This window comes from Streptomyces filipinensis (assembly GCF_014649495.1).
Lineage (GTDB): Bacteria > Actinomycetota > Actinomycetes > Streptomycetales > Streptomycetaceae > Streptomyces > Streptomyces filipinensis.
The window spans coordinates 113,451-158,674 of record NZ_BMTD01000020.1 but is presented as its reverse complement, the minus strand read 5'-3'; the positions used below and the strand labels follow the sequence as shown (position 1 = coordinate 158,674).

Sequence of the window (45,224 nt, the reverse complement as noted above, 5' to 3'; positions counted from 1 at the left end):
TCGCCGTCGACCTCGACCACCGCGTCCCGCGCGGCACGCAGCGCGGTGTGCAGCACGGCCCGCCGCTCGGTGACGTTGATCCTCTCGCCGCGGAACATGGCGTCCCGGAGCCCGAACACGTCCGTGGCGGCGGCCAGCTCGCGCAGCAGCCGCAGCGTCTCGTCGGTGACCAGGTGCTTCGAGTAGTCGAGGTACAGATCGCCGACCTGGAGCGTGTACCCCTCACCGCGCCCGGGATCGGCGGCGAACAGCTCCCTCAGATGGGTGTCGGCCAGCTCCTCCCGGTGCTTGGCGAGAGCGGTCCATTCGGGCGTCTGGTTGAGCCTGGTACGGCCGTCTGCGTTCATTTCCGACTTCCGCCTTCTTTCGTGCCTGTCCCAGCTGTTCCAACCTAATTGATCACCGCGCGCCGCGAGCCGTCGTGACGTCGTCGTCCGGCGCAACAACAGGTACGTCCGGCTTGCGGACCGGTATCAGCGCGGTGACGGACAGGACGAAGAAGGCTGCCGTGAGCAGGGCCGGGGTGTTGCGCCCCCATGCCGTGGCCGCCGCGCCGCCGAGCACGGCGCCGAGCGGGGCCCCGGCCACGGCGAGCGTACGGAAGGCGGAGCTGACCCGGCCGAGCATGTCCGCGGGGGCGCGCTGCTGCATCAGTGTCGTCGTGTTGACGTTCCACAGCATGCCCATGCAGCCGAACACGGCGAGCGCGGCCACCGCGGCGGCCAGACTCCGCACGGTGCCCAGCACGACGAGCGCACCGGTCTGCACGGTGCCGGCGAGCAGGACGGTCCGCCGGGGACCCAGTGCCGAGGTGGTCCACCGGTTCAGCACGCCTCCGGTCAGACCGCCGGCGGTGTACGCGGTGGCCGCGGCCGCGTATCCCGCCGTGCCCGCGTCCAGCCAGCCGGTCACGAGGACGACCAGGGTGGCGATGAGAGCGCCCATGCCGATGTTGCACAGGGCCGTGGCGGCGCACAGCCCGCGCAGGGCCCGGTCGCGGCCCAGGGTGCGCAGCCCGGCGGCGATCTCCCGGCGCAGGGTGCCGCCCGCAGGTCTCACCGCGCGCTCGGGTGCGCCGGTCCGCAGGGAGGCGACCAGTGCGGCGGCCACGAGGAACGTGACGGCGTCGGCGGCGAAGGGGGCGGCGGCCCCGGCGGCGATCAGCACCGGAACGACGGGTGCGCCGATCAGCCCGCCGGCGATCTTCTGCCCCGTCATCAGCCGGGCGTTGGCACTGCCGAGCGCCTGGCGGTCCACCAGGGCCGGCAACAGGGCCGTGGCGGCGTTGTCGAACAGCGTCTGGAGCGTGGTCAGTGTGAAGGCCAGGGCGATGAGCAGCGCGATCGAGGCGTGGCCCAGGGCGACGGCCACCGCGAAGGAACCCACGAGCAGACCGCGTACGGCGTCCACGGTCCACATCGCGCGCCGCTGGTCGACGCGATCGGCGACCGCGCCGCCGAGCAGCCCGAAGACGATCCAGGGCAGATAGCCGCACGCCGTGACCGAGGCGATGAGCAGCGGCCGGTCGGTCAAGGACGCGGCGAGCAGGGGCAGCGCTGCTCCGCGCAGGGCGTCTCCGAACTGGGAGACCACGGCAGCCGACCACAACCGCCCGAAGGCCCCGCGCCATGCGGGCGCACGCGTCTCCCCCGCCTCGGCCATGCCCGGACTCCCCCGTCTGTGGTTCTCGCCTTCACGAAAACCGTAGAGGGCACCACTGACAATCGGGTCGGCCGAGCGGACCGATACGGCTCCGGCCAGGCACCTGCGGGCGCCCGGCCGGTGTTCAAGTCCTAGATCTCGCCCCGCAGTTTGGCGAGCGCCTCGGCGAGGATCGCCTCGCCGTCCGCGTCGCTGCGCCGCTCCCGTACGTACGCGAGGTGCGTCTTGTACGGCTCGGTGCGCGGCGGGTCCGGCGGGTTGTCCCGGTCCTGGCCGGCCGGGAAGCCGCAGCGCGGGCAGTCCCAGGTCTCGGGAACCTGCGCGTCGCTGGCGAAGCTCGGCTGCGTCTCATGCCCGTTGGAGCACCAGAAGGAGATGCGCAGACGCGGCGCGGACTCGCCGCGCTCGGCCTCGCCCATCGGCCCCGCCCCGACCCGGCTTCCTCGGATCGCGTTGCCACTTGCCACGGTCGTAACTCCCTGCGTAATGGTGCCGCGAAGCGAGTCGGCGTTTCGCTTCGCTGCGAGCGCCTCAGTCTACGTAAGGCCCAACGCGCGTCCAGTGATTGGAGTTACAAGGGGCCCCGCTCATAGACGCGAGCCCCATGATAGGCCGCGCTCAGGAGCGCGTACCGAACATGGGGCCTTACGTACCGAATATGTGTGATGTGCGCGCGGTGCGCGTGTCAGCTGTTCGACTTCATCAGCATGCCGAGGACGATGATGCACGCGAACCACAGCACACCGATCACGATGGTGATCCGGTCGAGGTTGCGCTCGGCGACCGAGGAGCCGCCGACGGAGGACTGCATGCCGCCGCCGAACATGTCGGAGAGGCCGCCGCCCTTCCCCTTGTGCATCAGCACCAGCAGCATCAGCAACAGGCTGAAGACGATCAGGGCGATCGAGAACCCCAAAACCACGGCTGGACCAACTTCCTCGGATTCGGATGGACGGGGGCACAGCATCTCGGCTGTGCCCCCGCAAGGGTACGACGTATCGCCGCTACCGCCTACTCACAGCTCGCGTCACTGATCGCGGAAGCGCACGATCTTGACGAACTCGTCGGCGTCCAGCGAGGCGCCGCCGACGAGCGCGCCGTCGATGTCGGCCTGCGCCATGATCTCGGCGACGTTGCCCGACTTCACGGAGCCGCCGTACTGGATGCGGACCTTGTCGGCCACGTCCTGGGAGTACAGCTCGGCGATCTTGGCGCGGATGGCGGCGCAGACCTCCTGGGCGTCCCCGGCGCCGCAGACCTTGCCGGTACCGATCGCCCACACGGGCTCGTAGGCGATCACGACGGTCTCGGCCTGCTCGGCCGGGAGGTCCTTCAGACCGCCCTCGACCTGGGTGAGGGTGTGAGTGACGTGGTTGCCCGCCTCGCGGACGTCCAGTTCCTCGCCGACGCACAGGACCGGGGTGAGGCCGTTCCTGTAGGCGGCTTTCACCTTGGCGTTGACCAGCTCGTCGGTCTCGGCGTGGTACTGGCGGCGCTCGGAGTGGCCGATCACCACGTAGGTGCACTTCAGCTTGGCCAGCATCGGGCCGGAGATCTCGCCGGTGTAGGCGCCGGAGTCGTGCTGCGAGATGTCCTGGGCGCCGTACTTGATCTTGAGCTTGTCACCGTCGACCAGGGTCTGCACGGAGCGCAGGTCGGTGAAGGGCGGCAGGACGGCGACCTCGACGGCCTCGTAGTCCTTGTCGGCCAGGGCGAAGGCGAGCTTCTGGACGTGTGCGATGGCCTCAAGGTGGTTGAGGTTCATCTTCCAGTTGCCCGCCATGATCGGCGTGCGAGTGGTCATGCGGGGTCAGTCCTCCAGTGCGGCGAGGCCGGGGAGCGTCTTGCCCTCGAGGTATTCGAGGGAGGCGCCGCCACCGGTCGAGATGTGGCCGAACGCGTTCTCGTCGAAGCCGAGCGTACGCACGGCCGCGGCGGAGTCACCGCCGCCGACGACGGTGAAGCCGTTCGCGTCGACGAGGGCCTGGGCGACCGCCTTGGTGCCCTCGGCGTAGTCGGGGTGCTCGAAGACGCCCATGGGACCGTTCCAGAACACGGTCGCGGCGTCGGCGAGCTTCGAGGCGTAGAGCTCCCGGGTCTTCGGGCCGATGTCCAGGCCCTCCTGGTCGGCGGGGATCTTGTCCGCGTCGACCACGGTGTTCTCGGTCGGCGCCTTGGTCTTCAGGTCCGGGAACTCCCGGGAGACCACGACGTCGACGGGGAGCAGCAGTTCCACACCCTGCTTCTCGGCGCGCTCCATGTACTCGGTGACGACCGGGACCTGGTCCTCCTGCAGGAGGGAGATGCCGACCTCGTAGCCCTTGGCCTTGAGGAAGGTGTACGCCATGCCGCCGCCGATGAGCAGGCGGTCGGCCTTGCCGAGCAGCTCGTCGATGACGGCGAGCTTGTCGGAGACCTTGGCGCCGCCGAGCGCGACCACGTAGGGGCGCTTGACGTCCTCGGTGAGCTGCTTGAGGACGCCGACCTCGGCGGCGATGAGGTAGCCGGCGTAGTGCGGCAGCCGGGCCGGGAGGTCGTAGACCGACGCGTGCTTGCGGTGCACGGCGCCGAAGCCGTCACCGACGTAGACGTCGGCCAGGGCGGCGAGCCGGTCGGCGAAGGCGCCGCGCTCGGCGTCGTCCTTGGCGGTCTCGCCAGGGTTGAAGCGCAGGTTCTCCAGGACGGCGACCTGGCCGTCGACGAGGCCGGCGACCGTGTCCTGGGCGGACTGCCCGACGGTGTCGGCCGCGAAGGCCACGGCGGAGCCGAGGAGTTCACCCAGGCGGGAGGCGGCGGGCGCGAGGGAGAAGGCGGGGTCCGGGGCGCCCTTGGGGCGGCCCAGGTGCGAGGCGACGACCACCTTGGCGCCCGCGTCGGCGAGGGCCTTGACGGTGGGCAGCACGGCGCGGATCCGGCCGTCGTCGGTGATGGTGCCGCTCGCCAGCGGCACGTTGAGGTCGGCGCGGACGAAGACCCGCTTGCCGCTCACGCCGGCGGCGAGAAGTTCGTCGATCGTCTTCATTGAGTGGACTCCAAGGGAGGGCTCGTGGTGCACCTGATCGTAAAAGGACGTGGTCCGAGCGCGAGACAGGGCCCGGGCAGCGCGACGGTGCGCTGCCCGAGCCCTGCTCTCACTTCAAGGTCCTGCTGCTGCGATCTGCGGCGATCAGAGCTGGTTGCCGACGAAGACCGTGAGGTCGACGAGGCGGTTGGAGTAGCCCCACTCGTTGTCGTACCAACCGATGACCTTCACGTTCTTGCCCTCCTGGACCATGGTCAGGGAGGAGTCGAAGGTGCAGGACGCCGGGGCGTTGACGATGTCGGAGGAGACGATCGGGTCCTCGGTGTAGTCGAGGAGGCCCTTCAGCTCGCCCTCGGCGGCCTTCTGGAAGGCGGCGTTGACCTCTTCCTTGGTGACCTCGCGGCCGAGCTCGACGACCAGGTCGGTGACCGAGCCGGTCGGGACCGGGACGCGCATGGCGATGCCGTCCAGCTTGCCCTTGAGCTGCGGCAGCACCAGGGCGGTGGCCTTGGCGGCACCCGTGGTCGTCGGGATGATGTTCTCGGCGGCGGCACGGGCCCGGCGCAGGTCCTTGTGCGGGAAGTCCAGGATGCGCTGGTCGTTCGTGTACGCGTGCACCGTCGTCATCAGGCCCTTGACGATGCCGAAGTTCTCGTCGAGGACCTTCGCCATCGGCGCCACACAGTTGGTGGTGCAGGAGGCGTTGGAGATGACGTGGTGGTTCGCCGCGTCGTACTTGTCCTGGTTGACGCCCATCACGATGGTGATGTCCTCGTCCTTGGCCGGAGCCGAGATGAGGACCTTCTTCGCACCACCGGCGATGTGCTTCGCGGCGTCTTCCTTCTTGGTGAAGATGCCCGTCGACTCGATGACGATGTCGACGCCCAGCTCGCCCCAGGGGATGTCGGCCGGGTTGCGCTCGGACAGCACCTTGATGGTGTGACCGTCGACGGTGATGGTGTCGGCGGTGTGGGAGACCTCCTGCTTGAGGCGACCCAGGATCGTGTCGTACTTGAGCAGGTGAGCGGTGGTAGCGGTGTCACCCAGGTCGTTGACAGCCACAACCTCGATGTCCGCACCCTGCTCCAGCAGCGCGCGGAAGTAGTTACGACCGATGCGGCCGAAGCCGTTGATGCCTACGCGGATCGTCACGAACCGATCTCCTCGTTGGTACGCCGGCCATGCGGTGCCGGCGAGCTCTGTTTGGGATGTCCCCGACCACCACCGACCCTACCTCCCGGACGGCCCCGGAGTGACATCGAGATGGCGCATACACGGGCAGGCAGTCCGTACCCGCCAGTAGGGGTACGGACCGTCCCGGAACGGCAGTGGATTCACCCGTATTCAGTATGGATTGTCGGGCAGTTTTTGGGCCGTCTTCACTCGTTCGTGAGCGGGTCGGCTCACTTGATCAGGGCCCCTTTCGCGCACCGCTGAGAGGGCTCCCGCTCACCTGTCGGAACAAGGCGAGCGGGATCTGTCAACGTGGCGGCCCTCACCCGCCGAGCGCCGCGAACGCCTTCCTCACCAGGGCTGCCCGATCGTCCGCCGACGACACCTGCTCCAGGCCGAAACCGAGGAGCACGGTGTCGTGCGTGGCGACGGCTCCGTATGTCTGGAACAGCGTCCCGGAGCGCGCCCAGTCCTTGAGGACGGCCGGGCTGCCCGCGGGCGGCCCGGCCACGTGCCAGGGGCCCAGGGACGACTCGAACCCCTCGGTCTCCCTGGCCGCGCCGCCGACGACGAGCGAGGCGTCGTCGGCGAGGACTCCGTGTCCGCCGGTGCCCGGGTCGGTGATGTAGCTGATCGAGACCTCGACGGACTTCCCGGCGTAGGCGCTCAGGTCGAAGGCGACCTGCTGCCAGCCTCCGGAGCTGCCGGTGAGGCTGTTCCAGGAGCCGGTGGTGCCGGTCGCGGTGCAGGCCTTGTCCGCGAGCGTCAGATAGTGCTTCAGCCACGGATGCTCGGCGATCAGGAAGCCCTGCCCGCAGTCCGTCGGCACGGCCGTCCTGGTGGCGCCGCCGGCCTCCGGCAGGGTCGTCCAGTCGTCGCCGCCCACGGTGTGCGCCTCGACGACCGCGTGGTCGTAGCCCGGCTCGGTGTCCCACAGCAGCCGGGTGGTCAGGGCCGGCTTGTCGGCGGCGCCGACACCGGTGAGGTCGATGGTGCGGGTGAGGCGCTTGTAGGCGTCGTCGGTGTGCACGGCGGCGGCCATGTACGAACCGGCGTACGGTCCGTAGGGGTTGGCGGTTCCGGCGAACCGGCCCGCTCCCGCGCTCGTGAACTGCGGGTACGCGGCCGCGGGCAGCTGGTCGGAGGTGACGCTGTAGACGCCGGCCTTGTCGAGCGGGTTGCCGGGAGCGTCGCCGAGGGCGCCGGTGTAGCCGTCCAGGGCACCCGAACCGGTGAAGGCGGTGGCCCCCTTGGTCGACGTACGGCTGTAGGCGCCGAGGTAGTACTGGCTGAAGTCGTCCGAGAGGCTGCCGTCGCCGAGTCGCACGCTGCCACCCGCCAGTTCACCGGCCTCGATCAGCCTGCCGCCCTCGTTGAGGTAGGCGCGCAGCTGGAGCTGGGTGGCGTTGCCGGGGCCGTTCGCGCCGGAGTAGTGCACGACCGTCCGGAAGTGCTTCAGTACGCCGAGCGCGTCGGGGACGCCCTGCCCGGCCACGTCCCACACGATCGCCCGGTGCCCGGCCGCTCTGAGCGCGTCGACGTACTTCTGCGCCTGCGTGGCCGTCGTGCCCTCCTCGGCGACGACGAGTGTGTCGGCGCCGGGCCGCTCGGCGACCGTGTAGGTGAAGGGGGAGCTGGAGACCTTCCCGCCGCTCTTCGTCTCGCCGGTGAACCACACCTCGACCTTGTCGCCCGGCCGGCCACCCGGCACCTTGGCCCGGTAGTCGTCGAAGTACAGGTCGTCCCTGCCGCCGTACGTCGTGCCGCCCTTCCAGTGCCGCAGCGTCCGCTCGTGGACCCGGCCGCCGTTGACGCGGTACTTCAGCTCCTTGTCGTGGACCGCCTTGCGGACGACCACGGAGACCTCCTGGTCCGCGCCCCACGCGTACGACGTGGCGAACGCCGCCGGGGTGAAGTCGGCCGCGCTCAGCCCGACCGAGGAGGCCGGCCTGTCCGGGTGCGCGGCGGTCTCGGCGACGGAGAGCGCGAACGGGATGTTCTTGGCGAACTCCTGCTGGATCAGCTTCTCGTCGTCGGGGAAGCTGAACTCCGACGGGCAGTCCTCGGGCTTCCAGGCGTCGTTCGGGTCGACGTTCGACGCGGTCTGGCAGGTCGACATCTCGGGGGTGAACATCGCGACGCGGTTGACGTTCGACGCGTGCCCGTCCGCCTCGCCGTTGGTGGTGTACAGCTCCGAGGAGAGCTGCGAGTGGTAGCCCGGGATGGCCGGGTTGTCCGGGGTGCCGGCGAGCGCCTTGTACAGGACGTCGTCGGGGCTGGGGGTGGCGACCTGCCAGCCGACGCCGTACAGGAGGAGTTCGGCGGCGGAGTGGTAGTTGACGGCGTACCGGAACCCGACGCGTTTCTCGAAGCCGTCCAGCGCCTTGGTCTCGGGCTCGGACTCGGGGCTCGCGCCGCGGTAGGTCTCGCTGGTGGGGTTGGGGGACGAACCCTCGTCGTCATATCCCCACTTGTAGGGGAAGTTGCGGTTGAGGTCGACGCCGTCGCCCGCGCCGATGACCCCGTCGCCGTTGACGTCCCGCAGGTTCTTGCGCCACAGGCGGGTGCCGGCGTTCTTGAACGTGTAGTCGTAGCCGTCGGGGTTGGCCGAGATGACGAACCACAGCTCGGTCGAGTCGACGATCTTCCGAAGGCGCTTGTCCGTCCGGTAGTTGTCCAGGTAGTAGTGCATCAGCCGACGGGTCATCTCCGTCGTGATCCACTCACGCGCGTGCTGGTTGGACAGATACAGCACGGACGGCCTGGAGCCGTCCTTCGTCCTCCTCGCGTTCCCGGTGAGTTTGAGCGCGAGGATGTCCTGGCCGTCGACCGTCTTGCCGATGGACTCGACCTTGGTCAGGCCGGGGTGGGTCCGGGCGGTGCGGAGGATCTCCTCCTTCAGGCCGCCACCTCCGCCGTACGGGCGGAACACGCCCTGGGAGGCACGCGTGAGGCGCGCCAGCGCACCCGCCGACAGGGTGTGCTCGGTGAGGCCGACGCCCTGTTTCCGCAGCTTCGCGGCCTGCCGGTCGGTGAGGTAGACCTCGACCTGCGTCTTCCCCCGGCCGGTGACCTGCTCACCGAGTTCCTGTCCGTCCTGTCCGGCGTCGAGGAGCAGGGGAATCTGCTGCGGGGTGACGTCGGCCCGGTAGACCCGGACCTCGTCCGAGCCGGCCGGCGCCGGGTCTCCGCTCTGTGCCTGGGCGATGGGCGCAAGGCTCGCTCCGCCGATGAGAAGCGCGCCGACAGCGAGGATCGATCTCGCTCCGTGTCTCATGAACCCCCCTAGCGGTGGTCCGCCACAGCGGCGAACAGGTTGCCAGGCTCATGTCACCTCATGATCGAGTCAAGAGCGCTTCATGGACACGCTACGCCGGTGCCGACCACCCGAACGGGCGTACGGCACCGGCGACTTGGGGTGCGTCGGTCAGCCGGCCAGGTTGTCGGCCAGCTCCTCGCTGAGGTTCGCCTCCGTGCCCGGGATGCCCAGGTCGGCGGCGCGCTTGTCGGCCATCGCCAGCAGGCGGCGGATCCGGCCCGCGACCGCGTCCTTGGTCAGCGGCGGGTCGGCGAGCGCGCCCAGCTCCTCCAGGGAGGCCTGCTTGTGCTCCATGCGCAGCCGGCCCGCCGCCGCGAGGTGCTCGGGCACCTCGTCGCCGAGGATCTCCAGCGCCCGCTGCACGCGCGCACCGGCGGCCACGGCGGCACGGGCCGAACGGCGCAGGTTGGCGTCGTCGAAGTTGGCGAGCCGGTTGGCGGTGGCCCGCACCTCGCGGCGCATCCGGCGCTCCTCCCACGCCAGCACGGACTCGTGCGCGCCGAGCCGGGTCAGCAGCGCCCCGATCGCGTCCCCGTCGCGGACGACCACCCGGTCCACCGTCCGCACCTCGCGCGCCTTGGCGGCGATGGACAGCCGGCGGGCGGCGCCGACCAGCGCGAGCGCGGCCTCCGGGCCCGGGCAGGTCACCTCCAGGGACGAGGAACGGCCGGGCTCGGTCAGCGAACCGTGCGCCAGGAAAGCCCCGCGCCAGGCCGCCTCGGCGTCACAGGTGGCCCCGGAGACCACCTGCGGGGGCAGCCCACGGATCGGGCGGCCCCGGCCGTCCACGAGGCCCGTCTGGCGGGCCAGCTGGTCACCACCCGCGACGACCCGGACGACGTAGCGCGAGCCGCGGCGCAGCCCGCCGGGCGCCATCACGATCAGCTCGGAGCTGTGGCCGAAGATCTCCAGGATGTCCCGCTTGAGACGGCGGGCCGCCATCGCGGTGTCCAGCTCCGCCTCGATCACGATGCGCCCGCTCACCAGGTGAAGGCCGCCGGCGAACCGCAGAATGGCGGAGACCTCCGCCTTCCTGCAGCAGGTCCGGGTGACGGGGAGCCGGGAGATCTCGTCCTTCACCGCTGCCGTCATCGCCATGGGCCGATCCTTCCATGCATCCGAAAAATACGGTCGTACGCGGCGGCCAACAGCTCCGGATCGTGCCGGGGTGATCCATCGGTCCGGGCCACCGGCGCCAGCTCGATCGCGGCTCCCAGCCGTTTGGCGGCCTCGGTGAGCGAGTCGCGGTCGGGCACAGCGGCCTCGTCGGCCAGCACCACGTCCAGGGCGAGTTTAGGGGCGTGTCGCCCCAAAACCTCCAAATGACGCTGCGGGGAGAAGCCCTCGGTTTCTCCCGGCTGCGGAGCGAGGTTCAAGGACAGCACCTTGCGTGCCTTGGTCTCCGTGAGGGCGTCCAGCAGCTCGGGGACGAGCAGGTGCGGGATCACCGAGGAGAACCAGGAGCCGGGGCCGAGCACCACCCAGTCCGCGTCCAGGACCGCCGCCACCGCCTCGGGCACGGCGGGCGGGTCGTGCGGCACCAGGTGCACCGACTGGACCTCGCCGGGCGTCAGCGCGACCGTCGCCTGCCCGCGCACGGTGTCCACGTCGTCCGGGCGATCGGGATCGTGCCCCTTGACCAGGGCCTGCAGCTCCAGCGGGACGGCGGACATGGGCAGCACGCGCCCGTGCGCGCCGAGCAGCTTGCCGACCAGGTCCAGCGCCTGCACATGGTCGCCGAGCTGCTCCCACAGGGCGACGATCAGCAGATTGCCGACCGCGTGGTCGTGCAGGTCGCCCTGGGAGGTGAAGCGGTGCTGGATCACGCGGGCCCAGGTCTGGCCCCAGTCGTCGTCACCGCACAGCGCGGCCAGCGCCTTGCGCAGGTCGCCGGGCGGCAGCACACCCAGCTCGTCGCGCAGCCGGCCGCTGGAACCGCCGTCGTCGGCCACCGTGACCACGGCCGTGAGGTCGCCGGTGATCCGGCGCAGCGCGGCGAGCGAGGCGGACAGGCCCATGCCGCCGCCGAGCGCGACCACCTTGGGCTGTGCGCCCCGGCGGCGGGGCCGTCCGCCGCGGGCCTCGGCGGGGCGGGCCGGGCGGCCCTCGGCGGCCGTCCGGCTCGCGCGTCCCTCCGGCACCATCCTGCGCAGCCGGCTGAGCCGCCGTGTACGTTCCGTCATTCCCGTCCCATGTCCCGGTGTACGACCACCGTCTCCACACCCTCGGCCGCGAGGCGCGCGGCGAGCTTCTCCGACACGGCGACCGAGCGGTGCTTGCCGCCGGTACAGCCGATGGCGATGGTCACATACCGCTTGCCCTCGCGCCGGTAGCCCGCCGCGATGAGCCGCAGCAGTTCGGCGTAGCGGTCGAGGAACTCCTTCGCCCCGGGCTGGTTGAAGACATACGCGGCGACCTCCTCGTTCAGGCCGGTGTACGGGCGCAGCTCCGGGACCCAGTGCGGGTTGGGCAGGAACCGCATGTCCGCGACCAGGTCCGCGTCGACCGGGAGGCCGTACTTGAAGCCGAAGGACATCACGGTGGCCCGCAGCTCCGGCTCCTCCTCGCCGGCGAACTGGGCGTCCATCTTGGCGCGCAGCTCGTGCACGTTCAGGCTGGAGGTGTCGATCACCAGGTCGGCGTCCCCGCGCAGCTCGCGCAGCAGCTCGCGCTCGGCCGCGATGCCGTCGACGATGCGGCCGTCGCCCTGCAGGGGGTGCGGACGGCGTACCGACTCGAAGCGGCGCACCAGGGCCTCGTCGGAGGACTCCAGGAAGACGATCCTCCGGGTGACGCCCCGGGTGTCCAGGTCCGCGAGGGACTCGCGCAGGTTGTCGAAGAAGCGCCGGCCCCGCACGTCCACGACGACCGCGATCCGCGCCACGTTGCCCTGCGAGCGGGCACCCAGCTCCACCATCGTGGGGATGAGAGCGGGCGGGAGGTTGTCCACGACGAACCAGCCGAGGTCCTCCAGACACTTCGCCGCTGTCGACCGTCCCGCCCCGGACATGCCGGAGATGATCACCAGCTCGGGGATGGCCGCTTCGGGGGCCTGGGCGGACGTACCGTCCGTGCTCACCTGTGCTCCGTTTTCCTGCGTGGCGGGCTGCTCGCCGGCCGCGGACCGCGGCTGGTCCCGGTCCGCTTCCTCGTGGGCCGGATCTCGGTCCGCTGTGGGCTGTGCGTCGTGCTCGGTCATGTCTCCTGCCCCCGTCGTTCGTCCGGGAGACCCGCGGTCACGGGCTCCCCCGAGGAACCCCCCGTCGTATCGGGTTCCCCATCATCAATGATCTCTCCGGTCGCCGTGTTCACGGCGGGTGCGGCCGGGGTCGCCCGGGCGAGGGCCGCGGCGATGGTCTCGGCCGTCTTCCGGCCTATCCCGGGCACCTCCTGGATCTGTTCGATTGTGGCGGACCGCAGCTTCTTCACCGAGCCGAAATGCTTGATGAGTGCCTGCTTGCGGGTCTCGCCGAGGCCGGGGACGTCGTCCAGGGGGCCGGCCCGGAAGCGCTTGGCACGCTTGGTCCGCTGGTAGGTGATCGCGAACCGGTGGGCCTCGTCCCGGACGCGCTGGAGCATGTACAGGCCCTCGCTGGTGCGCGGCAGGACCACCGGGTCGTCCTCGCCGGGCACCCAGACCTCCTCCAGCCGCTTGGCGAGGCCGCAGACGGCGATGTCGTCGATGCCCAGCTCGTCGAGGGCGCGCCGGGCCGCGGCGACCTGGGGCCGGCCGCCGTCGACGACGACCAGCTGCGGCGGGTACGCGAACTTCCTGGGGCGGCCGTCGTCGTCCTTCGGCGAGGTGGTGAGCGGCGCGGCGTCGGGGAGGGCGCTCTCGCCGTCCACGGCGGTCTCCTCGCCGTCGGTCCACTCCCCCGTCCTCTCCTTCTCGGCGAGATAGCGCCGGAAGCGGCGGGTGATCACCTCGTGCATGGAGCGGACGTCGTCCTGGCCCGCGAAGCCCTTGATCTGGAAGCGGCGGTACTCCCCCTTGCGCTGCAGGCCGTCCTCGAAGACGACCATGGAGGCGACCACGTCGTCCCCCTGGAGATGCGAGATGTCGTAGCACTCGATCCGCAGCGGCGCGCTGTCCAGGTCCAGGGCCTCGGCGATCTCCTCCAGGGCGCGCGAGCGCGTGGTCAGATCGGAGGCGCGCTTGGTCTTGTGCAGCACGAGCGCCTGCTGGGCGTTGCGCTGGACGGTCTCCATCAGCGCCTTCTTGTCGCCGCGCTGCGGGATGCGCAGGGAGACGCTCGCCCCACGGCGCACGGTCAGCCACTCCTGGACCGGCTCGACGGGCTCGGGCAGCGCCGGGACCAGGACCTCCTTGGGGACCGTGTCACCCGTCTCCTCGCCGTAGAGCTGCTGCAGGGCATGCTCGACCAGGGCGCCGGTGGTGATCTCCTCGACCTTGTCGGTCACCCAGCCCCGCTGGCCGCGCACCCGGCCGCCCCGCACATGGAAGATCTGCACGGCCGCCTCCAGCTCGTCCTCGGCGACGGCGACGAGGTCGGCGTCGGTCGCGTCGGCGAGCACGACGGCGTTCTTCTCCATGGCCTTCTTCAGGGCCTCGATGTCGTCGCGCAGCCGGGCGGCCCGCTCGTACTCCATCTCCTCCGCCGCCTCCATCATCTGCTTCTCCAGACGGCGGAGGTAGGTGCCGGTGCGGCCGGCCATGAAGTCGCAGAACTCCTCGGCCAGCTCCTGGTGGTCCTCGGAGCCGATCCGGCCGACGCAAGGAGCGGAGCACTTGCCGATGTAGCCGAGCAGGCAGGGACGGCCGGTGCGGGCGGCGTTCTTGAACACGCCGGCCGAGCAGGTGCGCACCGGGAACACGCGCAGCAGCAGGTCGACGGTGTCCCGGATGGCCCACGCGTGCCCGTACGGACCGAAGTAGCGGACACCCTTCTTCTTGTGACCGCGCATCACCTGCACGCGCGGGAACTCCTCGTTCATCGTCACCGCGAGGTACGGGTAGCTCTTGTCGTCGCGGTACTTGACGTTGAACCGGGGGTCGTACTCCTTGATCCAGGAGTACTCCAGCTGGAGGGCCTCGACCTCCGTGGACACCACGGTCCACTCCACGGACGCGGCGGTGGTCACCATCGTCCGGGTGCGCGGGTGCAGGTTCGCCAGGTCCTGGAAGTAGTTCGCCAGGCGCTGGCGCAGGCTTTTCGCCTTTCCGACGTAGATCACCCGGAGGTGCTCGTCACGGAACCTGTACACCCCCGGGGAGTCCGGGATCTCACCCGGCCTGGGGCGGTAGCTGGAGGGATCGGCCATGTCTCACACCCTACTGGCGAGCACCGACACCGCGTCGGGCCTGTGGACAACGCCCGCCCCGCGCCGCGAGGCCGTCGCCGTCCCAGCCGGTGTCGGCCGGGGGGCGGCCCGGTAGCGATCAGGTGCCGGACGATCCGGTCCCGGCGATCCGCGGCCGCGGCGCCGAGCCCGCCGCGCCGGCCGTCACGGCGTGCGATCAACGGCGAACCCCAGGTCTCCGGCACGTGCTGATCATCCCGCCGGACGCGCAGGCCGACGCCCTGCCGGTGACCGGCGGCCGCGCTCCGGTTCTCGTGGCCGGCCACGGCCGTGGCGGGTTCGAGGTGTTGTCGGGGTCTGGTCAACACGCTTCAATGCGGGGGAACTCGGGGCCGTACACGCACGCGTACGGGCGCGGCGTGCGCAGTCACGGGCGTCCACCGGTGCCACGGGGGTGGCCCCGCGCACCTGCTCAGACGGTCTGACCAGCCGTAGTGACACCTCACAGAAAGGCGCCCCGGCATGCCGCATGCCACGGAGTACGCGCACGTCCCCACCGCGGAACTGGACACGGCCCTACGGGGCGGCCCCTTTCATGTGGCGCTGCGCGCCGCGATCGCCGCACGCGGACTGCCGCTCCAGCGCGTCCAGCACCATCTGTCCCGGCACGGGGTCAAGGTCGGTGTCACCAGCCTGAGTTACTGGCAGCAGGGTGCCCGCCGCCCGCAGCGCCCGGAGTCGTTGCGGGCGGTACGGGCGCTGGAGGAGATCCTCCAGCTGCCGGACGAGTCGCTGATCCGGCTGCTGGCCGAGGCCGGCGAGCGCGCGGCGGCCGGCCGCCCGGCTGTGCGCTCGTACCGCTCCCTGATCGAGGCCTCGGACGTGCTGGACCGACTCCGGGCCGAGCTGGGCTGGTCCCCCGACGGCCTGCACACGCTGGGCCACCACGAATGCGTCCACATCGGCGCCCGGCGCGAGCTCGCGAGCCGGGAGGCCCACCACATCGTGCGGGCCCACCGCGACGGCCTGGACCGCTTTCTCGCCGTGCACCACGGCGACCCCGGCTGCCGTCCGCGCGAGATCAGAGTGCGGGCGCTGGAGAACTGCCGCACCGGACGCGTCCGCTGGGACCAGGACACCGGCGTCCTGGTGGCGGAGCTGCTCTTCGGCACCCGGCTGCGCTCCGGGGACACCTTCCTGTTCCGCTACGGCATCGAGGACGGCACGGCCGGGGCATCCCGCGAGTACCTCCACCGGTTCGGCTTCCCCGGCGGCCAGTACGCCCTGCAGGTGCGGTTCGACGCGGCGGCACTGCCGGTGCGCTGCCATCGCTTCACCCAGCACTCGACGGCGGCCCCGCGTAGCGGCCGGCACGAACTGCCGGTCACCGGGCCCCACCACTGCGTCCACGTGGTCGAGCCGCGGATACGTCCGGGCGTCGTCGGCATCGCGTGGGAGTGGGAGTGAACTCACCCTGGACACAGGCCTGTTGAGGTATCGCGAGAGCCCAGCACGCTGGGCCGCCGCCGGCGGCTGCCACCGGGGGCTGCCGGCCGGGCGGCGCGGGGCGACGGCGCAGGACGGCCGCACGTCCAGGACGTCCGAGCGGTCCCGTCAGGCGCCGGGACCGGCGATGATCCTGCCGTTCACGGCCCTCACCGGCAGCTCGGCCAGGGGCTCGGTGGCCGGCGACTGGACCACCTTGCCCGTCACGGCGTCGAACTGACTGCCGTGGCAGGGGCAGACCAGGGTCGTCCCCTGCAGTTTGTTGATGGGACACCCCGCGTGCGTGCACACGGTGCTGTACGCCTTCAGCCGGCCGCTCCCGTCGCGGCTGACGACCACGTTGTGATCCCGGTACAGCTTCGCGCCGCCCTTCGAGACCTCACCCTCGGCACCGAGGTCGACCGGCGCGGTCGGGGCGGCCGCGACCTCGCCGCCCGGCGCCGAGCATGCCGTCAGACCGAGTCCGGCGACCGGGGCCACGGCTGCTCCTCGAAGGACGGTACGGCGGCTCGCGGAGGGGCGGGCAGGCATCTGGAACTCCACTGCTCAAGGGGTGTGCAGGGCGACGATACCCGGACAGAAGTACCGGCTTCAGGGCGGGGCCGGGGCTGCCGGACGGGGCCAGAACTGCCGGACGGGGCCAGGACTGCCGGACGGGGCCAGGACTGCCGGGCATGGCCAGGACTGCCGGGTGAAGGCATCAGAGAGTGACGGTGAGGGCAGGGAGCGTCGGCGGAACCTCGAAGAGGACGTAAACGCTTACGCAAGCGTTTACGCGGGGGTGCTCGATGGGATAGCGTCCCGGCCGGAAGGGCCACGGCCGTCCAGTCCGGACGGTTCCGCCGGTCCCCGCAGTGCGTCCATGCCGTACGTCCGTGCAGTGTGCCGGCCCACCGCATCCGGTGCGGCCGGTCCGCTGGGTCGGCGCAGTCGGCTCAGTCGGCTCAGGGAGGGAGACGCGATGGCCACCATGGCGGACGTCGCGCGGAGCGCCGGAGTCTCCGTGGCGACCGTTTCCCACGTCCTGAACGGCACCCGCCCGGTGCTGCCCCACACGCGCCAGGCCGTGCTGGACGCCGTCGACGCCCTCGGTTACACCCCCAACACCCTGGCCCGCTCCCTGGTGACCTCCCGCACCCGCTCGATCGGGCTCGCGGTATCGGCGATCAGCAACCCGTACTTCACGGAGATCCTCCAGGGCGTCGAGTCAGCCGCCCTGGAGGCGGGATACAGCCTGCTCATCGCGGATCCGCACGACGACCCCGGGCACGAGCGCAAGGTCGTGCAGCTCCTCCATGAACGCCGGGTCGACGGCATGATCGTCGCCCCGTCCGCGCATCCTCACGATCTGGTCGGTTACCTGCGCCGCCATGCCGTACCGACCGTGTTCCTGGACCGGGTGATCGACGCGGGTGTGCTGAACGCCTCCGCGACCGGTGGTGGCACCGGCGCCGTCCCCGGCGAGAGCGCGCCCTGGTACGACCAGGTCTGCGCCGACAGCGCCGATCCGACCGCTCGGCTCGTCACCCACCTCGCCGGGCTGGGCCACCGCCGGATCGGCCTGGTCGCGGGCCTGCCCGGGCTCAGCACCACCGATGAGCGCGTCTCCGGCTACCAGGACGGCCTCAGCGCCGCCGGCCTGGCCCACGACGAACGGCTCCTGGTGTCCGGCAACTCCGAGTCGGCGGGTGCCGAGCAGGCCACGGCCGCCCTGCTCGCCCTGCCCGAACCGCCCACGGCACTCGTCACCGCCAACAACGCGATGACCATCGGCGCCCTGCGCGCCCTGCGCCGGCACGGTCTGTCCGTCCCGGACGACATCGCCCTGTGCTGCTTCGACGACTTCGCCTGGGCCGACCTGTTCTCACCACGGCTCACCGCCGTCGCCCAGCCGAGCAGGGAGCTGGGCGCACAGGCCGTCCAGGTGCTCCTGAACCGCCTGGACGAGCCGCGTCGGCCGGCCCGGACGGTACGGCTGCCGTGCACGTTCGTCCACCGCACCTCCTGCGGGTGCCCGGAGGAGCCGGGCCGGTCCCGGACGCCCGAGCACACCGATTCCCCCATGTCATCCACGCTGTCGGAGAAGGGAACCACCTCGTGATCGTCGTCGCCGGTGAGGCACTGATCGACCTGGTGCCGCAGGGCTCCGGTGCCCTCGCGGACCTGAAGCCGGCGCTCGGCGGTGGCCCGTACAACACCGCCGTGGCCCTGGGCCGGCTCGGCTCCCGCACCGCCTTCTGCTCGCGGACGTCGCACGACGCCTTCGGCGAGGCCCTGCTCGAGGGGCTGCGCCGGGCCGGGGTGGACGTGTCGGGCGTGCAGCGCGGGTCGGAGCCGACGACCCTGGCGGTGGCCACCATCGACGACGGTGGCTCGGCCGCGTACTCCTTCTATGTCGACGGCACCGCCGACCGTCTGTTCACCGCGCCCGTCGCGCTGCCCCCCGGCACCCGCGCGGTGTCCTTCGGCACCTGCTCGCTCGTCCTGGAACCGGGAGCGAGCGCCTACGAGGAGCTCATGCGCACGGCGGCCGGACAGGGGCTGTTCACCGCGCTCGACCCCAACATCCGGGCGGGGCTCATCCCGGACGCGGACGCCTACCGGGCGCGTTTCAAGAGCTGGCTGCCCTCGGTGACGCTGCTGAAGCTCTCCGCTGAGGACGCCGAGTGGCTGGGCGGCGGCCCGCACGAGTGGCTGGCCGCGGGACCCGCGGCCGTGGTGGTGACCCGGGGCGGGGAGGGTCTGACCGTCTTCACCCGGGACGGCGGGGAGCACTCCGTACCGGGTGTGGAGGTCGCCGTGGTGGACACCATCGGCGCCGGTGACACGGTGAACGCAGCCCTGTTGCACGGGCTGTCCGCCCTGGACGCGCTGTCGGCGGAAGCGCTCGTCGCCCTCGGGACGGAGGGCTGGACGCGGCTGCTGCGCTTCGCGGCGCGTGCGGCGGCGATCACCTGCTCGCGGGCGGGGGCCGAGCCGCCGTACGCGGCCGAGCTCGGTGACCTGTGAGCGACCCCTTTTCTCTTTCGCTCTGCTGCTGTCAAGGTGCGGCCGGACCCGGGGGGGCGGCGATCTGTCGGACCTCGGAGCCGGGGTGGCTGATGGTGGAACGAGCGGCGCCCCGCGGGGAGTTCCCGCGGGGCGCCCCTTTTCTGGTGCTGCGTCAGGCCTTGACCGTGATGTGTCAGGCTTTGCGTGCCCGTGTCGTCTTCTTCGCGGGCGCCGCCTTCTTGGTGGCCGCGGCGGCCTTCTTGGTGGCCGTGTTGTTGGCCTTGGCCGTCACCGTCCTCTTCGCCGCCGTCGTCGCCGCGGCCGTCTTCCTGGTCGTGGCGGCACGCTGCGCCGGCACAGGTTCGGCGTCGCTGATGCGGTCGGCGCCGAGGATCTCGCGCAGGAACTTGCCGGTGTGGCTGGCCGGAACCCCGGCGACCTCCTCGGGCGTGCCCTCGGCGACCACGAGACCACCGCCGGCGCCGCCCTCCGGACCCATGTCCACGACCCAGTCGGCGGTCTTGATCACATCGAGGTTGTGCTCGATGACGATGACCGTGTTGCCCTTGTCGACCAGGCCGCCGAGGACCGTCAGCAGCTTGCTGATGTCCTCGAAGTGCAGACCGGTGGTCGGCTCGTCCAGGACGTAGACCGTGCGCCCGGTGGAGCGCTTCTGCAGCTCGCTGGCCAGCTTCACGCGCTGGGCCTCACCGCCGGAGAGGGTGGTGGCGGACTGGCCGAGGCGGACGTAGCCGAGGCCGACGTCCTTCAGCGTCCTCAGGTGCCGGGAGATGGCCGGGACGGCCTCGAAGAAGTCGGTGGCCTCCTCGATGGGCATGTTCAGCACGTCGGCGATGGACTTGCCCTTGTAGTGGACCTCCAGGGTCTCCCGGTTGTACCGGGCGCCGTGGCAGACCTCGCAGGGGACGTAGACGTCCGGGAGGAAGTTCATCTCGATCTTGATCGTGCCGTCGCCCGCGCAGTTCTCGCAGCGGCCGCCCTTGACGTTGAAGGAGAAGCGGCCCGGCAGGTAGCCGCGGACCTTCGCCTCGGTGGTCTCGGCGAACAGCTTGCGGACGTGGTCGAAGACACCGGTGTACGTCGCCGGGTTGGACCGCGGGGTGCGGCCGATCGGCGACTGGTCGACGTGCACGACCTTGTCGACCAGGTCGTCGCCGTCCACGCGCGTGTGCCGGCCGGGGACGTTGCGCGCGCCGTTCAGCTCGCGGGCCAGGTGCGTGTAGAGGATGTCGTTGACCAGCGTCGACTTGCCGGAGCCGGAGACGCCCGTGACGGCCGTGAACACGCCCAGCGGGAAGGACACGTCGATGTCCTGCAGGTTGTTCTCACGGGCGCCGTGCACGGTGAGCCGCCGGGACGGGTCACGGGGCCGGCGGACGTCCGGAACCGGGATCGCCTTGCGGCCCGACAGGTACGCGCCGGTCTGCGACTCGGTGTTGGCGAGCAGCTCCTTCAGCGAGCCGCTGTGCACCACCTTGCCGCCGTGCTCGCCTGCGCCCGGGCCGATGTCCACGACCCAGTCGGCGACCTTGATGGTGTCCTCGTCGTGCTCCACGACGATGAGCGTGTTGCCCATGTCACGCAGCCGGACCAGGGTCTCGATCAGCCGGTGGTTGTCCCTCTGGTGCAGACCGATGGACGGCTCGTCCAGCACATACAGGACGCCGACGAGGCCGGAGCCGATCTGGGTGGCGAGCCGGATGCGCTGGGCCTCGCCGCCGGAGAGCGTGCCGGCCGCGCGGTTCAGCGAGAGGTAGTCCAGGCCGACGTCGACCAGGAAGCGCAGCCGTTCGTTGACCTCCTTCAGCACCCGCTCGGCGATCTTCTTGTCCCGGGCGTTCAGCTTCAGCCGGCCGAGGAAGTCCGCGCAGTCGCTGATCGACATCGCGGAGACCTCGGCGATCGACTTCTCCATGACCGTGACCGCGAGGACGATCGGCTTCAGGCGTGTGCCCTCACAGGAGGGACAGGGCACCTCGCGCATGTAGCCCTCGAAGCGCTCACGGCTGGCGTCGCTCTCGGCCTCGCTGTGCCGGCGCTTCACGAACGGCACCGCGCCCTCGAAGGGTGTGGTGTAGACGCGCTCGCGGCCGTAGCGGTTGCGGTAGCGCACCTCGATCTGGGTCTTGTGGCCGTACAGCAGGGCCTTCTTCGCGCGCTGCGGCAGGCCCGCGAACGGGATGTCCGTGCGGAAGCCGAGGGCGTCCGCGAGGGCGCCGATCAGACGGCCGAAGTAGTCCTTGGTGTGTCCGTGCGACCAGGGGTGGAGGGCGCCCTCGTCCAGGGTCTTGTCCGGGTCCGGGACGATCAGTTCCGGGTCGACCTCCATGCGCGTGCCGATGCCGGTGCAGTCGGGGCAGGCGCCGAAGGGCGAGTTGAAGGAGAAGGAGCGGGGCTCCAGCTCCTCGAAGGACAGGTCGTCGTAGGGGCAGTACAGGTGCTCGGAGTACATGCGCTCGCGCTCGGGGTCGTCCTCGGGGAGGTCGACGAAGTCGAGCACGATCATGCCGCCGGACAGGCCGAGGGCGGTCTCCACGGAGTCGGTGAGACGGCGCTTGGCGGACTCCTTCACCGTGAGGCGGTCCACGACCACCTCGATGGTGTGCTTCTCCTGCTTCTTCAGCGCGGGCGGCTCGGAGAGCTGGATGGTCTGGCCGTCCACGCGGGCGCGGGAGTAGCCCTTGGTCTGCAGGTCGGCGAAGAGGTCCACGAACTCGCCCTTGCGCTCGCGCACGAGCGGCGAGAGCACCTGGAAACGGCTCCCCTCCGGCAGCTCCAGGACCCGGTCCACGATGGCCTGCGGCGACTGGCGCGAGATCGGGCGGCCGCACTCGGGGCAGTGCGGCTTGCCGATCCGTGCGAAGAGCAGGCGCAGGTAGTCGTAGACCTCGGTGATGGTGCCGACCGTGGAGCGCGGGTTGCGCGAGGTCGACTTCTGGTCGATGGAGACCGCCGGGGACAGGCCCTCGATGAAGTCCACGTCCGGCTTGTCCATCTGGCCGAGGAACTGCCGGGCGTACGAGGAGAGCGACTCCACGTAGCGGCGCTGGCCCTCCGCGAAGATCGTGTCGAAGGCCAGGGAGGACTTGCCCGACCCGGACAGGCCCGTGAAGACGATGAGCGAGTCACGAGGCAGGTCGAGCGAGACATTCTTCAGGTTGTGCTCGCGCGCGCCACGGACGATGAGACGGTCGGCCACGCCGGTCCGCACCTTTCTTGAGAGAAGTGACAGGGGCGGGGCCCCCGTGCTTCTTCAGACTAGGGGGAGCCACTGACAACGCCGGTCGGATTGCCCGATCGCATAACAACCCCCGGCCATCCAGCATGCCCGACGCCACCTTCGACGATATAGCACGTGCTTTCGATTTGCGGACCGGGTTCACCACCTTCACCCGAAGGTGTGGCGGGGCTAATGTCAGCCCCATGATTGATCACGCTCATGACCTGGCATGTGTACGTGACGCGACCGAACGGCTTCTCAGCGCGGTCGCCGCACTGGACAACGCGTCGCTCGCCGAGCCGTCACGGCTCCCCGGCTGGACCCGCGGCCATGTCCTCGCCCACCTCGCTCGGAACGCGGACGCGCTCGTGAACGTTCTCGAAGGCCGGCCCATGTACGTGAGCGCCGAGGCGCGGGACGCCGACATCGAGCGTGACGCCCCGCGTCCGCTCGACGCCCAGCTCGCCGACCTGCGCGAGAGCGCGGCCCGCTTCCTGGCGACGGGAGACGCGCCGGCGGACTGGGCGCGCACGGTGGAGCTGCGCAACGGGGTCACCGACTCCGCGTCCCGGGTGCCGTTCCGCAGGTGGGCCGAGGTCGAGCTGCACCATGTGGACCTCGGCGTCGGGTACGAGCTGGAGGATCTTCCGGCGGAGTTCGCGGACCGGGAGATCGAATTCCTGGCGGATCGCTTCGCCGGGCACAAGGACGTGCCCTCGACCGGCCTGGCCACCGGCGACGGCCGGACCTGGACCACGGGCGGCGGCGCCGAGGGCGACCCGGTCGCGGTCGAGGGTACGACCGCCGAGCTGTTGGGCTGGCTCGCCGGACGGCGCGACGGATCCGGCCTGACCACGAAGGGCACACTGCCGAAACTGCCCCCGCTGTAGGCCGCCGACCGTCCGCGGGCCGGTCCCCGCTATAGGCTGATCACCATGACGTACACCGGAGAGGTACGGGTCGGCGGACCGGCGGATGTGCATGAGCTGAAAGACCTGATGATCACGAAGATCGCGGTCGGCCCGATGGACAACAACGCCTATCTGCTGCGCTGCCGGGCCACCGACGAGCAGCTCCTGATCGACGCCGCCAACGAGGCGGGGACGCTCCTCGGCATGATCGGTGACGACGGCATCGCGTCCGTGGTCACCACGCATCAGCACGGCGACCACTGGCAGGCGCTCGCCGAGGTCGTCGCCGCCACGGGCGCGCGTACGTACGCCGGCCGCGAGGACGCCCCCGGTATCCCCGTGCCCACCGATGTCCTCGTGGACGACGGCGACGTCATCAGGGTGGGCCGCGTGGAGCTCACCGCGCGGCATCTCGTCGGGCACACCCCGGGCTCGATCGCGCTGGTCTACGACGACCCGCACGGCCACCCGCACGTCTTCACCGGCGACTGCCTCTTCCCGGGCGGTGTCGGCAACACGCGCAAGGACCCGAAGGCTTTCGCCAGCTTGATCGGCGACGTGGAGGCGAAGCTCTTCGACGTGCTGGCGGACGAGACCTGGGTGTATCCCGGGCACGGCAACGACACGACGCTGGGGGCGGAGCGGCCGCATCTGCCGGAGTGGCACGCGCGCGGGTGGTGAGCGCCGGGCGCGCTCTCCTCCGCGCCCCGTGTGAACGTTTCGCACGCGCTGGGGGCGCGTGCGCGCTCCCGACGCGCCGTGTCACGCGCTGAACTGGAGGCAGGACCGCGGAGGATGACGGCTCCTCGGCGGTAGGGCCGCCGGTCTCCCACCCTGCCCTCGGCCGGCGGCCCAGGCCAAGGGGCCACGCTCGGAGCGACGTTCACACGACTGCAACACCCGCTCCCACTATGCGGACACTTACCGCCATGACCTGGACAAACGCGGGGTTCGCTGCCAATCTCCCGCCATGTACCTCGCCCCTCGCACCCTGCGCCGTGCGCTGGCCGCCGCCACCGTAGCCCTGCTCGCCACCGCTGTCGGCTGTGCTCCGCAGCCCGAGGGGGACGCGTCGGCCTCCCCGTCCGGATCGGCCGCGAAGAGCTGCGCCAAGGGCAAGTTGGCCACGAAGACCTCCGGCAAGCTGACGATCGCGACGGACGAACCGGCCTACGAGCCCTGGTTCAAGGACGACAAGCCGGCGAACGGCAAGGGCTTCGAGTCGGCGGTCAGCTACGCCGTGGCCCGGCAGCTGGGATACGACAAGAGCGCCGTCGTATGGCAGAGCGTGCCGTTCAACAAGGCGTTCGCGCCCGGCGTGAAGACCTTCGACTTCGACATCAACCAGGTGTCGATCAGCGCCGAGCGCAAGAAGGCCGTCGACTTCTCCTCCGGCTACTACGACGTGCGCCAGGCCGTCATCGCCCTGAAGGGCGGCAAGGCCGCCGGCGCGACGAGCATCGCGGACCTGAAGGGCCTCAAGCTGGGCGCCCAGGTGGGCACCACGAGCCTCGACTACATCACCGACGTGGTGAAGCCGAAGCAGGAGGCCGCGGTGTACGCCAAGAACGACCAGGCCAAGTCCGCCCTGAAGAACGGCCAGGTCGACGCCATCGTCGTCGACCTGCCAACGGCGTTCTACATCACCGCGGCCGAGGTGACGAACGCGAAGATCGTCGGCCAGTTCGAGAACGCGGGCGCCACGCCCGAGCAGTTCGGGCTGGTGCTGGACAAGGGCAGCGCGCTGACCTCGTGCGTGAGCGGCGCCGTCGACGCCCTGCGCAAGGACGGCACCCTGGCGAAGCTGGAGAAGCAGTGGCTCTCCGACGCCGTCGACGCCCCGGTGCTCAAGTGACCGTCGCCGAGGGCGAGGCGGCCCGGGAGGGGGCCGACAGCGAGGGCGACATGACCGGCACCGTCGACGGACGCTCCGCCGACGGTTACGTACCCTCCGAACGGCGGCGGGCACGCGAGCGCCACCAGCGCGCGCGTGCCCGCCGCGCCACGGCCGTCGCGGCGCTCTCGACGCTGGTCACAGCGGTCGTGCTGTACCTGGTCGTGGTCGAGGCGCCGGGCTGGCCGCGCACCAAGGAGACGTTCTTCAGCGCCGACTACGCGCGCGAGGCGCTGCCTAAGGTCCTCGAAGGGCTGTGGCTGAACGTCCGCCTGCTCGCGGTCTGCGGTGTCGCCGTCCTGGTCCTGGGCATGCTGATCGCGATCGCGCGCACCCTGCGCGGACCGGTCTTCTTCCCGCTACGGGTGCTGGCGGCGGCGTACACCGACTTCTTCCGCGGCCTTCCGCTGATCATCAACCTGATGATCGTGGTCCTCGGTGTGCCGGCGCTGCGGCTGCAGGGTGTGACGGTCGATCCGGTGCTGCTGGGCGGTACGGCGCTGACGCTGACGTACTCGGCGTACGTGGCCGAGGTGTTCCGGGCCGGCATCGAGTCGATCCACCCGTCCCAGCGCGCCGCGGCCCGCTCGCTGGGCCTCACCAACAGGCAGGCCCTGCGCTACGTCGTCCTGCCCCAGGCGGTACGGCGTCAGGTGCCGCCGCTGCTCAACGACCTGGTGTCGCTGCAGAAGGACACGGGCCTGGTGTCGATCGGGGGCGCGGTGGACGCCGTGCGGGCGGCCGACATCATCGTGGGCCGCAGCCTCAACTACACGCCGTACATCGTCGCGGGGCTGGTGTTCGTGGCGCTGACCATTCCGATGACCCGCTTCACGGACTGGCTGACGGCCCGCATGGACCGGCAGCGGGCCCAGGGAGGAGCGCTGTGAGCGCCACGGACGCACCCGTCCTGCGCATGGAGTCCGTCCGCAAGACCTTCGGCGGCTCCGTCGTCCTGCGCGACGTCGATCTGGAGGTCGCGCCGCACACGGTGACCGCGCTGATCGGCGCGTCAGGCTCGGGCAAGTCCACGCTGCTGCGCTGCGCCAACCTCCTGGAGGAGATCGACGACGGCGCGATCTGGCTGGACGGCGAGGAGATCACCGATCCCCGTGCCGACCAGGACGCGGTGCGGCGCCGCATCGGTGTGGTCTTCCAGGCGTACAACCTGTTCCCGCACATGACCGTGCTGGACAACATCACGCTGGCGCCGCGCCGGGTGCACGGCGCCACCCGGGCCGAGGCCGAGGAACACGCCAGAGGGCTGCTGGGGCGCCTCGGACTGGCCGCCAAGGCCCACGCCTACCCCGACCGGCTGAGCGGCGGCCAGCAGCAGCGTGTGGCGATCGTACGGGCCCTTGCCGTCCGGCCCCGGCTGTTGCTGCTGGACGAGGTCACGGCGGCACTCGACCCCGAACTCGTGGGTGAGGTGCTGGAGGTGGTCCGGGACCTGAAGGACGACGGCATGACCATGGTGCTGGCGACGCACGAAATGGGCTTCGCGCGCGACGTCGCCGACCAGGTGTGCTTCCTCGACGGCGGAGTCGTCCTGGAACGCGGCACCGCCGAGCAGGTCTTCGGTGATCCGCAGCAGGAGCGCACCCGGCGCTTCCTGCGGCGGATCGTGGAGGCGGGCCGGCTGTGACGCGGGCCGCCGCGTCGGCATGGGCCTACGCGTCGGCGTGGGCCGCGTCCGCCAGGGCTGCCACGCGCTCCACGCCGAACACATAGCCCTGCACCCCGCACCCGGCGATCACACCGTCGGCGCGCAGCGAGACGTAGGAGTGGTGCCGGAACGATTCGCGCTGGTGGATGTTGGAGATGTGCACCTCCAGCACGGGCATGCCGTCACAGGTGTTGAGCGCGTCCAGGATCGCGACCGACGTGTGGGAGTAGGCGCCGGGGTTGATGACGATCCCGCAGTGGTTCAGGCGCGCCTCGTGGATCCAGTCGACCAGTTCGCCCTCGTGGTTGGACTGCCGGAAGTCCACCGTGCCGCCGTGCGCCGCCGCGGCCTTGGCGCACAGCGCCTCCACGTCGGCCAGCGTGTCCCCGCCGTAGATCTCGGGCTGGCGCTGGCCGAGCAGGTTCAGGTTGGGCCCGTTGAGGATCATGATCGGGGCGTTGGCCAGGGTGCGGGGCACGGGTCCTCCGGTCCGTTCGGGGCGGTACGTCGACGACCGCTGCTCGCACCCGGTCTATCACGGGTCTCCGCAGCGTACGGCGGGGCGCGTCTCCGCGGTGGCTTCGGCGCACGCCACGGTCGCCCGATCACCTCTACGCGCCCCGTAACCGCCGATCACGGTGGGTAGTTGACGCGACATGCAGCCTGTACGCGCCGTAAGCCCCCCTTCTATGCCCAGACTCGCCGCCGCGTCCCTGGTGGGGACCGCGATCGAGTTCTACGACTTCTTCGTCTACGGGACGGCGGCGGCCCTGGTCCTGGGGCCGCTGTTCTTCCCGACGTTCTCGCCCCTCGCGGGGACCCTGGCGGCGTTCGCGACGTTCGGAGTGGGGTTCGTGGCCCGTCCGCTCGGCTCGGCGCTGTTCGGGCATCTCGGCGACCGGCGCGGGCGGCGGCCGGTGCTCGTCATCTCGCTGCTGCTCACCGGCGCCTCGACGGTCGCGGTGGGCTGCGTGCCCTCGTACGGGACGATCGGCGTCGCCGCGCCCGTGCTGCTGCTCGTCCTGCGCTTCCTGCAGGGACTGGGGGTCGGCGGGGAGTGGGGCGGTGCGGTGCTGCTGACCGCCGAGCACGCGCCGGCCGGGCGACGCGCACTCTGGTCGAGCTTTCCCCAGGTGGGGCCCGCGTTCGGCTTCGTGCTCGCCAACGGGGTGATGCTCGCCCTGTCGGCGACGCTGTCGGACGCGGAGTTCGCCCGGTGGGGATGGCGGGTGCCGTTCTGGGCGGCCGGGGTGCTGGCGCTGGCCGGGCTGTGGCTGCGCTCATCGCTCGCCGAGAGCCCTCGGTTCCTGGAGATCGACGACCACGCGCGCGTGCCGCTCGTCGAGGTGCTACGCCACCACGGGCGGCTGGTCCTGCTGACCGCCGGGGCGCTGGCCGTCGGGTACGCGGTGTTCTATGCGGTGACGACCTGGTCGCTGGCGTATGCGACGGAGCGGCTCGGGGTGAGCCGGACGGTGATGCTGACCTGTGTGATGGCCGCGGTGGTCGTGAACGGAGCCCTCACCCCCGTGATGGCCCTGCTCGGCGACCGCTACGGTCGCCGGCCGATGTGTCTGACCGGGTCGGCCGCCTGCGCCGTGTGGATGCTGCCGATGGTGGCGCTGCTGGCGACCGGGCAGCCGTTGTTGATGTTCCTCGGCATCCTGGGCGCCCTGATCGCCTTCATCATCATGTTCGCGGTCATCGCCGCCTACCTGCCGGAGCTGTACGAGGCCCGGGTGCGCTGCACGGGCGCCGCGGTGGGCTACAACCTCGGCGGGGTCCTCGGCGGCGCGCTCACCCCGATCATCGCCACGGCGCTCGCGGAGCAGGGCGGACGGGTGCCCTGGGCCGTGGGCGCGTATCTGACCGGCGTCGCACTGCTCAGCCTGGGGTGCTTCGTCCTGCTGCCGGAGACGCGCCCGGTGCCCGTGCCGGTTGTGGAGCCGGCCACGGGCTGAGACGGACCGGGACGGACCCGGGCGGCGGACAACCGTAGGCGGCTCCGGGAAGTCCCTTCTCAGGGCCGCGGAGGGGCCTTGGACGAACCCCCGGGGGCGCCGGGACGGCGCTACGGGTTGATCGCCAGCTCCAGGTACGCCGCGAAGATCACCAGGTGGACACCGCCCTGCAGGGGGGTGGCCCGTCCCGGAACCACCGTCAGGGAGCTGACCACCACGGTCAGCGCGAGCAACAGCATGTGCGTCGGGCTGAGGCCGAGGACGAGCGGGCCGGACAGCCAGACGGAGGCGAGGGCGACGGCCGGGATGGTCAGGCCGATGCTGGCCATGGCCGAGCCCAGAGCGAGGTTGAGGCTGGTCTGCACCCGGTCGCGGCGTGCGGAGCGCAGTGCGGCGATCGTCTCCGGCAACAGGACGAGCAGGGCGATGATCACACCGACCACGGCCTGGTGCAGGCCGGCCGCCGCCACGCCCGACTCGATGGTGGGCGACACGCCTTTGGCCAGGCCGACCACGCCGACCAGGGCCAGGCCGAGCAGTCCGAGGCTGATCCGGGCGGTGCGCGCGGACGGGGGCCGGGCGTGGTCCTCGGCGGTGATGACCTCGCCCTGCCGGGTGATCGGCAGGAAGTAGTCGCGGTGGCGGACGGTCTGGGTGGCGACGAACAGGCCGTACAGGATCAGTGAGGACAGCGCGGCGAAGGTCAGCTGCACGGAGGAGAACTCGGGTCCGGGCTTGCTGGTGGTGAAGGTCGGCAGCACCAGGCTGAGCGTGGCGAGCGTCGCCACGGTCGCCAGGGCGGCGCCGGTCCCCTCGGGGTTGAACACCGCGGTGCCGTGCCGGAGCGAGGCCACGAGCAGGCAGAGGCCCACGATGCCGTTGCAGGTGATCATCACGGCGGCGAAGACGGTGTCTCTGGCCAGGGTGGAACTCTTGTCGCCGCCGTCGGCCATGAGGGTGACGATCAGGGCCACCTCGATGATCGTGACGGCGATGGCGAGCACCAGGGAGCCGAAGGGCTCGCCGACGCGGTGAGCGATGACCTCCGCGTGATGCACCGCGGCCAGGACGGAGCCGGCGAGCACCACGGTCACCAGGGCGACGACCGCGCCCGGCAGGTCGCGGCCCCAGGTGAAGACCAGGAGGACGACCGCGAGGACGGGCACGAGGATCGTCCACTGCCGGGTGAGCGACCGGAGCCGAGTGATCATGCGGCGATGGTCGCAGAGACGTACAGGGTTCGCATTCCGTTCTTTTCGGATACTTCTGCAGCCCCTTTCGCTCTTTCGCTTTCCGGCCTTGGCGTCGCGCGGGCCGGCATCGGCGGGAGCGGGTGACCGCCTTCGCGCGGTCCCGCCCCGCCGCGGCCGCCCCTGTGACGGCCCTGGTCAGACGTCCACGCTGCGGGCGCCTTCCTCGTGGGCGCGCGCCGCCTCGACGGCTGTCTGCTTCCTGGAGGCCATGAGGCTGGTGAGGGTGGTGACGACCAGCACGGCGCAGATCACCCCGAGCGAGACCGGGATGCTGATCTCGGGGACGTGGACGCCGGACTCGTGCAGGGCGTGCAGCACCAGCTTGACGCCGATGAAGCCGAGGATGATCGACAGGCCGTACGAGAGGTGGACCAGCTTCTTCAGCAGGCCGCCGATGAGGAAGTACAGCTGCCGCAGACCCATGAGGGCGAAGGCGTTGGCGGTGAAGACGATGTACGGGTCCTGGGTCAGGCCGAAGATCGCGGGGATGGAGTCCAGGGCGAACAGCACGTCCGTGGTGCCGATGGCGAGCATCACGACCAGCATCGGGGTCATGACCCGCTTGCCGCTCTGCTGGATCCACAGCTTGGTGCCGTGGTACCGGTCGGCCACGCCGAACCTGTGCTCCACCGCCTTCAGCAGCTTGTTCTCCTCGTACTCCTCGCCCTCCTCGTCCGCGCGGGCCTCCTGGACGAGCTTCCAGGCGGTCCAGATCAGGAAGGCGCCGAAGAGGAAGAACACCCAGGAGAAGCTGGCGATGATCGCGGCTCCGGCGGCGATGAAGACGGTCCTCAGGACCAGGGCTATGAGCACGCCGACGAGCAGGACGCGCTGCTGGTACTGAGCGGGCACCGCGAACTTCGCCATGATCAGGACGAAGACGAAGAGGTTGTCGACGCTCAGTGACTTCTCGGTGATGAATCCCGCGAAGAACTCGCCGGCCGGCTGTCCGCCGCCGAAGACGAGGAGCCCGAGGCCGAAGAGCCCGGCCAGGGCGATCCAGACGACGGTCCAGATTCCGGCTTCCTTGACCGACACCTCATGCGGCTTGCGCCCGATGAAGAAATCGACCGCGATCAGGGCGGCGAGACCCACGATGGTCAGGACCCACAGGGTCATGGAGACTTCCACTGCACCTCCGGCATTACGTAACCGCAAACACGTCAGCGTCGTCGCTGCCGGAGGTCTCTTCCACCCACGCGGGGCCGGCGCCCCGGGACCGGAACCGGTCCGTACTGACGGGTGCGCCGCAGTCAGGGAGTACTCCCCTCCGTACGGAAGACTGTACCCCAATCGCCAAGGAAAGGTAAAGTAGAAAGTAAAGCAAAGACCAAAACTCCTGGTCAGTGCAGCTTTACCAGTACTTGGCCCTCTATCGGTGCTTGGTCAGGGCCTTGGCCACCTCCGTGAGGACGTGGTGCACGATCTGGCTGCCGGCCGGCACCAGCGCGGGTTCATAGGTCCAGGCGTGTCCGACCCAGGGGTCCGCGAAGTGATCGTCGGACACGGGTGTGAGTCGCATCAGCGAACGCCACAGCGGATCGAGGAGGGGGCCGTAGGCCGCGGCGTCCTCGCGGTCCGCCACCATCAGGAGGTGCACACCGACGTCGGGTCCCTCGTCGGCGAGATAGCGCAGCCGGGTCACGGCCCGGTCGTCGAAACCGTGCGGGAAGTCGTTGACGATCAGCAGCTGTCGCGCGGGGTCGACATCGGCCGGCAATGACCCGGGCGCGCCGCCCCGCACGGCCATCTGCACCAGGTCGACCCGCCGGGTGAGCCTCTCCAGCACCTCCGTCACTCCCGCCGCCCCCGTCGCGGGAGGCGCGGCGAGCACGCCGGTCCGCGCGAGCGGGGCGAACGCCGCGGCCCCGGCGCCGGCCGGGTCGATGACCTGCACGGCGAAGTCCCCCGCCGGGTGCACGGCGAGCAGCCGCGCCGCGAGCGCCACTGCCGCCTCCAGGGCCAGGTGCCGCAGCTCGGCGGAGTCCGGGAACCCGTCGGATGCGGCGGCCGCCCCGCTGTCGAGCCACAGGCCACGCTCCAGCGGCAGCCGGACCAGCATGGGAATGCGCAGCGGCACGCTCTCCGGCAGGTGGAGGTCGCCGAGGCGCAGCGCCATCGGCGGTTCGGTGGGCATGCGGAAGCCGTGCCACACGGGGTTGTCCCAGCGGGCGTAGGCGGGTGGTAGCGCGGGTTCGACGACCTCGGATTCGGCGGTGAGCTGGGCGAGATCGCGGTCGAGGACCGCCCAGGCCTGGTCGACCAGCTGGGTCCGGCGGGCGTGGGCCGCCTCACGCGCGGCGTCGCCCGCGGCGCCCAGCCGGCCGCGGGGGTCGGCGAGGGCCTGGTCGAGTTCCGTCTGCAGCCGGGCGTCGGCGAACTCGACGGCGCTGCGGTACGCGGCGGTGGTGCGGGCGAGGTCCTCGAACATGCCCCACACCTGGTTGTACAGCCGCTCCTCCATCGACCAGCCCGCGGCGTCACCCGCGACGGGTTGCGCGGGCCGGTCGTCGGCGGGCGCGGACGCCGGGGGCGGTGTGCCCTGCGGGCGGCGGCCGGGGTGCGTGTAGTCGATCCGGGCGCCCGGGTCACGCGGTGGAGTGCCGGACGCCTGGGTGTCGTAGGGGCTCCGGGCGTCGTACGGCGGTGCCGGCTCGGGCGGCTGCGCGGCATACGGCGGCGTCGGCCCCGCCGTCCTGGAGGCGGGAGCGTCCGCGGGCCCCGGTGGGCGGGTGTCGTACGGCGCGGAGGCCGAGGTCTCGCGTGCCGCGGCTGCGGAGGCGTCGTGCGGGACGGTCGCGGAGGTGTCCTGCGGGGCGCGGGCCGAGGTCTCACGAGCCGGGGCGGCGTGCGGTGACGGTGGTGTGGGCGGGGTCGGCACCGCTCCGGACGGGCCGTGCGCCGCGGCCTCCTGGACTGCGGCCGTGAGGTCGGCGGCCTCGCGCAGCCCGTGGCCGGCGAGTAGTGCGGTGAGCCCCGCCGCGTATCCCTGGCCCACCGCGCGCACCTTCCAGGCGGCCTGCCTGCGGTAGAGCTCCAGGGCGAGCACGGCCGTCTCGCCGTCCAGGCCGGTGAGGGTGTAGCAGGCGAGTTCGGTGCCGTCGGGGCCTTCTACGGCGGTGTGCGGGGCGGCGACGGCTCCGAACCGCGACGGCGCTCCGGCCCCTGTGGGCAGGGCGAGGAAGACGTCGACGCGGTGCACGTCCTCGGGCAGGGCGCCCAGGTCGACGGACAGCCGGTGTTCGGCGGCGGCCTGCCGGGACACCTCGACACCGGGAAGAGCGGGTGCGCCGGGATGGGCCACCCGCCCGGTGCCGTGCACCGTGCCGTTCTCGTCGCCGAGTGTGGCCCCGGCCAGGACCGGCGCCCCGGCCGAGATCCGGATCGTCAACCGGGTCTGGGTCAGCGGGTGGTTCTGTCCCCGCACCAGCTCGGCCGTCATCGCCGTCGCCCCCTGTGTCGTTCTGTCGTGCGCCCTGCCGGTCGAGCGGGCGGTCCTACAGGTGCGGCAGGATCGCCGGCATCAGGTCCTGGAAGGTGCGGCCGTTGGCCGGGGTGCCGATGGCGGTCATCGTCCAGCCCGATCCCGCGCGGTGCACCTTGGCCATGATCTGGGCGGTGTAGTCGCCGCCGCCGTCCAGTGTGTAGCGGGCGAGTTCCTGGCCGTTGGTCTCGTCCACGAGACGGCAGAACGCGTTCTGCACCTCCTGGAACGTCTGGCCCGTGAAGGAGTTCACGGTGAAGACGATCTGGTCGATGTGGACCGGGACGCGCTGCAGGTCCACGAGGATCGACTCGTCGTCGCCGCCCTGGCCGACACCGCCGACGAGGTTGTCGCCGGTGTGGCGGACGGAACCGTCGTCGCTCACCAGGTGGCGGAAGAACACCACGTCGACCGGCTGCTTCTCGGCGAAGAGGACGGCCGAGGCGTCCAGGTCGATCTCGCGGGTGCGGGAGCCGAACAGGCCGCGCCGCTTCGCGGCCTGCCAGCCGAGTCCCATACGGACCGCGGTCAGGGTGGCCCCGTCCTTCTTCTCCAGGCTGATGGCCTGACCCTTGCTCAAGTTGACGGACACCGCTGAATCCCCTCTCGATGGTCCCCTGTTGCCGCGCAGTGCGCGGTTGTCCAGAACCCTACGCAGGGGCACCGACAGTGCCGAACCCCGGCCCATGCTTTGTGTCGGTGTTGCAACACTTGGGGCACATCTACCGAGGTCCGGCAGGATGGCGGGGCTCAGGCGAGGCCGGCCTCCCGCATCTGGCGCAGTTCCTTCTTCATCTCGGAGACCTCGTCGCGCAGCCGGGCCGCGATCTCGAACTGCAGCTCCGCGGCGGCGGCGCGCATCCGCTCGGTCATCTCCTCGATCTGCTCGGCGAGTTCGGCCGCCGGGCGGTCCGTGGGCACCGCGGCCGCGGCCTTGCCCTTGGCGGCCTTCGCGCCCTTGGCCGCCTTGTCGCCCAGGGCGGGGACAGGTGCCTTGGCACCCTTGCCGTCCTTGGACTTGCGGTAGCCGGAACCGAGGAGCTGCTCGGTGTCGACCTCTTCGCGGGCGATCTGCGCGACGATGTCGTTGATCTTCTTGCGCAGCGGCTGGGGGTCGATGCCCTTGGCCTTGTTGTAGGCGATCTGCTTCTCCCGGCGGCGGTTGGTCTCCTCGATGGCCTTCTCCATCGCCGGGGTGATCTTGTCGGCGTACATGTGGACCTGACCGGACACGTTGCGCGCCGCGCGGCCGATGGTCTGGATCAGTGAGGTGCCCGAGCGCAGGAAGCCCTCCTTGTCCGCGTCGAGGATCGCCACCAGGGACACCTCGGGCAGGTCGAGGCCCTCGCGGAGGAGGTTGATGCCGACCAGGACGTCGTACTCGCCGGAGCGCAGTTCACGCAGCAGCTCGACGCGGCGCAGGGTGTCGACGTCGCTGTGCAGATAGCGCACCTGGATGCCGAGCTCCAGGAAGTAGTCGGTGAGGTCCTCGGCCATCTTCTTGGTGAGCGTGGTGACGAGGACGCGCTCGTCCTTCTCGGTGCGCTGCCGGATCTCGTGCACCAGGTCGTCGATCTGCCCCTCGGTGGGCTTGACCACGACCTCCGGGTCGACCAGACCGGTCGGGCGGATGATCTGCTCCACGACGCCGTCGGAGCGCGACATCTCATACGCGCCCGGGGTGGCCGACAGGTAGACGGTCTGGTCGATGCGCTCCTGGAACTCCTCCCACTTCAGGGGGCGGTTGTCCAGCGCGGAGGGCAGGCGGAAGCCGTGGTCGACGAGGGTGCGCTTGCGGGAGGCGTCGCCCTCGTACATGGCACCGATCTGCGGGACGGTGACGTGCGACTCGTCGATGACGAGCAGGAAGTCGTCCGGGAAGTAGTCCAGCAGGGTGTTGGGCGGGGAGCCGGGCGAGCGGCCGTCGAAGTGCATCGAGTAGTTCTCCACGCCGGAGCAGGTGCCGATCTGGCGGAGCATCTCGATGTCGTACGTGGTACGCATCCGCAGGCGCTGGGCCTCCAGGAGCTTGCCCTGCTTCTCCAGCTCGGCGAGGCGCTCCCCGAGCTCCTTCTCGATGTCGTTGACGGCCCGCTCCATCCGCTCGGGGCCGGCGACGTAGTGGGAGGCGGGGAAGACGTACAGCTGCTGGTCGTCGCTGATGATCTCGCCGGTGAGCGGATGCAGCGTGGACAGCGCCTCGATCTCGTCGCCGAACATCTCGATGCGGACGGCCAGCTCCTCGTAGACCGGGAAGATCTCGATGGTGTCGCCGCGGACCCGGAAGGTGCCGCGGGTGAAGGCCATGTCGTTGCGCGTGTACTGGATCTCGACGAAGCGGCGCAGCAGCTCGTCCCGGTCGATCTCGTCGCCGACCCGGAGGGGCACCATCCGGTCCACGTACTCCTGCGGCGTACCGAGGCCGTAGATGCAGGACACCGAGGCCACCACGACGACGTCGCGGCGGGTGAGCAGTGAGTTCGTCGCCGAGTGGCGCAGTCGCTCGACCTCCTCGTTGATCGAGGAGTCCTTTTCGATGTAGGTGTCCGACTGCGGGACGTAGGCCTCGGGCTGGTAGTAGTCGTAGTACGAGACGAAGTATTCGACCGCGTTGTTCGGCAACAGCTCGCGGAACTCGTTGGCCAGCTGGGCGGCCAGCGTCTTGTTCGGTGCCATCACGAGCGTGGGGCGCTGGAGCTTCTCGATCATCCACGCCGTGGTGGCGGACTTGCCGGTGCCGGTCGCGCCCAGCAGGACGACGTCCTTCTCACCGGCCTCGATGCGCCTGGCCAGGTCGGCGATGGCCGTCGGCTGGTCGCCGCTGGGCTGGTAGGGGCTGACGACCTCTAGGGGCGCCACCGTGCGTTCGATGTGGGAAACGGGCCGCATGTCATCCACCGTACGACCCCGCACTGACAACGGGCCCGGATCAGCGATTCTGCGGGGTCCGGGAGACCTGGCGCTCGGGGCGGCGCACCTCGGGGGCGGCGGCGTGGCGCTCCGGGTGGGGGGCGACGGCGGCGGCCGGGACACCCGGTTTGCGCTCGATGGGCCTGCGCACGGGCCGGCCGGTGACCATCAGCGGGTCGAAGACCACCACGACGCCCGCGAGGAGCAGGAAGGCGAGCGGGCCGATCAGCATCGGTGCGAGCACGGACGGCTCGGGTGCGCCTCCCGCACTGTGCGGGGTGCCGTCGAGGTGGACGCCGAGGGCGGCCATGCCGGTGTAGTGCATGCCGCTGACCGCGAGCCCCATGACGAGGCTCGCCCCCACGCTCCACAGGAAGCCCCGGACACGTCCGGCGGCCCACAGGGCGGCGGTGGCGGCCACGACCGCTATGCCCACGGAGGCGGCGACGGTGAGCGTGTCGTAGGTGAAGCGCCCGTGGAAGTGCACGCCCGCCATGCCGAGGTAGTGCATCGAGGCGACGCCCAGACCGGTGATCGTGCCTCCGGTGAACAGAGCGGTGCCGGTGGCGCCCCGGTAGCCGACGATGAAGATCCCGACACCGACCATGACGACGGCGAGGCCGAGGCTCGCGTAGGTGATCGGCTTGTCGTAGTGGATCGGTGTCTCCTTGATGGTGAAGCCCATCATGGCGACGAAGTGCATGGTCCAGATGCCGGAGCCGATCGCGGCGGAGCCGAGGGCCAGCCAGGCGGGCCGCCAGGAGTGCGTGACCAGCAGGGACCGTGTGGTGCAGCGCAGGCCGAGGGCGCCGCCGAGGCAGGCCATCAGATAGGCCACCAACGGAGTGACGGCCCCGTAGCTGAATCCGTCGACCGTGCCTTGCATCCGCGGCTGCCCTTCCGCCCTCATGCGTCCCGGAATCCCCGATTTGTCCCCCCGGCCCAGGACCGCGCCGGCGGTCAGGGTTGTCGCAGAGAGTATGACCCCCACCGGAATGGTCGAACGATTTTCCGGCAAAGAATCACGGCCTTGCCTCAGTTGTGCGGTCCTGGTGAGCGGACCTGGACATCTCCATGCGCTCTGTGCCCATCGTGCGCCCGCGTGCCAGGGGCTGTCTGGTGTCAGTCTGGTTGCTGTCGGTATTCGCTCGACGCGAGGAGTCTGCATGCACGCGCGCGTAGTGGCCGCCGCGGCCGCCACCGTCCTGGGGACGGCGGTCCTGCCGAGCCCCGCCTCCGACGCCCGGGCCGGCGACATGGGCGCGCCCACGGTGATCGCCCACCGGGGTGCCTCCGCCTACGCTCCGGAGAACACGCTGGCGTCGATCGACAAGGCCGCCCAGCTGGGCTTCACCTGGGTCGAGAACGACGTGCAGCGCACCAAGGACGGCGAGCTGGTCGTCATCCACGACGACAGCCTGCAGCGCACCACGGACGTCGAGCAGGTCTTCCCCGACCGGGCCCCGTGGAAGGTGAAGGACTTCACCGCCGCCGAGATCGCCCGGCTGGACGCGGGCAGCTGGTACTCCCCGGCGTACGCGGGCACGCGCGTGCCGACGCTGAAGGACTACATGTGCCAGGTCGAGCACAACCACGAGAAACTGCTCCTGGAGATCAAGAACCCGGAGCTGTATCCCGGCATCGAGCAGCAGACCGTGAAGCTGCTCGGCAACGAGGGCTGGCTGGATCCGAAGCACCTCGGCCGGCTGATCGTGCAGAGCTTCAGCGCCGACAGCATCCGGACCGTGCACGAGCTGAGGCCCGCGATCACCACCGCCTACCTCGGTTCGCCCACCGTGGCGCAACTGGGCCAGTACGCGCCCTTCACCGATCTCGTCAACCCCTCGTACGGGTCGCTCTCCCCGACGTACGTCTCGGCCGTCCACGCCGTCAAGGGGCCGCACGACAAGCCGCTCGGCGTGTTCGCCTGGACGGTGAACGACGCGGCCACCGCGCGCCGGGTCGCGGGCTACGGCGTCGACGGGATCATCACGAACAAGCCCGACGTGGTGCGGGAGGCGCTGGCTTCGCACTGAGCGGGGCGGGCGTTGTCAGTGGCGGGTCGTACCGTGGGCGCATGGACAGCGACGGGCAGGATGAGCAGCGGGTCACGTGGGCCGTGATGGGCACGGACATCGGTCCGCTGATGCTGGCGGCGACCCGTGACGGCCTGGTCAACGTGGTGTTCCATGCCACGGACGCGGTGCGCGACCGCGCTCTGGAGCGGCTGGCGGCACGGCTGGGCGGCACGCCCGTGGAGGATCCGGACTCGCCGCCGCTCGCCGAGGCGACAAGCCAGCTGCGGGCGTATTTCGCGGGCGAGCGGCACGACTTCGACCTGCCGCTGGACTGGTCCCTGATCTCCGGTTTCAACCGGCAGGTGCTGCGCGAGCTGGCGTCCGGCGTGCCCTACGGCACGGTGGTCGGGTACGGCGATCTCGCCGGGCGGGTCGGGCAGCCGGGCGGGGCTCAGGCGGTCGGCGCGGCCATGGGGGCCAATCCGCTGCCGGTGGTCGTGCCGTGCCACCGGGTGGTGGAGAGCGACGGCGGCATCGGCGGCTTCGGGGGCGGACTGGAGACCAAGCGGCAGCTGCTGGCCCTGGAGGGCGTGCTGCCCGAGCCGCTGTTCTGACGCTCGGGCTAGTCGTCGTAGTGCCGGGCCTCGAAGACGTTGCCGTCGGGGTCCCGGAAGTAGAAGTTGCGCAGGGCCTTGCCGCGGGCGCCGAACGAGTCGTGGCCGATCTCGCTCATGGGTACGCCGCGCTCCTCCAGCCGGGCGCGCAGGCGGTCGAAGCCGGCGGCGGGCAGGGCCAGGCAGACGTGGTTGACCGGATGGCCGGCGGCGTCCGCGGCGCCGGGCAGCATGTCCATGCGCTCGGCGGCGGTGAGCGGGACGAGGTCCAGGAGGGTCTCCTCGTTGACGCGCACGGAGGGGAAGCCCGTCTTCCCGTCGGCGTACTCGGCGACTCTCACGGGTTCCAGCCCGACGGCATCCTGGTAGAAGCCGGCCGCGGCGACCGGATCGGCCACCCACAGGACGACGTGGTCGAGACGCGTGCTGTTCTTCCTCATGCGGCCCAGGCTGGTGGTGTCCCCCACAGCCCGCAAGCGTTTAGGGGCGGCACACGCCCGCCAGAGATGGGGAAAGGACCGACGGACAGGAGGCGGTGCGGTGGTGCTGGTGGTGTCGGAAGAGGTCCGGGAAGCGATCGACGCACGGCGGCCGGTGGTGGCCCTGGAGTCCACGATCATCGCGCACGGACTGCCCCGCCCGCGGAACCTGCAGGTGGCGCGGGAGCTGGAGGACGCGGTGCGGCGGGAGGGCGCCGTACCGGCGACCATCGCCGTGCTCGACGGTCGTCCCCGTGTCGGCCTGGACAAGGAGCAGCTGGAGCGGGTCGCGAACGAGGACGGCATCCGCAAGCTGGGGCACCGCGATCTGCCGCTCGCCGTGGCGGCGGGTACGAGCGGGGCGACCACGGTGTCGGCGACGGCCCAGCTGGCCGCGCTCGCGGGCGTGCGGGTGTTCGCCACCGGCGGGCTGGGTGGTGTGCACCGGGAGTGGACGGTGACCCAGGACGAGTCGGCCGACCTCGGTCTGCTGGCGCGCACCCGGATCACGGTGGTCTGCGCGGGCGTGAAGTCGATCCTGGACGTGCCGGCGACCCTGCAGCGGCTGGAGACGCTGGGCGTGGCCGTCGCCGGGTACGGCACGGACCGGTTCCCCGGCTTCTATCTGTCCGACTCCGGGTATCCGGTCGACTGGACGCTTGAGACTGCGGAGCAGGTCGCGGACGTCATGCGGGCCCAGGACGCGCTCGACGCGCCGGATTCGGCGCTGATCGTCGCCCATCCCGTGCCCGAGGCCGAGCAGCTCGACCCGGAGTTGCACGCGCGCGTGCTCGCCGACGCGCTGCGCGCCTGCGCGGAGCGGGGGGTCACCGGGCAGGCGGTGACCCCGTTCCTGCTGGACTACCTGGTCCGGCACACCGACGGCGCCTCCCTGAGCGCGAACCTGGCGGCCGTGCGCGGCAACGTACGGCTGGCGGCGCGGATCGCCACCGCGTGGACGAGGGAGTGACCGCGGACGGGGCCCTGCTGGTCGTCGGCGACGTGGTCACGGATGTGGTCGCCCGGCACCGGGGGCCGCTCGCGGCCGGCACCGACACGGCCGCCGCGATCCGGACACTGCCGGGCGGGGCGGGGGCCAACGTGGCCTGCTGGGCCGCGCACGCGGGCTGTGCGGACGTACGACTGCTCGGCCGGGTGGGTGCGGACGCGGCCGCCTGGCACGAGCGCGAGCTGGTCGCGGCCGGGGTGCGGCCCCGGCTGGTGGTCGATCCGACGGCGGCGACCGGGACGGTGATCTGCCTCGTCGACACCGGGGCGGCGGCGGAGCGTACGTTCCTCACGGACAGCGGGGCGTCCCTGCGGCTCGAACCCGCCGACTGGTCGGACCGGCTGCTGGACGGCGTCGCCCGGCTGCACCTGTCGGGCTACTTGCTGTTCACGGAGCCGAGCCGGGAGCTGGCGAGGACCGCGCTCGCGGCGGCACGCGCGCGTGGCGTGCCGGTCAGCCTGGATCCGGCGTCGGCGGGCTTCCTGGTACGGCTGGGGGTGGACCGCTTCCTGGCGTTCGCCGAGGAGCTGGACGTGTTGCTGCCCAGCCGGGACGAGGCGTGTCTGCTGACGGGGCTGCCGGATCCGGCGGACGCGGCGGCCAAGCTGAGCCGTCTCGTGCCGCTGGTGGTGGCCAAGGCGGGCGCGGACGGCGCGCTGGTGGCCCGTTCCGGCAGCGCGCCGGTCAGGGTCCCGGCGGCACCCGCGGTCCCTCGGGACACCACGGGTGCCGGTGACGCCTTCACCGGCGCGTTCCTCGCCGCCCTGCTCACGGGTGCGACCCCGGAGGAGGCGGCGGCGCGGGGCTGCCGGGCGGGCGCGGCGGCGGTGGAACGCGTGGGAGGCAGACCACGGCGGGCGGGGAGCGAGGGCTAGCCCGCGGCACGAGCCACGCCCGAGGCCAACCGCCGCTTGGGGGGCTTTCTTTCGGATCGGGCCGGCTTCCGGGTGCGTCCGGTCGCCGGCGCGATCCGGAAGAGGCCCTAGCCCTCCTTCCTGCCCCATGCCGAGATCATCGGTGCGGTGAGCAGGTCCATGCCGCCGGCCTCGACGTTGGCCAGGTGCTGGTCGATGTCCTCGTCGGTGGCGAGCCCCGCCGTGACGAGCCGGTCGCGGACCTGACGGACCGTCGCGGCCTCAAGAGCGGTGCAGGCGGGCGATGTCACCGGGAAGAAGGCGTCGGCCTCCACGCCGTGCAGACCGGCTTCCCGCAGGAGGCGCAGGAGTTTGCGGCCGTACGACAGATCCGCGCCGCGGTCGGCGAGCAGCCTGCGGAAGCCCTGGCGCAGCCGGTTGGCCAGCTTCTGCTCGGGGCCGCACTCGTCGGGGCAGATCAGGGGCTGGAGAGCGGGGTCGGCGTCCTCCACCAACAGCCGACCGCCGGGCCGCAGGGACCGGATCATGGACCTCAACGCCCTCTCCCGGTCCCGGACGTGAACGAGCACGAGCCGGGCGTGGACCAGGTCGAAACCCTCGCCCGGCGGTTCCTCCGCGCCGACGTCGTGGACGCGTACCTCCACCGGCGGGCGGGCGTCGGCGGCGAGACGGGAGGTGTCGATGTCGGTCGCGACGACCTTGCCGGCGGGACCCACCTTCTCGGCGAGCCAGGACACCACGGAGGTGCCGCCGGCCCCGACCTCCCAGCAGCGCCAGCCGGGCCCGATACCGAACGCCTCGATGTGCCGGAACGTCGTGGGATCGAAGAGGGCGGCGAAGGCGCCGAAGCGCTGTGCCGCCTCGTTCTGCCGGTTGTCCAGGAGGTATCCGTCGGATGGCGTCATGCCGCGATCATCCCAGTCACCCGGCTTGTCCGGAGGCCGGCGCCGGACAGGCACCGAAAGGCACCGGAAAGGCGCCGGTCGGCGCTTCGTCCACAGGCGGACACCAAGCGGAACACTCCGTTCCCACAGGCTTACCCGCGCTTTGCCCTCGGCTGGCAGACTTGCCGGGCAGGGCGCGAAAGCGTTGCGTGAGGAGATCCAAGCGAGGAGATCCAGATGTCCATGGCGGGGAATCTGCGGAAGGTCACGGGGCTGACCGGGGTCGGCGGCCTGCGCAAGGTGGCACGGCTGGCCCGGCGGCGGCCGCGCGTCGACCTCAGTCATCCCGCCAGGTCACCCCTGGGCTCGTCGGTGGTCAACTGCGTGACGTACCAGGACGGCGTGCGCGTGCCGCAGTGCACGGACCTGGTGGATGCCGTGCGGATGGTACGCAAGACCGGCGAGGGGTTCGTCTGGCTAGGGCTGCACGAGCCGACGGACCGTGAGTTCGCCGGCATCGCCGAGCTGTTCGACCTGCATCCGCTGGCGGTGGAGGACGCCGTCGAGGCTCATCAGCGCCCCAAGCTGGAGCACTACGGGGACACGCTCTTCACGGTGTTCAAGACCGTCTGCTACGTGGAGCACGAACAGCTGACCGCGACCAGCGAAGTGGTCGACACCGGCGAGATCATGGTGTTCGTCGGCGAGGACTTCGTCATCACGGTACGACACGGCCGGCACGGCTCACTGGGGCCGCTGCGCGAGGAGTTGGAGGCGCACCCGCTCCAGCTCGCCAAGGGACCGGCGGCGGTGCTGCACGCGATCGCCGACCACGTCGTCGACGACTACCTGAACGTCACGGACGCGGTGCAGGCCGACATCGACCAGGTCGAGACGGAGGTGTTCTCGGAGAACGGCGCCCGTCTCGACCCCGGCCGCATCTACCAGATGAAGCGTGAGCTGCTGGAGCTGAAGAGGGCCGCGGTGCCGCTGGGCCGTCCGGTGGAGGACCTGGCCACCCGGCCCATACGGGTCATCGCCCCCGAGATACAGGCCTACTTCCGGGACGTGCTCGACCATCTGATCCGGGCCAAGGAGCAGATCGCGGCGTTCGACGAGCTGCTCAACTCGATCCTGCAGGCCCACCTCGCGCAGGTGACCGTCGCACAGAACGAGGACATGCGGAAGATCACGGCCTGGGCCGCGGTGATCGCCGTCCCGACGATGGTGTGCGGGGTGTACGGCATGAATTTCGACCACATGCCGGAGCTTCACTGGCGCTTCGGCTATCCGCTGGTCATGACCGTCATGGCGGGGGCGTGTCTGGTGCTGTACCGGGGCTTCCGGCGCAACGGCTGGCTCTGAGCCGGGAAGGCCTGCGGCCGGGCCGTCCGGGTCAGCCGCTCCAGGCGGGACGGCGGGGGTCGTCGGCCCGTACGACGACGTCCGCCGTGTGGGCGGGGTCGGTCTCGGACGCGTAGCGCTCGAAGGCGGGGAGCGTCCAGTGGTCGGTCTCGGGGGTGAGGCGGCGCAGGGCACCCGGCGAGAGGAGGAGGTGCACGGTCAGGTCGAAGGGGAACCAGTGGCGCAGCAGAAGGGGGCCGTGGAGCAACAGGATCCCGCCGGGCGGGAGTTGGGCATAGGGGCTGCGGGTGGCCCGGTCGGTGACCGGATCCCACAGGTCGGGCAGGACGCGCCCGCTGCCGCCGGGGTCCAGCGGGCCGAAGACCTCGCGCCACAGGGCGCCGGTGTCGAACCACCCTCCGTGGTACGACTCCGCGTCCCGCCGTCCGTGTTCCAGGCGTAGCGAGGCGGGCCGCAGAAAGCCCTCGGCGCCGACCACGAGCGAGGGTCGGCCGCGTACCCTCAGTGCCTCCGCGACCCGCTCGGCGAGGTCACCGGGCCGGGCGGCCGGGGCCCCGTCGAAGCCGACGCGCGGCCAGGCGCCTCCGTCGGCCGGCTCCAGGCCGGCCAGCCGGTCGGCGAGCCGCTCGGCGAGCCGGTCCCAGGTGATCGCTTCGAGTCGCACGCAGACCATGATGCCGGGTGGCGGTGAGACGGTGAGACGGTGAGACGACGGTCCCTGCCGGGAGGGAGAGAGGCAAGGGAGGGAGGGGTGGGAGGCCCGGGCGGCGGCGGGGAATGAACCGCGTATGGCGCTTCCCGCAACTCCCCACTCCCCCGGTCGCCTTGTCGTCCTCCAGGCGCTGAAGCCCAAGCGGTGTTCGGCTTGCCGGCGCGGGCCCCTGTCGCTGCTCGTGCTGGAGGACGATGCCCCGCGCTGCCTGGACTGCGCGGACCTCGGGCACCTGGTGTTCCTGCCGCGCGGGGACACCGCGCTGACCCGCAGGTCGAGGGAGGAGAGCGGGCTGTCGGTCGTGGTGGTGCGGTTCAACCGGCGCAAGAGCCGTTACGAGCGCCAGGGCGTGCTCGTGGAGGAGCCGGCGCTGGCCCGGGCCGAGGCCCGCTGTCTCGCGGACGCCGAGGCGCGGCGCAGACGGCGGGCGCGGGACGCTCGGCGCAGGGCGGCCGAGGACGAGCATTTCGCGGCGGCGTTCGCGGCCGAGATCCTCCGGCTGTTTCCGGGGTGCCCGGCCGACCGCGCGCGAGCCATCGCGGCGCACGCGTCCGCGCGGGGCAGCGGGCGTGTCGGGCGCAGCGCGGCCGGGCGGGCGCTGTCGGAGGGGGCGGTGATCTCGGCGGTCGTGGCGGCCGTACGGCATGTGGACACGCCGTACGACCAGCTGCTGATGAGAGGCGTGACCCGGTACGAGGCGCGGCGCCGGATCGCCCAGGCCGTGGAGAGCGTGCTGCGGTCCTGGCAGGAGACCGGGACGGGCGTGGGCTGAGGAAAGGGAAGCCGAGGAAGAGGAAAGGGAAAGGGAGGGGACGGGCTGAGCGGCGCGCGCATGCCGCCGCGCTCCTCGGCCATGGCCGGCGCCGTTCCCCGGGCCTTCACTGGGAGAGGCGGTGATGCCGGAGCCGTACCGGCGGAACGAGACGAGATGGGGCGTGAAGATGATCGACGGGCCGTTCTTCGTGCTGGTCGTGGTGGGCATTCTCGGCACCGGGCTGACGGCCGGGGTGTTC

Annotated in this window: 40 protein-coding genes (1 of these 40 only partly in view); 16 read left to right on the top strand and 24 right to left on the bottom strand. The window is 71.1% G+C overall.

Translation table 11 applies throughout. The features are described from left to right. The 12 genes from IE244_RS34010 to uvrC all read right to left on the bottom strand — a co-directional run. Positions 1–347 (bottom strand): phosphoglucose isomerase-related protein (locus tag IE244_RS34010; RefSeq protein WP_506005179.1); only part of this gene is annotated, 347 nt, incomplete at its 3' end. A 52-nt stretch (positions 348–399) separates the two neighbouring features. Further along, positions 400–1,662 (bottom strand): MFS transporter, encoded by a 1,263-nt coding sequence (locus IE244_RS34005; protein ID WP_191877424.1) that lies wholly within the window; start codon positions 1,660–1,662, stop codon positions 400–402. A gap of 131 nt (positions 1,663–1,793) precedes the next feature. Next, a complete protein-coding gene (locus IE244_RS34000; RefSeq protein WP_003976875.1) occupies positions 1,794–2,129 on the bottom strand; it encodes an RNA polymerase-binding protein RbpA in 336 nt (111 codons plus the stop codon). Positions 2,130–2,347: 218 nt separating this feature from the next. After that, entirely contained in the window at positions 2,348–2,584 is a 237-nt protein-coding gene (gene secG / locus IE244_RS33995) for a preprotein translocase subunit SecG (RefSeq protein WP_078963746.1), read from the bottom strand. Between the two features lie 105 nt (positions 2,585–2,689). Beyond that, a complete protein-coding gene (gene tpiA / locus IE244_RS33990) occupies positions 2,690–3,466 on the bottom strand; it encodes a triose-phosphate isomerase (protein WP_191877423.1) in 777 nt (258 codons plus the stop codon). A gap of 6 nt (positions 3,467–3,472) precedes the next feature. Next, a complete protein-coding gene (locus IE244_RS33985; RefSeq protein ID WP_191877422.1) occupies positions 3,473–4,684 on the bottom strand; it encodes a phosphoglycerate kinase in 1,212 nt (403 codons plus the stop codon). A 144-nt stretch (positions 4,685–4,828) separates the two neighbouring features. Beyond that, complete coding sequence (gene gap, locus IE244_RS33980) at positions 4,829–5,836, bottom strand: type I glyceraldehyde-3-phosphate dehydrogenase (RefSeq protein ID WP_191877421.1); 1,008 nt, start codon at positions 5,834–5,836, stop codon at positions 4,829–4,831. Positions 5,837–6,179: 343 nt separating this feature from the next. Beyond that, the gene (locus IE244_RS33975; protein ID WP_191877420.1) at positions 6,180–9,134 is read right to left on the bottom strand and encodes a M14 family metallopeptidase; all 2,955 of its coding nucleotides are present in this window, start codon (positions 9,132–9,134) and stop codon (positions 6,180–6,182) included. 150 nt (positions 9,135–9,284) lie between these two features. Then, complete coding sequence (whiA, locus tag IE244_RS33970) at positions 9,285–10,274, bottom strand: DNA-binding protein WhiA (RefSeq protein WP_031166139.1); 990 nt, start codon at positions 10,272–10,274, stop codon at positions 9,285–9,287. Continuing rightward, entirely contained in the window at positions 10,265–11,359 is a 1,095-nt protein-coding gene (locus IE244_RS33965) for a gluconeogenesis factor YvcK family protein (RefSeq protein WP_031166141.1), read from the bottom strand. The genes whiA and IE244_RS33965 overlap by 10 nt, the downstream gene beginning before the upstream one ends. Beyond that, positions 11,356–12,375 (bottom strand): RNase adapter RapZ, encoded by a 1,020-nt coding sequence (rapZ, locus tag IE244_RS33960; RefSeq protein WP_191877419.1) that lies wholly within the window; start codon positions 12,373–12,375, stop codon positions 11,356–11,358. Before rapZ ends, IE244_RS33965 begins: the two co-directional genes overlap by 4 nt. Continuing rightward, positions 12,372–14,459, bottom strand: a complete 2,088-nt coding sequence (gene uvrC / locus IE244_RS33955) for an excinuclease ABC subunit UvrC (protein WP_191877418.1) — start codon at positions 14,457–14,459, stop codon at positions 12,372–12,374. The genes rapZ and uvrC overlap by 4 nt, the downstream gene beginning before the upstream one ends. Positions 14,460–14,960: 501 nt before the next feature. On the opposite strand from uvrC, the gene IE244_RS33950 reads away from it, so the two are divergent. Continuing rightward, complete coding sequence (locus tag IE244_RS33950; RefSeq protein WP_191877417.1) at positions 14,961–15,905, top strand: hypothetical protein; 945 nt, start codon at positions 14,961–14,963, stop codon at positions 15,903–15,905. 147 nt (positions 15,906–16,052) lie between these two features. Here the strand turns inward: IE244_RS33950 and IE244_RS33945 are convergent, their stop codons facing one another. Then, the gene (locus IE244_RS33945) at positions 16,053–16,475 is read right to left on the bottom strand and encodes a QcrA and Rieske domain-containing protein (protein ID WP_191877416.1); all 423 of its coding nucleotides are present in this window, start codon (positions 16,473–16,475) and stop codon (positions 16,053–16,055) included. 430 nt (positions 16,476–16,905) lie between these two features. Between IE244_RS33945 and IE244_RS33940 the strand changes: the two genes are divergently transcribed. After that, positions 16,906–18,045 carry a LacI family DNA-binding transcriptional regulator gene (locus IE244_RS33940; protein ID WP_229854539.1) on the top strand — a complete coding sequence of 380 codons (1,140 nt, stop codon included), beginning with the start codon at positions 16,906–16,908 and terminating at the stop codon, positions 18,043–18,045. After that, the gene (locus IE244_RS33935; RefSeq protein ID WP_191877414.1) at positions 18,042–18,953 is read left to right on the top strand and encodes a carbohydrate kinase family protein; all 912 of its coding nucleotides are present in this window, start codon (positions 18,042–18,044) and stop codon (positions 18,951–18,953) included. The genes IE244_RS33940 and IE244_RS33935 overlap by 4 nt, the downstream gene beginning before the upstream one ends. A gap of 175 nt (positions 18,954–19,128) precedes the next feature. On the opposite strand, the gene uvrA is transcribed toward IE244_RS33935, so the two are convergent. Then, entirely contained in the window at positions 19,129–22,155 is a 3,027-nt protein-coding gene (uvrA, locus tag IE244_RS33930) for an excinuclease ABC subunit UvrA (RefSeq protein WP_191877413.1), read from the bottom strand. Positions 22,156–22,379: 224 nt separating this feature from the next. Here uvrA and IE244_RS33925 point away from each other — a divergent pair, with 224 nt between their 5' ends. The 5 genes from IE244_RS33925 to IE244_RS33905 all read left to right on the top strand — a co-directional run bounded on the left by IE244_RS33925 (position 22,380) and on the right by IE244_RS33905 (position 26,626). Then, positions 22,380–23,066: a maleylpyruvate isomerase family mycothiol-dependent enzyme gene (locus IE244_RS33925; protein WP_191877412.1), complete on the top strand. Its 687-nt coding sequence runs from the start codon at positions 22,380–22,382 to the stop codon at positions 23,064–23,066. A 45-nt stretch (positions 23,067–23,111) separates the two neighbouring features. Next, positions 23,112–23,768, top strand: a complete 657-nt coding sequence (locus IE244_RS33920) for an MBL fold metallo-hydrolase (protein ID WP_191877411.1) — start codon at positions 23,112–23,114, stop codon at positions 23,766–23,768. A 289-nt stretch (positions 23,769–24,057) separates the two neighbouring features. After that, a complete protein-coding gene (locus IE244_RS33915) occupies positions 24,058–24,942 on the top strand; it encodes an ABC transporter substrate-binding protein (RefSeq protein ID WP_191877410.1) in 885 nt (294 codons plus the stop codon). Further along, on the top strand, positions 24,939–25,871 hold the full coding sequence (locus IE244_RS33910) for an amino acid ABC transporter permease (protein WP_191877409.1): 933 nt from the start codon (positions 24,939–24,941) through the stop codon (positions 25,869–25,871). The genes IE244_RS33915 and IE244_RS33910 overlap by 4 nt, the downstream gene beginning before the upstream one ends. 26 nt (positions 25,872–25,897) lie before the next feature. Then, positions 25,898–26,626: an amino acid ABC transporter ATP-binding protein gene (locus IE244_RS33905; protein WP_191877434.1), complete on the top strand. Its 729-nt coding sequence runs from the start codon at positions 25,898–25,900 to the stop codon at positions 26,624–26,626. A 25-nt stretch (positions 26,627–26,651) separates the two neighbouring features. Here IE244_RS33905 and aroQ read toward each other — a convergent pair whose 3' ends face one another. After that, a complete protein-coding gene (gene aroQ, locus IE244_RS33900) occupies positions 26,652–27,125 on the bottom strand; it encodes a type II 3-dehydroquinate dehydratase (RefSeq protein ID WP_191877408.1) in 474 nt (157 codons plus the stop codon). A gap of 211 nt (positions 27,126–27,336) precedes the next feature. On the opposite strand from aroQ, the gene IE244_RS33895 reads away from it, so the two are divergent. After that, entirely contained in the window at positions 27,337–28,608 is a 1,272-nt protein-coding gene (locus tag IE244_RS33895; RefSeq protein ID WP_191877407.1) for an MFS transporter, read from the top strand. Between the two features lie 110 nt (positions 28,609–28,718). Here the strand turns inward: IE244_RS33895 and IE244_RS33890 are convergent, their stop codons facing one another. The 6 genes from IE244_RS33890 to IE244_RS33865 all read right to left on the bottom strand — a co-directional run bounded on the left by IE244_RS33890 (position 28,719) and on the right by IE244_RS33865 (position 37,141). Beyond that, positions 28,719–29,819 (bottom strand): calcium:cation antiporter, encoded by a 1,101-nt coding sequence (locus IE244_RS33890; protein WP_191877406.1) that lies wholly within the window; start codon positions 29,817–29,819, stop codon positions 28,719–28,721. 177 nt (positions 29,820–29,996) lie between these two features. After that, the gene (locus IE244_RS33885) at positions 29,997–30,992 is read right to left on the bottom strand and encodes a TerC/Alx family metal homeostasis membrane protein (protein ID WP_191877405.1); all 996 of its coding nucleotides are present in this window, start codon (positions 30,990–30,992) and stop codon (positions 29,997–29,999) included. A 241-nt stretch (positions 30,993–31,233) separates the two neighbouring features. Then, positions 31,234–33,303, bottom strand: coding sequence for a TerD family protein (locus IE244_RS33880; protein ID WP_191877404.1), 2,070 nt, complete (start codon positions 33,301–33,303; stop codon positions 31,234–31,236). Between the two features lie 55 nt (positions 33,304–33,358). Further along, entirely contained in the window at positions 33,359–33,937 is a 579-nt protein-coding gene (locus IE244_RS33875) for a TerD family protein (RefSeq protein WP_191877403.1), read from the bottom strand. A gap of 158 nt (positions 33,938–34,095) precedes the next feature. Then, positions 34,096–36,234, bottom strand: a complete 2,139-nt coding sequence (gene uvrB / locus IE244_RS33870) for an excinuclease ABC subunit UvrB (protein ID WP_191877402.1) — start codon at positions 36,232–36,234, stop codon at positions 34,096–34,098. Positions 36,235–36,274: 40 nt separating this feature from the next. Then, positions 36,275–37,141: an MHYT domain-containing protein gene (locus IE244_RS33865; protein WP_191877401.1), complete on the bottom strand. Its 867-nt coding sequence runs from the start codon at positions 37,139–37,141 to the stop codon at positions 36,275–36,277. A gap of 280 nt (positions 37,142–37,421) precedes the next feature. Between IE244_RS33865 and IE244_RS33860 the strand changes: the two genes are divergently transcribed. Both IE244_RS33860 and IE244_RS33855 read left to right on the top strand, forming a co-directional pair. Beyond that, a complete protein-coding gene (locus IE244_RS33860) occupies positions 37,422–38,291 on the top strand; it encodes a glycerophosphodiester phosphodiesterase (RefSeq protein WP_191877400.1) in 870 nt (289 codons plus the stop codon). A gap of 41 nt (positions 38,292–38,332) precedes the next feature. Beyond that, positions 38,333–38,887: a methylated-DNA--[protein]-cysteine S-methyltransferase gene (locus tag IE244_RS33855; RefSeq protein WP_191877399.1), complete on the top strand. Its 555-nt coding sequence runs from the start codon at positions 38,333–38,335 to the stop codon at positions 38,885–38,887. An 8-nt stretch (positions 38,888–38,895) separates the two neighbouring features. Here IE244_RS33855 and IE244_RS33850 read toward each other — a convergent pair whose 3' ends face one another. Further along, positions 38,896–39,327: a VOC family protein gene (locus IE244_RS33850; RefSeq protein ID WP_191877398.1), complete on the bottom strand. Its 432-nt coding sequence runs from the start codon at positions 39,325–39,327 to the stop codon at positions 38,896–38,898. A gap of 100 nt (positions 39,328–39,427) precedes the next feature. On the opposite strand from IE244_RS33850, the gene IE244_RS33845 reads away from it, so the two are divergent. Then, the gene (locus IE244_RS33845) at positions 39,428–40,336 is read left to right on the top strand and encodes a pseudouridine-5'-phosphate glycosidase (protein ID WP_191877397.1); all 909 of its coding nucleotides are present in this window, start codon (positions 39,428–39,430) and stop codon (positions 40,334–40,336) included. After that, positions 40,321–41,250, top strand: coding sequence for a carbohydrate kinase family protein (locus IE244_RS33840; protein WP_191877396.1), 930 nt, complete (start codon positions 40,321–40,323; stop codon positions 41,248–41,250). The genes IE244_RS33845 and IE244_RS33840 overlap by 16 nt, the downstream gene beginning before the upstream one ends. A 107-nt stretch (positions 41,251–41,357) precedes the next feature. On the opposite strand, the gene IE244_RS33835 is transcribed toward IE244_RS33840, so the two are convergent. Beyond that, positions 41,358–42,155, bottom strand: a complete 798-nt coding sequence (locus IE244_RS33835) for a methyltransferase (RefSeq protein WP_191877395.1) — start codon at positions 42,153–42,155, stop codon at positions 41,358–41,360. Positions 42,156–42,371: 216 nt separating this feature from the next. Between IE244_RS33835 and corA the strand changes: the two genes are divergently transcribed. After that, positions 42,372–43,499, top strand: coding sequence for a magnesium/cobalt transporter CorA (gene corA, locus IE244_RS33830; RefSeq protein WP_191877394.1), 1,128 nt, complete (start codon positions 42,372–42,374; stop codon positions 43,497–43,499). Positions 43,500–43,530: 31 nt separating this feature from the next. On the opposite strand, the gene IE244_RS33825 is transcribed toward corA, so the two are convergent. Further along, a complete protein-coding gene (locus tag IE244_RS33825; protein ID WP_191877393.1) occupies positions 43,531–44,163 on the bottom strand; it encodes a nucleoside/nucleotide kinase family protein in 633 nt (210 codons plus the stop codon). 124 nt (positions 44,164–44,287) lie between these two features. On the opposite strand from IE244_RS33825, the gene IE244_RS33820 reads away from it, so the two are divergent. Both IE244_RS33820 and IE244_RS33815 read left to right on the top strand, forming a co-directional pair. Next, positions 44,288–44,983 (top strand): DUF2293 domain-containing protein, encoded by a 696-nt coding sequence (locus IE244_RS33820; protein ID WP_191877392.1) that lies wholly within the window; start codon positions 44,288–44,290, stop codon positions 44,981–44,983. Between the two features lie 169 nt (positions 44,984–45,152). After that, positions 45,153–45,224 carry the 5' end (the start) of an anthrone oxygenase family protein gene (locus IE244_RS33815; RefSeq protein ID WP_191877433.1) on the top strand. Its footprint extends 408 nt past the window's final position, so the window shows 72 of its 480 coding nt (coding positions 1–72); the start codon lies at positions 45,153–45,155; the stop codon falls past the right edge of the window.

Coding starts and splice junctions, on each gene's coding strand:
- IE244_RS34005 (WP_191877424.1), bottom strand. CDS start 1,662: ATGGCCGAGGCGGGGGAGACGCGTGCGCCCGCATGGCGCGGGGCCTTC.
- tpiA (WP_191877423.1), bottom strand. CDS start 3,466: ATGACCACTCGCACGCCGATCATGGCGGGCAACTGGAAGATGAACCTC.
- IE244_RS33985 (WP_191877422.1), bottom strand. CDS start 4,684: ATGAAGACGATCGACGAACTTCTCGCCGCCGGCGTGAGCGGCAAGCGG.
- IE244_RS33975 (WP_191877420.1), bottom strand. CDS start 9,134: ATGAGACACGGAGCGAGATCGATCCTCGCTGTCGGCGCGCTTCTCATC.
- whiA (WP_031166139.1), bottom strand. CDS start 10,274: ATGGCGATGACGGCAGCGGTGAAGGACGAGATCTCCCGGCTCCCCGTC.
- IE244_RS33965 (WP_031166141.1), bottom strand. CDS start 11,359: ATGACGGAACGTACACGGCGGCTCAGCCGGCTGCGCAGGATGGTGCCG.
- rapZ (WP_191877419.1), bottom strand. CDS start 12,375: ATGACCGAGCACGACGCACAGCCCACAGCGGACCGAGATCCGGCCCAC.
- uvrC (WP_191877418.1), bottom strand. CDS start 14,459: ATGGCCGATCCCTCCAGCTACCGCCCCAGGCCGGGTGAGATCCCGGAC.
- IE244_RS33950 (WP_191877417.1), top strand. CDS start 14,961: ATGCCGCATGCCACGGAGTACGCGCACGTCCCCACCGCGGAACTGGAC.
- IE244_RS33945 (WP_191877416.1), bottom strand. CDS start 16,475: ATGCCTGCCCGCCCCTCCGCGAGCCGCCGTACCGTCCTTCGAGGAGCA.
- IE244_RS33940 (WP_229854539.1), top strand. CDS start 16,906: ATGGCCACCATGGCGGACGTCGCGCGGAGCGCCGGAGTCTCCGTGGCG.
- IE244_RS33925 (WP_191877412.1), top strand. CDS start 22,380: ATGATTGATCACGCTCATGACCTGGCATGTGTACGTGACGCGACCGAA.
- IE244_RS33920 (WP_191877411.1), top strand. CDS start 23,112: ATGACGTACACCGGAGAGGTACGGGTCGGCGGACCGGCGGATGTGCAT.
- IE244_RS33915 (WP_191877410.1), top strand. CDS start 24,058: ATGTACCTCGCCCCTCGCACCCTGCGCCGTGCGCTGGCCGCCGCCACC.
- IE244_RS33905 (WP_191877434.1), top strand. CDS start 25,898: ATGGAGTCCGTCCGCAAGACCTTCGGCGGCTCCGTCGTCCTGCGCGAC.
- IE244_RS33895 (WP_191877407.1), top strand. CDS start 27,337: ATGCCCAGACTCGCCGCCGCGTCCCTGGTGGGGACCGCGATCGAGTTC.
- IE244_RS33890 (WP_191877406.1), bottom strand. CDS start 29,819: ATGATCACTCGGCTCCGGTCGCTCACCCGGCAGTGGACGATCCTCGTG.
- IE244_RS33880 (WP_191877404.1), bottom strand. CDS start 33,303: ATGACGGCCGAGCTGGTGCGGGGACAGAACCACCCGCTGACCCAGACC.
- uvrB (WP_191877402.1), bottom strand. CDS start 36,234: ATGCGGCCCGTTTCCCACATCGAACGCACGGTGGCGCCCCTAGAGGTC.
- IE244_RS33865 (WP_191877401.1), bottom strand. CDS start 37,141: ATGCAAGGCACGGTCGACGGATTCAGCTACGGGGCCGTCACTCCGTTG.
- IE244_RS33860 (WP_191877400.1), top strand. CDS start 37,422: ATGCACGCGCGCGTAGTGGCCGCCGCGGCCGCCACCGTCCTGGGGACG.
- IE244_RS33855 (WP_191877399.1), top strand. CDS start 38,333: ATGGACAGCGACGGGCAGGATGAGCAGCGGGTCACGTGGGCCGTGATG.
- IE244_RS33850 (WP_191877398.1), bottom strand. CDS start 39,327: ATGAGGAAGAACAGCACGCGTCTCGACCACGTCGTCCTGTGGGTGGCC.
- IE244_RS33835 (WP_191877395.1), bottom strand. CDS start 42,155: ATGACGCCATCCGACGGATACCTCCTGGACAACCGGCAGAACGAGGCG.
- corA (WP_191877394.1), top strand. CDS start 42,372: ATGTCCATGGCGGGGAATCTGCGGAAGGTCACGGGGCTGACCGGGGTC.
- IE244_RS33820 (WP_191877392.1), top strand. CDS start 44,288: ATGGCGCTTCCCGCAACTCCCCACTCCCCCGGTCGCCTTGTCGTCCTC.